General features: G+C 65.1%; 48 protein-coding genes and 1 tRNA gene (2 of these 49 only partly in view). 20 read left to right on the forward strand and 29 right to left on the reverse strand.

Going from position 1 to position 57,671, the window contains the following annotated elements:
• Window positions 1–765, reverse strand: the 5' portion of a protein-coding gene (locus D8896_RS02920; protein WP_121820566.1) for a glucose-6-phosphate isomerase. Its footprint begins 528 nt before the window's first position; only the first 765 of its 1,293 coding nucleotides appear in the window; it begins with the start codon at window positions 763–765; its stop codon lies beyond the left edge, outside the window.
• Between the two features lie 130 nt (window positions 766–895).
• On the opposite strand from D8896_RS02920, the gene D8896_RS02925 reads away from it, so the two are divergent.
• Window positions 896–1,441, forward strand: a complete 546-nt coding sequence (locus D8896_RS02925) for a hypothetical protein (RefSeq protein ID WP_121820567.1) — start codon at window positions 896–898, stop codon at window positions 1,439–1,441.
• A 31-nt stretch (window positions 1,442–1,472) separates the two neighbouring features.
• Window positions 1,473–1,949: a DUF5812 family protein gene (locus D8896_RS02930; protein ID WP_121820568.1), complete on the forward strand. Its 477-nt coding sequence runs from the start codon at window positions 1,473–1,475 to the stop codon at window positions 1,947–1,949.
• On the opposite strand, the gene D8896_RS02935 is transcribed toward D8896_RS02930, so the two are convergent.
• Window positions 1,946–2,299, reverse strand: coding sequence for a hypothetical protein (locus D8896_RS02935; protein ID WP_121820569.1), 354 nt, complete (start codon window positions 2,297–2,299; stop codon window positions 1,946–1,948). The two genes, D8896_RS02930 and D8896_RS02935, sit on opposite strands and share 4 nt — an antisense overlap.
• A 126-nt stretch (window positions 2,300–2,425) precedes the next feature.
• On the opposite strand from D8896_RS02935, the gene secF reads away from it, so the two are divergent.
• Together secF and D8896_RS02945 are read left to right on the forward strand one after the other, a co-directional pair.
• A complete protein-coding gene (gene secF, locus D8896_RS02940; protein WP_121820570.1) occupies window positions 2,426–3,295 on the forward strand; it encodes a protein translocase subunit SecF in 870 nt (289 codons plus the stop codon).
• Window positions 3,292–4,848 (forward strand): preprotein translocase subunit SecD, encoded by a 1,557-nt coding sequence (locus D8896_RS02945; RefSeq protein ID WP_121820571.1) that lies wholly within the window; start codon window positions 3,292–3,294, stop codon window positions 4,846–4,848. The genes secF and D8896_RS02945 overlap by 4 nt, the downstream gene beginning before the upstream one ends.
• Window positions 4,849–4,879: 31 nt before the next feature.
• Here the strand turns inward: D8896_RS02945 and rnhB are convergent, their stop codons facing one another.
• The 3 genes from rnhB to D8896_RS02955 form a co-directional block, all read right to left on the reverse strand.
• Window positions 4,880–5,527: a ribonuclease HII gene (gene rnhB / locus D8896_RS02950; protein WP_121820572.1), complete on the reverse strand. Its 648-nt coding sequence runs from the start codon at window positions 5,525–5,527 to the stop codon at window positions 4,880–4,882.
• Between the two features lie 89 nt (window positions 5,528–5,616).
• A complete protein-coding gene (locus tag D8896_RS19965) occupies window positions 5,617–5,745 on the reverse strand; it encodes a hypothetical protein (RefSeq protein ID WP_259372639.1) in 129 nt (42 codons plus the stop codon).
• 91 nt (window positions 5,746–5,836) lie between these two features.
• Entirely contained in the window at window positions 5,837–7,135 is a 1,299-nt protein-coding gene (locus D8896_RS02955; protein ID WP_121820573.1) for a tRNA pseudouridine(54/55) synthase Pus10, read from the reverse strand.
• Between the two features lie 90 nt (window positions 7,136–7,225).
• Here D8896_RS02955 and trmY point away from each other — a divergent pair, with 90 nt between their 5' ends.
• Entirely contained in the window at window positions 7,226–7,822 is a 597-nt protein-coding gene (trmY, locus tag D8896_RS02960) for a tRNA (pseudouridine(54)-N(1))-methyltransferase TrmY (protein ID WP_121820574.1), read from the forward strand.
• A gap of 89 nt (window positions 7,823–7,911) precedes the next feature.
• Window positions 7,912–7,984 (forward strand) — tRNA-Pro (locus D8896_RS02965).
• 439 nt (window positions 7,985–8,423) lie between these two features.
• Here the strand turns inward: D8896_RS02965 and D8896_RS02970 are convergent.
• The gene (locus tag D8896_RS02970) at window positions 8,424–8,996 is read right to left on the reverse strand and encodes a hypothetical protein (protein WP_121820575.1); all 573 of its coding nucleotides are present in this window, start codon (window positions 8,994–8,996) and stop codon (window positions 8,424–8,426) included.
• Window positions 8,997–9,624: 628 nt separating this feature from the next.
• On the opposite strand from D8896_RS02970, the gene D8896_RS02975 reads away from it, so the two are divergent.
• Window positions 9,625–10,671, forward strand: coding sequence for a phospholipase D family protein (locus tag D8896_RS02975; RefSeq protein WP_121820576.1), 1,047 nt, complete (start codon window positions 9,625–9,627; stop codon window positions 10,669–10,671).
• 26 nt (window positions 10,672–10,697) lie between these two features.
• Here D8896_RS02975 and D8896_RS02980 read toward each other — a convergent pair whose 3' ends face one another.
• The 8 genes from D8896_RS02980 to D8896_RS03015 all read right to left on the reverse strand — a co-directional run bounded on the left by D8896_RS02980 (window position 10,698) and on the right by D8896_RS03015 (window position 23,760).
• Window positions 10,698–13,640 (reverse strand): N-6 DNA methylase, encoded by a 2,943-nt coding sequence (locus D8896_RS02980; RefSeq protein ID WP_121820577.1) that lies wholly within the window; start codon window positions 13,638–13,640, stop codon window positions 10,698–10,700.
• A 136-nt stretch (window positions 13,641–13,776) separates the two neighbouring features.
• Window positions 13,777–15,000, reverse strand: coding sequence for a hypothetical protein (locus D8896_RS02985; protein WP_121820578.1), 1,224 nt, complete (start codon window positions 14,998–15,000; stop codon window positions 13,777–13,779).
• A 103-nt stretch (window positions 15,001–15,103) separates the two neighbouring features.
• Entirely contained in the window at window positions 15,104–15,835 is a 732-nt protein-coding gene (locus D8896_RS02990) for a recombinase family protein (protein ID WP_121820579.1), read from the reverse strand.
• A 496-nt stretch (window positions 15,836–16,331) separates the two neighbouring features.
• Window positions 16,332–17,774, reverse strand: a complete 1,443-nt coding sequence (locus D8896_RS02995; protein WP_121820580.1) for an SIR2 family NAD-dependent protein deacylase — start codon at window positions 17,772–17,774, stop codon at window positions 16,332–16,334.
• Window positions 17,775–18,155: 381 nt separating this feature from the next.
• On the reverse strand, window positions 18,156–18,770 hold the full coding sequence (locus D8896_RS03000; RefSeq protein WP_121820581.1) for a hypothetical protein: 615 nt from the start codon (window positions 18,768–18,770) through the stop codon (window positions 18,156–18,158).
• Window positions 18,771–18,803: 33 nt separating this feature from the next.
• Window positions 18,804–20,156: a hypothetical protein gene (locus D8896_RS03005; RefSeq protein WP_121820582.1), complete on the reverse strand. Its 1,353-nt coding sequence runs from the start codon at window positions 20,154–20,156 to the stop codon at window positions 18,804–18,806.
• Complete coding sequence (locus D8896_RS03010; protein ID WP_121820583.1) at window positions 20,156–22,597, reverse strand: UvrD-helicase domain-containing protein; 2,442 nt, start codon at window positions 22,595–22,597, stop codon at window positions 20,156–20,158. The genes D8896_RS03005 and D8896_RS03010 overlap by 1 nt, the downstream gene beginning before the upstream one ends.
• Window positions 22,597–23,760 carry a hypothetical protein gene (locus tag D8896_RS03015; protein ID WP_162991409.1) on the reverse strand — a complete coding sequence of 388 codons (1,164 nt, stop codon included), beginning with the start codon at window positions 23,758–23,760 and terminating at the stop codon, window positions 22,597–22,599. Before D8896_RS03015 ends, D8896_RS03010 begins: the two co-directional genes overlap by 1 nt.
• Before the next feature lie 361 nt (window positions 23,761–24,121).
• Here D8896_RS03015 and D8896_RS03020 point away from each other — a divergent pair, with 361 nt between their 5' ends.
• Both D8896_RS03020 and D8896_RS03025 read left to right on the forward strand, forming a co-directional pair.
• On the forward strand, window positions 24,122–24,403 hold the full coding sequence (locus D8896_RS03020) for a hypothetical protein (protein WP_162991410.1): 282 nt from the start codon (window positions 24,122–24,124) through the stop codon (window positions 24,401–24,403).
• 1,143 nt (window positions 24,404–25,546) lie between these two features.
• Window positions 25,547–26,302: a hypothetical protein gene (locus D8896_RS03025; protein WP_121820586.1), complete on the forward strand. Its 756-nt coding sequence runs from the start codon at window positions 25,547–25,549 to the stop codon at window positions 26,300–26,302.
• 29 nt (window positions 26,303–26,331) lie between these two features.
• Here the strand turns inward: D8896_RS03025 and D8896_RS03030 are convergent, their stop codons facing one another.
• The 3 genes from D8896_RS03030 to D8896_RS03040 all read right to left on the reverse strand — a co-directional run bounded on the left by D8896_RS03030 (window position 26,332) and on the right by D8896_RS03040 (window position 31,588).
• Window positions 26,332–27,357: a tyrosine-type recombinase/integrase gene (locus tag D8896_RS03030; protein ID WP_121820587.1), complete on the reverse strand. Its 1,026-nt coding sequence runs from the start codon at window positions 27,355–27,357 to the stop codon at window positions 26,332–26,334.
• Window positions 27,358–27,831: 474 nt separating this feature from the next.
• Window positions 27,832–28,851: a hypothetical protein gene (locus tag D8896_RS03035; protein WP_121820588.1), complete on the reverse strand. Its 1,020-nt coding sequence runs from the start codon at window positions 28,849–28,851 to the stop codon at window positions 27,832–27,834.
• A gap of 88 nt (window positions 28,852–28,939) precedes the next feature.
• Window positions 28,940–31,588: a PAS domain S-box protein gene (locus tag D8896_RS03040; RefSeq protein ID WP_121820589.1), complete on the reverse strand. Its 2,649-nt coding sequence runs from the start codon at window positions 31,586–31,588 to the stop codon at window positions 28,940–28,942.
• Between the two features lie 239 nt (window positions 31,589–31,827).
• On the opposite strand from D8896_RS03040, the gene D8896_RS03045 reads away from it, so the two are divergent.
• Both D8896_RS03045 and D8896_RS03050 read left to right on the forward strand, forming a co-directional pair.
• On the forward strand, window positions 31,828–32,361 hold the full coding sequence (locus D8896_RS03045) for an AAA family ATPase (protein WP_121820590.1): 534 nt from the start codon (window positions 31,828–31,830) through the stop codon (window positions 32,359–32,361).
• Between the two features lie 268 nt (window positions 32,362–32,629).
• Window positions 32,630–33,175, forward strand: coding sequence for an NUDIX hydrolase (locus D8896_RS03050; protein WP_121820591.1), 546 nt, complete (start codon window positions 32,630–32,632; stop codon window positions 33,173–33,175).
• A 35-nt stretch (window positions 33,176–33,210) separates the two neighbouring features.
• Here the strand turns inward: D8896_RS03050 and D8896_RS03055 are convergent, their stop codons facing one another.
• The gene (locus D8896_RS03055) at window positions 33,211–34,047 is read right to left on the reverse strand and encodes a hypothetical protein (RefSeq protein WP_205596754.1); all 837 of its coding nucleotides are present in this window, start codon (window positions 34,045–34,047) and stop codon (window positions 33,211–33,213) included.
• Between the two features lie 80 nt (window positions 34,048–34,127).
• Here D8896_RS03055 and D8896_RS03060 point away from each other — a divergent pair, with 80 nt between their 5' ends.
• Window positions 34,128–34,775, forward strand: a complete 648-nt coding sequence (locus D8896_RS03060; RefSeq protein ID WP_121820592.1) for a helix-turn-helix domain-containing protein — start codon at window positions 34,128–34,130, stop codon at window positions 34,773–34,775.
• A 59-nt stretch (window positions 34,776–34,834) separates the two neighbouring features.
• The gene (gene tgtA, locus D8896_RS03065) at window positions 34,835–36,307 is read left to right on the forward strand and encodes a tRNA guanosine(15) transglycosylase TgtA (RefSeq protein ID WP_121820593.1); all 1,473 of its coding nucleotides are present in this window, start codon (window positions 34,835–34,837) and stop codon (window positions 36,305–36,307) included.
• An 18-nt stretch (window positions 36,308–36,325) separates the two neighbouring features.
• On the opposite strand, the gene D8896_RS03070 is transcribed toward tgtA, so the two are convergent.
• Complete coding sequence (locus D8896_RS03070) at window positions 36,326–38,209, reverse strand: ABC transporter ATP-binding protein (RefSeq protein WP_121820594.1); 1,884 nt, start codon at window positions 38,207–38,209, stop codon at window positions 36,326–36,328.
• A gap of 113 nt (window positions 38,210–38,322) precedes the next feature.
• Between D8896_RS03070 and arcS the strand changes: the two genes are divergently transcribed.
• A complete protein-coding gene (gene arcS / locus D8896_RS03075) occupies window positions 38,323–40,122 on the forward strand; it encodes an archaeosine synthase subunit alpha (protein WP_121820595.1) in 1,800 nt (599 codons plus the stop codon).
• Here the strand turns inward: arcS and D8896_RS03080 are convergent, their stop codons facing one another.
• On the reverse strand, window positions 40,123–40,590 hold the full coding sequence (locus D8896_RS03080; protein ID WP_121820596.1) for a hypothetical protein: 468 nt from the start codon (window positions 40,588–40,590) through the stop codon (window positions 40,123–40,125).
• Between the two features lie 299 nt (window positions 40,591–40,889).
• Here D8896_RS03080 and D8896_RS03085 point away from each other — a divergent pair, with 299 nt between their 5' ends.
• Window positions 40,890–43,040 (forward strand): GH32 C-terminal domain-containing protein, encoded by a 2,151-nt coding sequence (locus tag D8896_RS03085; RefSeq protein WP_121820597.1) that lies wholly within the window; start codon window positions 40,890–40,892, stop codon window positions 43,038–43,040.
• On the opposite strand, the gene D8896_RS03090 is transcribed toward D8896_RS03085, so the two are convergent.
• Entirely contained in the window at window positions 43,041–44,345 is a 1,305-nt protein-coding gene (locus D8896_RS03090) for a glycoside hydrolase family 68 protein (RefSeq protein WP_121820598.1), read from the reverse strand. It lies immediately after the preceding gene.
• Between the two features lie 116 nt (window positions 44,346–44,461).
• Between D8896_RS03090 and D8896_RS03095 the strand changes: the two genes are divergently transcribed.
• Complete coding sequence (locus tag D8896_RS03095; protein ID WP_205596755.1) at window positions 44,462–44,881, forward strand: VanZ family protein; 420 nt, start codon at window positions 44,462–44,464, stop codon at window positions 44,879–44,881.
• Window positions 44,882–44,934: 53 nt separating this feature from the next.
• On the opposite strand, the gene D8896_RS03100 is transcribed toward D8896_RS03095, so the two are convergent.
• Complete coding sequence (locus D8896_RS03100; protein WP_121820599.1) at window positions 44,935–45,798, reverse strand: class I SAM-dependent methyltransferase; 864 nt, start codon at window positions 45,796–45,798, stop codon at window positions 44,935–44,937.
• 105 nt (window positions 45,799–45,903) lie between these two features.
• On the opposite strand from D8896_RS03100, the gene D8896_RS03105 reads away from it, so the two are divergent.
• On the forward strand, window positions 45,904–46,974 hold the full coding sequence (locus tag D8896_RS03105) for an archaeosine biosynthesis radical SAM protein RaSEA (protein ID WP_121820600.1): 1,071 nt from the start codon (window positions 45,904–45,906) through the stop codon (window positions 46,972–46,974).
• On the opposite strand, the gene D8896_RS03110 is transcribed toward D8896_RS03105, so the two are convergent.
• The 3 genes from D8896_RS03110 to purS all read right to left on the reverse strand — a co-directional run bounded on the left by D8896_RS03110 (window position 46,971) and on the right by purS (window position 51,182).
• Entirely contained in the window at window positions 46,971–50,057 is a 3,087-nt protein-coding gene (locus D8896_RS03110; RefSeq protein WP_121820601.1) for a PAS domain S-box protein, read from the reverse strand. The two genes, D8896_RS03105 and D8896_RS03110, sit on opposite strands and share 4 nt — an antisense overlap.
• Before the next feature lie 74 nt (window positions 50,058–50,131).
• A complete protein-coding gene (gene purQ / locus D8896_RS03115; RefSeq protein WP_121820695.1) occupies window positions 50,132–50,821 on the reverse strand; it encodes a phosphoribosylformylglycinamidine synthase I in 690 nt (229 codons plus the stop codon).
• A gap of 109 nt (window positions 50,822–50,930) precedes the next feature.
• The gene (purS, locus tag D8896_RS03120) at window positions 50,931–51,182 is read right to left on the reverse strand and encodes a phosphoribosylformylglycinamidine synthase subunit PurS (protein ID WP_121820602.1); all 252 of its coding nucleotides are present in this window, start codon (window positions 51,180–51,182) and stop codon (window positions 50,931–50,933) included.
• A gap of 159 nt (window positions 51,183–51,341) precedes the next feature.
• Between purS and D8896_RS03125 the strand changes: the two genes are divergently transcribed.
• Window positions 51,342–52,307, forward strand: a complete 966-nt coding sequence (locus D8896_RS03125; RefSeq protein ID WP_121820696.1) for a formyltetrahydrofolate deformylase — start codon at window positions 51,342–51,344, stop codon at window positions 52,305–52,307.
• Window positions 52,308–52,420: 113 nt separating this feature from the next.
• Here D8896_RS03125 and D8896_RS03130 read toward each other — a convergent pair whose 3' ends face one another.
• Complete coding sequence (locus D8896_RS03130) at window positions 52,421–52,603, reverse strand: DUF7576 family protein (RefSeq protein ID WP_121820603.1); 183 nt, start codon at window positions 52,601–52,603, stop codon at window positions 52,421–52,423.
• Between the two features lie 76 nt (window positions 52,604–52,679).
• Complete coding sequence (locus tag D8896_RS03135; RefSeq protein ID WP_121820604.1) at window positions 52,680–53,750, reverse strand: phosphoribosylaminoimidazolesuccinocarboxamide synthase; 1,071 nt, start codon at window positions 53,748–53,750, stop codon at window positions 52,680–52,682.
• Window positions 53,751–53,870: 120 nt separating this feature from the next.
• Between D8896_RS03135 and cofH the strand changes: the two genes are divergently transcribed.
• Entirely contained in the window at window positions 53,871–55,247 is a 1,377-nt protein-coding gene (gene cofH, locus D8896_RS03140; protein ID WP_121820605.1) for a 7,8-didemethyl-8-hydroxy-5-deazariboflavin synthase subunit CofH, read from the forward strand.
• A gap of 125 nt (window positions 55,248–55,372) precedes the next feature.
• On the forward strand, window positions 55,373–56,059 hold the full coding sequence (locus D8896_RS03145) for a helix-turn-helix domain-containing protein (protein ID WP_121820606.1): 687 nt from the start codon (window positions 55,373–55,375) through the stop codon (window positions 56,057–56,059).
• A gap of 28 nt (window positions 56,060–56,087) precedes the next feature.
• On the opposite strand, the gene D8896_RS03150 is transcribed toward D8896_RS03145, so the two are convergent.
• Window positions 56,088–57,140: a complex I subunit 1/NuoH family protein gene (locus D8896_RS03150; protein WP_121820607.1), complete on the reverse strand. Its 1,053-nt coding sequence runs from the start codon at window positions 57,138–57,140 to the stop codon at window positions 56,088–56,090.
• A gap of 71 nt (window positions 57,141–57,211) precedes the next feature.
• Window positions 57,212–57,671 carry the 3' portion of a 7,8-didemethyl-8-hydroxy-5-deazariboflavin synthase subunit CofG gene (gene cofG, locus D8896_RS03155; RefSeq protein WP_121820608.1) on the reverse strand. The gene runs 686 nt beyond the window's last position, so only the last 460 of its 1,146 coding nucleotides appear in the window; its start codon lies off the right edge, out of view — the gene reads right to left on this strand; its stop codon occupies window positions 57,212–57,214.

Below are 57,671 nucleotides of genomic sequence, written 5' to 3' on the forward strand. Positions count from 1 at the left end.
GGCGTACGGCATCATCGCGTTGACCGACGCGCCCCGCGAGTCCAGCGCGTACGCCGTCGCGCCGTAGGCGTACGCCGGCGACTCGAACAGCGACCCGGCGAGGCGGTCGGCCTCGGCGGCGGCCCCCGCGAGTATCGCCTCGATGTCGTGGCCACACAGCGCCGCGCAGGCCAGCCCGACGGTCGAGAGCGCCGCGAACCGGCCCGGAACGCCCTCCGGAACCGCAAGCGCCGGCAGATCGTGTCGCTCCGAGAGCCGCCGGAGCGGCCCCGACTTGCCGGTCGTGACGAACGTGCGGTCGGTCCAGTCGACGCCCGCGGCCTCCATCGCGTCGCGGACGACGAGGAAGTTCGACAGCGTCTCCGCGGTGGTGCCCGAGCGCGAGACGGCGTTGACGACGACGTTCGAGAGGTCGAGCGAGTCGAGTAGCCCGGCGACGTGCGCCGGGTCGACGTTGTCGAGGAAGTACGCGTCGACGTCCGAGTCGAGCGCGTGGGCCAGCGTCGCCGCGCCGAGCGCGCTGCCGCCGATGCCGACGGTGATCACCGCGTCGGGGTCGTCGAACCGGTCGACCGCCGCACGGATCGCGTCCGGGTCCGCGGTGTCGGGCAGGTTCAGCGCGGCGTAGCCGTGTTTGCTGTCGGCGCGGCCCGCCTCGATCCGCTCGTGGGCCGCGGCCACGTCCTCGTCGAGCCGTTCGAGCGCGTCGCGCGAGACGCCCGGCGAGGCCACCGAGGCGAGCGCGTTGCCGATGTCGACGTGCATGGTGCAACGCCCGTTACGGCAGGTTAAGTCAGTACCGCGTCGCGGGCGGCGAGCGGAGCGACACACCGCCGGTCCCGTGACGCCACCGCGGACCGCGGCGCTTATTCGGCCGTCAGTCCAACATCCGCCAATGGCCGACTCCGACGACGGGCGCACGTATCGGGGCCTCCCCGGAGCCTTTCCCTACGCCTTTCGGGCGAGCGAGTCCCGGCTGTTCCGGGGCTACGTCGGCGCGAGCGCGCTGGTCACTCTGCTGGTGAGCTTCCTGCTCGGTTCGGCGCTGGTCGTGCTCGTGGCGAACACGCTCGGGACGGCCGGCGGGTCGCTGACGCTCTCGCGCTCGTTCTACGTCCTGATCGGGATCCTCGTCGTCGTCCCGCTCGTCGCGCCGGTGCTGCTCGTCGCGCGCCGCCACCGTCGCGGCGGGAGCGACGCGCGCTACGACCGCGCCCTCGCGGCGGCGGGGTTCCTGTTCGTGCTGTCGCTGTACCTCGGGCTGGTCGCCTCGATGCCCGAGACGTTCGTCCTCGACGGCGAGACGGTCACCAGGCCCGAGCCGAGCGGCCTCTTTGCCCCCGTCGTCGCTGCGCTGTACGCCATCCCGCCGGCTGCGTCGCCGGTCGTGCCGGCGGCGGCGGCCGCGGTGATGGGGCTCGTCCACCGACGCTATCGGTGAGGGGAAAAGGGTCGAGTCCGTTCCTCGACCCATGAGCGAGAAGACGGGCACGTTCGTCGTCACACACGCCGACGAGGAGTCGGCCGTCCTGCGCGACGTGGCGGACAGTCAAGTGCACACGCTGTCGTCGAACCCCGGCGTCGAGGTCGACGACGTGCTGACCGCGACGATCGCGCCGGACCCGCCGCTGGAGGTGTCGTGGCAGGTCGTCGAAGTCGAAAAGCGCCGGCAGGTCGAACTCGTCGACAGCGACCTCTCGCCGACGACGCAGGCGATGGAGATCGCGGCCGACTTGGAGCCGGGCGAACTGGCCCGGGAGGAACGCGCCGGCACGGGCGAGATCCACGTCCTGACGGTGCCCGAGGGGACGGACGCGGCCGACGCCGCGGCCGACGTGCTGGACGACGAGGCGACGCTGGCCCGTGCGGCCCGGCTCGACGCCGTCCGCGTCGAGGTGCGGACCGACGACGACGAGGGCGTGGTGAACGTCCGGTACCTGCCGGATTAGCTCGGGCCCGCTTCGCTCTGGACCTGCCACCCGCCGTCGATGTCGCAGGCCTCGCGGACGGCAAAGTCGAACGCGGTGTCGTCGCCGACCGCCGCCGGGCCGTCCACGGACTCGACCCGGAGCGGCACGTCGAGCGAGTTGCCACAGCAGCCGACGCCGACGAACTCCTCCCACACGTCGCCCTCGCTCGCCGTCTCGCGGGTGCGCCGGAGGAACGCCCGGAACGCGTCCTTCTCGACCTGGAACCGCCCCCAGTCGCTCAGGTCGGCCGGATACGAGAGCACGACGCTGTCCGCGGTTTCGGTCATGGGCGACGGTACGCCGCGCGGGCACAAAGGGACTCGGGCCATGCGGCACGCGGCTATCTGTCGGTGGCCCGGAGCGCCCGGATCCGCTGTGTTAACGTCTACCAGACGTTCTCGCGCCGGTCCCGGATATAAGAAGGCTTATTCGGCACCGAGGCACAAGTCGCGGCCATGGTAGAGTTCGAAGTACCGGAGATCGATTACACCCGGTACACGAATCGCCAGCTGGCGGCCGTGCCCCTCGCCGTCCTGGCGGTCGCGCTGGCGATACTGCTCGGGTGGTATCTGTTCACCGGAGCGCCGGTCGAGCCCGGCATCGCCTTCACCGGCGGTGAGGAGCTGACGATACAGACCGAACAGTCGGCCGAGGAGATCCGCGCCGCGTTCGACCAGGACCCGAACAGCGTCCGGGCGATCCAGGGCGAGGCGAACACGTACATCGTCGAGTTCCAGGCCGGTGACGACGCGTCGGCCAGCGACTTCGTCGCGCAGGCGGAGTCGGCCGGCTTCGACGTCCGGTCGAGTTCGTCGACCTCCCCGAGCTTCGGGGCCGACACCCAGACCGAGGCGTTCTACGGACTGATCATCGCCTTCGTCGGGATGAGCCTGCTGGCGTTCGGTCTCTTCCGGACGTTCGTGCCGAGCATCGCCATCGTCATCTCCGCGTTCAGCGACATCATGATCCCGCTCGCGCTGATGAACGTGCTCGGGATCGAACTCACGCTCGGGACCGTCGCAGCGCTCCTGATGCTCATCGGGTACAGCGTCGACTCCGACATCCTGCTCAACAACCACATCCTGCGGCGGTCCGGCGAGTTCTACGACAGCACCCACCGCGCGATGCGGACCGGCGTGACCATGACCCTGACCTCCATCTCGGCGATGGCCGTCATGGCGGTCACGGCGACGATATTCGGCATCGACCTGCTCGCCGACATCGGGCTCGTGCTCGTGCTCGGGCTCGCGGCCGACCTGATGAACACCTACATGCTCAACCTCAGCCTGCTTCGCTGGTACAAGTTCGAGGGGGTGAAGCGATGATCTCCCCCCGCGAGAACTGGCGCGTCGTGATGCTCGTCGTCCTGCTGGTGCTCAGCACGGTCGCGCTGTTCGTCCCCGGCGGCGTCGTCGCCGGCGGCGACGGCAACCAGTCGGTCGGGAGCGACGGGCCGACGAACCTCCAGTACGGCATCGAACTCGACGGCGGTGCCCGGATCCGCGCGCCGCCGGTCGGGATGACCGCGGAGGATGCGCAGTTCGACACCGAGAGCGTCGTCGAGCGCGAGGTCGCGAACGAACTCGGGCTCCGCGGTATCGACGTGCGGGCCGACCGGGGCGCCGGCACCGTCGAGGTGTTCAACGCCAGCGTGAGCGAGGACGAGTTCGCGGCCGCGCTGAATGCCTCCGGCGTCTCCTACGGCGAGATACGCGACGGCGTCACCGAACAGACCCGGCAGGGGATCGTCGACGTCGTCAACAGCAAGATCTCCGAGTCCGGGCTCGCGGGCGGCTCCGTCAACCAGCTGACGACCGCCTCTGGCGAGCATTACATCATCGTCGTGGCCCCCAACTACGACCGGCAGGAGCTACGTGACCTCCTGAGCGAGCGCGGAGACGTGCGCATCGAGGCCCGCTACCCGGTCGAGACCAACGGGACGACCGAGTACCGCAGCGAGACGGTACTCCAGCAGGAGGACCTCCAGTCGGTCGGCCAGGCCCAGTCCAACGACGACAACGACGGCTACCACGTCTCGGTCACGCTCCGGGAGCAGGCCGCCAGTGACTTTTCCAGCGTCCTGAACGACGCCGGCTTCACCGAGGCTCGCGGGATCAGTAACTGCCAGCCCGGAGCCGGCCCGAACGGCTCCGACGCCGGATACTGCCTCCAGACCGTCGTCGACGGCGAGGTCGTGTACAGCGCCGGCGTCCGTCGGAACCTCGCAACCAGCATCCGGGACGGCGACTTCAACCGCGACCCCACCTTCCGGATGACGACCACGAGCCAGCAGGAGGCCCAGGACCTGCAGATCAACCTCCGCGCCGGTCGCCTGCCCGCGCCGCTCGACTTCACCGAGTCTCAGGAGTCGTACGTCGAGCCGTCGCTGGCCGACCGGTTCAAGATGAACTCGCTGATCACGGGGATCATCGCCGTCATCGCGGTCAGCCTCACGGTGTACTTCCGGTACGGGAACGCCCGCGTCGCGGCCCCGATGATCGTCACCGCGCTGTCGGAAGTCGTCATCCTGCTCGGGTTCTCGGCGGCGATCCAGTATCCGCTGGACCTCTCGGTGATCGCCGGGTTCATCGCCGTCATCGGGACGGGGGTGGACGACCTGATCATCATCGCCGACGGGGTGATGTCGGAGGGTGACGTCGACTCCAGCCGGGTGTTCCAGAACCGCTTCCGGAAGGCGTTCTGGGTGATCGGCGCGGCCGCCGCGACGACCATCGTGGCGATGAGCCCCCTCGCCGTGCTCAGCCTCGGCGACCTCCAGGGCTTCGCCATCATCACCATCCTCGGCGTCATCGTCGGCGTCGTCATCACCCGCCCGGCGTACGGTGACATCCTCCGGGAACTGCTGACGGACAAGTAACCCGTCGGCAGCCGTCGCCGACTGCTCCCGATCAGAAGTCGTCCAGTCCCGACTGTTCTGCTGCCGCGAGAGCGTCCTCGCACGTCCCCCACGTCTCCCGCGCGAACGGTGGGAGTGCCCCGTTCTCGGCGACGTAGTCGGCCAGAAACTCGCGGGTGGTCGGGTCGCTCGGGTAGCCGCTGCCGACCGCGCCGAACTCGTCGCCGTAGCGCGCCATCTGGGCGTCGCGCTCGACTTTCGCCACGACGCTGGCCGCGCCGACGACCGCGTGGCGCTCGTCGGCTCCGTGTTCCGCCGTCAGGTCGACCGAGGCGGCCAGTTCGTCGGCAACCCGCCGTGCGAACCGCGCCTCGCTGGTGTCGCAGGCGTCGACGACGCCGCGCATGCCCTCGGCGGCGACCGCAGCGAGCGCCTCGGCCTGCGCGGCGACCGTGAGGGTGTTCATGTCCGTCTCGGGCGCGTCGATCCGGTCCGGCGGGACCTCCGCGACGCCGACCTGTACGCCGTCCGCATCGCGCAGTCGCCCGGCCAGTTCCTCGCGGCGTTCGGGGGCGAGCCGCTTTGAGTCGTCGACGCCGTCGGGCAGCGCGGCCGGGTCGTCGACCGCGACCGCCGCCGCGAACATCGACCCGAGCGCCGGCCCTCGGCCCGCCTCGTCAGCACCGAACACGCCGGTCATGGCCGCTTCTCGTCGGAGCGATGGAAAACCGTTTGCGGTTGCCGGCGCTGGCGAGCGGTCGACGTGCGCGAAAGAACGGGCGGGTTGACTCAGTCGTCGTCGGCGTGCGGGACTGCGGGTTCGCGGTCGGCGAGGTCCTCCCTCTCCTCGGCGTCTTCCTCGTCGGGTTCGTACGCGAGTTCGCGCTCGTGTTCGGTTATCTCATAGTGGTGGCACATCGGGCATCGCCCCGTGTGATGGTATGGCGTGACGCGCAAAAAGGTTCGGCCAGCGTCAGCGCCGTACCGCGCTCCCCCGGTTCCGCCCGGGCTACTCCCGGAGGTACTCGGGGTCGTCGAACGGTTCGTCCTCGCCCCGCACGTCGAGCACGTCCAGCGCCGTCACCTCGGCGTCGACGCCGAGCAGGTCGGCGAGGCTCGGCTCCGTGCGGCCGCCGTCGCCGCTGACGAGTTCCTTCACGTACAGCCCGCCCTCCCCGTGGAGTTCGAGGGTCGCGTGCGTCCCGTCGTCGAGTTCCGCCTCGATGTCGTACACCTCCCGAGTCCGGGTGACGCTCGCGCGGCGGTGGTCGACGCGCTCCGGGGTGAACTGCTCGACGGTCGCCCCGTCGAGGTCCGCGACGGCCTCGGCCAGCGCGTCCGGCGCGACGGCGTCCCCGAACGCAACGTCCATCCGGTAGGTCTTGCTCGCGTCGAGTTCCTTCACGCGCTCGACCATCTCGTGGGTCGCCAGCGCGAGGTGCCGGACCTCCGCCTTGCCGTCAGCGGCCTCGTTGATCCGTGCCTGCAGGTCGTCGGTGTCTGGACTCCGCCGCCCGGGCGCTTTCACTTCGACGACGAACGGGCGGCCCGATTCGAGCATCCGGGCGTCCACGTCCTCGCGCCCAGCGCCGTGGAAGACGGCCTCCTCGCCCTCCATCGCCTCGCGGACGTGGGGCGCGACCAGCTCCTCGACGCTCTCGTCGTACAGGTAGCCGCTGCCGCCGCAGTAGTCGCAGGGCTCCTCGCCGTCGTCGCCGAGCTGTTTCCCGCTGCCGCCGCACTCCCGGCAGGGCCACTCCGTCTGGGGGATGTCCCGCTGCAGCTTCCGGTAGCGCCCGTAGACGAACGCCGGGTTGACCTGCACCTCGACGTCGCCCTCGCGTTCGAGGTTCAACAGCGCCAGCACGTCCGGCCGGTCGAAGTCCACCTCGGTGTCGGTCAGCCGCCCGACGCGCTTGCCGACCTCGCGATTGAACTCGGATTTGAACGACTCGCCCGCGTCCTCGGGCAGGCCTGCTTCCTCGCGGAGCAGGCGCTCGTTCTCCTCGACCAGCGGCGGGACGCGCGTCCCGACCTGATACGTCCCGAACTCGACCCCATCGACGGCCTCGGCGACGCGTTCGGCCCACTCGTCGAACTGCCCGGCGTACCCCTCGCACACCCAGCAGTCGGCCGGGTCCGGGGCGTCGTAGTCCTCGTCGTCCGCCAGCGCGGCGGCCACCCGCAGGCCCTTGCCGCGCTCGGCGTTCGTCAGCCCGAAGCTCCGGTCCGCGAACGGCCGCCCCAGACAGGCGTCGCAGACCGGTCCCGCGTCGGCGACGGCGCGGGCGTCCTCGATAACGCTCATACCCGTGTGCAGACGGGGCGGCGGTAACTGCCTTGCCATTCGGCGGGCGGGATAGCCGACGCTATAACCCCGGCCCGCCACGGCTCCCGTATGCGCCAGTTCATCGTGCTGGGCCACGACGCCCCGACCACGGCCGACTTCGCGCTCGACGACATCACCGGCGGCGCGGGCCGCCTCGACGTGCTCTGTCGCTGTGTCAACAGCGCCTTCTTCCTCTCCCACGACATCCGCGAGGCCGTCCGCGTCCACCTCGTCCTCGCCGACGAGTTCACCGTCACCTTCGACGGCGCGGACCTCCGCCGGCTCAACCCCGACGAACGCTCCACCGCGGCGCTGGTCCGCGGCGCGCTGGAGCAACGCGAGGAGGCGATCGGCCACATGCCGGTCGAGACGAGTCCCGGCGTCTCGCTGACCCGCCGCGGCTTCGAGCCGGTGCTTTCCGAGGTCGCGAGCGAGAGCGCGGTCGTCCAGCTCCACGAGAACGGCGACCCGGTCGTCGACGTCGAACCGCCCGCAGACGCCGCGTTCGTCCTCTCGGACCACCACGACTTCGCCGACGACGAGGCCGACCTGCTGGCCGACGCCGCCGACCATCGCGTCCGGCTCGGTCCCGAGCGCCTGCACGCCGACCACGCGATCACCGTCGCACACAACTACCTCGACACCGGCGGCTTCGCCGAGTACTGAACGCCGGCGGCGAGGCCTCTCCACCGAGAACCGCCGGCCGTCGTCCGTTTCGCAACCGTTAAAAACGACCCCGCCATTGACTCATACGCGGGCCGGTGGGGTAGCTTGGTATCCTTCGGCCTTCGGGTGGCCGTAACCGCGATTCGAATTCGCGCCGGCCCACTTCTGCCCGTGTTTTCTGAAAGTCGAGGATAATCCCCGTATAGCTTGGGGTTCAGGTGTTCGTTCACCGGTTTGGGCTGGGAGAGTCGAACATGACTCATGTTGGCGGTGGCGCTTGCTGGCGGTTTTCAGAGAGTCGGCGTAGTGAAAGTGGGGGTTCGGTGGTTGTTGAGAAGTGGGTAACACTGAACCTGACCGCGGGCATGGGGTGCAGGGCTGCTACTCTGCGTTAACGGTGGTATGGTCGTACTGGCAGTCCGTGGTTTGTTCTGTTAGTGTCCTGTGTTCGCGCTCATTCACCGTGTTGACTCGGGGCGATAACATCACGCGGTCACTGTGGGCGGTAACATTTCTTGGTCACTGTGAGTGATCGCAGTGGGTGGCTGGGGAGGACACGGTTCCTGACCGCGCGGCGTTGACAAGAAAAGAGTCTCCGACGTCAGGGTTGAACGTCGCTACCAGCTGCGAATCCGAGTGTCATCTGGAACTCTTCGCGCGAGCTTATGTCCACGACTTCACCGTCGCTGTCGTCGCCGTCGTCAGCTTCGGCTTCGGCTTCGGCTTCGGCTTCGGCTTCGGCGTCCATGATATCCTGGATCGCCTTGTTCGTCGTCTCGCACGTCAGTGTCACCCATGGTTCATCGATCTTAGTCATTGAAGCGACGTCGCTCGCGTCCGCGCCGAGCGCGGAGCGAAGTATCGTCGCGTACACATCGCTGACCGGGAGTCCGTCCTGTTCTGCGAGGTTTTCAGCAGTCTTGGCGGCGTCGAAGGGCTTCACAGCGGTTTCGAGTGTGTCGGTGTCGTGTGCGGTCGTCTCGATCGTGTCGCCTCTGCTGATGTCCCGTAACAGCGCGCACGCGTCTACAGCGGCGGGGGCGAATGGTGTGTCGCGGGTGTGCTGGTCGGTGTGGTATATGCGGGCGTAGCGGTGTCCGTCGTGTCGGTCTGTGGTGACTATGTCGCCGATTTCGATGCGTACGAGTTGGTCGTGGTCGATATCGCTTGTCATCGTACGCGATACTAACCTGTGGTTGCGTTTAAAATATATCCACAAACGCGCGCTATAGCACTTCTACTGCACGTTATCGGCGGTATGGTCATGCTGACAGTCCACGGTTCGTACTGTTAGTGTCCTGTGTTCGTGCTCGCTTCCCGTGTTCGGTGGGGGCGATAACATTGCTCGGCCACTATGGACGATAACACTACGCGGCCACTGTGAGTGGGAACAGTGGGTGCTCACCGTGGGTGGTTGGGAAGAACACTGTTCCTGACCGCAGTTGTTGGGGGTACAGGGTTCCCACTCGTCGTTAACGAGTAGTATGGTCGTGCTGGCAGTGCGCGGTTCGTTCTGCCAGCGCCCTATGTTCGCGGTCGCTCCTCGTGTGGACTCGGGGCGATAACATTGCGTGGTCACTGTGGACGGGAACATTGCTTAGTCGCAGTGGGTGGCTGGGGAGAACACTGATCCTGACCGTCGGTGCCAGCTGCGAATCTGATTAGATCATCCAGTGCAAGGTTTGCTAAGGGGATAAATTAACGTCAATCAGGAATCGTGATGGATGACAGGAAAGATTAAGGGTCTAATCTGAGAACTGGCACTCCACGTGTGTCAAGAATAATGGTTGGGTGTTGTGGCTATGACGAATGACGTTTTTCTATCAGGGACCGGAACAACGACACTGGAAAAGCTGAACGCAATTCTTGAGGGTTCTGAAACGCTATTTTTCGCATCAGCCTACGTGACTCGGAAGGGTGTTGATGAAATCAGCAACTCACTCGAAGAGTATGAAGTTGACACATGCGGTGCAGTCTTCGGGTTAGATGGTTACGTGACAGAACCGAAAGCAATTGAAACTGCTCAGGAATTAGGGTGGGAAGTTCGTTTAGCCACTCGATCGGGTTACACGTTCCACCCAAAGATAGCACTTACAGGCGGTGATCCTCCAGATCCATTTTCAGATGGTGCTAACGCAGGCTATATTGGTTCTGCGAATTTCACAGGAGGTGGTTTAGACGGAAATATTGAAGCGGGGATGACCACTCAGGAGAAAGACGTACTATCGGGCTTGGAAGATATCGCCGACGAAATTTGTCGATTCGCGGATCCAGTTGGAGAGGTGGATTTGGAAAGTTATGCCAGTCGGTATGCGGAGGTTGCACGTGAGCGACCATCGAAATCTGAAACACCTGGTGTTGGGGAACTTTCTGCGACAGAAACAGGAACAGAGCCTGATGACTTTGAGGAGACGGAACCACCTAATGAAGCTACCTACGAGTCGATGCACGCTACGGCAGCGTGGGCCGGATTACAATCGTTTACTGGTGAATATACGTTCCAGCTAGAATTCCCACGGACGGCAGGGTTAGTCATACAACGGCTAACAGAGGATGCAGGTGAAGATGTGAACGTTCTGTGTTCTGATGGTGAAATCCGAGCAATGACGTACGCGTTCTATCCAGATAACGAGATGTTCCGGTTAAATATCCCCAATGAGGTTCCAGGTATTGAGACTGCGCGTGAAGACAAAAGCGGTATCGGTCTCGTCAGGACAAATGACTCACCAGACACGCCAATTCAATTAGAGATAATCAATGACGAAGCTGAAGCTACCGAAATAATCCGACGGTCAGTCAGAGAGGGTGCATGGGATCAAACCTCAACGCGTCTGTATGGTTGGTTTTAATCTACTAAACAGAGTCACCGTATTGGTCAGAAGGAATTCAGAGTCGTCTGATTCTCCCCGCCGTCTCCTAAACGCGTCGCACCAGGCAACTCAATGTCCCGTTCCTCCTCCTCACCAGTATCGACAAGCACCGCCGTCTCGTCACCGGCCCCGCGCTCACGCACTTCGACCAGTTGCTGCACTGCCTCTTGGATTTCGTCAACACGGTCATCGAGTCCCATCGGCTCCAACACAGCCTGATCCAACTCGTCACGGAACTCTTGCTCATCCTCCTCAGTCGCCGTTCGTTCATCGTCCAACCAGTCCGTCATCACGCGCTTAATCTCCGCCCGCTCCTCCTCACTGAACGCTCGCGGGTCCGGGACGTGCATCCGCTTCGCCTCACCGACAGTGAGTTCGTTCCGATTCATTCCCTGTCCCTGCTCAACCCGTCCCTCAATCTCACGGAACAAGGGGAATATCGAGGAGTTCATGATGCCAAGAACCACGTACGGGTCAACGTCCACGTCGTCGTGAACGTTAACCTCGTAGTTCCGCTGGTCTAACGGCATTTCAGCGGCGTTGTACAGCGTTCGCGCGTCGCGCCAGTACTCTTTCGGCAGGATAAGCTGCGGGCGTGGAAGTTCCCCGGCGTCGAACCATACCCGACCGGAGTTACTGACGCTCGCGCCGTCATGGACATCCTGCTCTTCTCCGTACTCGATGTACTGGATAAGGTCATCCCACCCGCGGTCTTCGAACTCGTCAAGAACGATTTCCTCGTCCGTCCGTTGCTGCATCAGGGACTTATCTGCGTTATCGAGGATTTCATCGACTTCCTCGCGTAAATCGAGGACATACCAGTGCGGGTCCTCCTCGTGTAGTTCGATGTAGTCTGTCGGGGAGATGTGCTTCAGGATCGGTGTTACGAACTGGTCATCAATCCCGAGTTCTTCGTACTCGTCCTCCTCCTCGAAGTAGAAATACGTGTTATTCCCTGTTTTCGTGCCGAATTTCACGTCTGCGAGGTCTCCGAGCGTGGTCATCCCGGGCTCCTTGAGGAGTTCCCAATAAATCGCGGGCGCGTACATGTACCGGTCCCACCGGTCGATGTTGTGTAGATTCCCTTGGCGGAACGTGGCGCGGCGATACTCGTTGTCGTCGTGTAGCGTCCCGGGTTCGTGGTCCTCTTCGATGATGTTGACAATTTCGTCCGGGTCGAACCGTTCCTTGATTAGAACCAGATCCGTCAGGTTCTGATTCCGTTCTTCTTCGTCGTCACACCGCTCCAGAACGGTGATGCACGTCCCGATGAGCGGGACATCGAACTGCTGAGTCTGAAAGTCGATGACCGCCTTAATCTTCGTGTTCTCCAGCATGAAGTCCTGCAGATCCTCGCCGTACCCGACGGTGAGCCACCGGGACGACGTGAGATAACCGAGTCGCCCCGGGTCACCGTCCGCCCCGTCGCTCAGGAACTGATACCCGTGGGTGAAGAAATAACAGTAAATGTCCGACCGGTCGTCAAGATCGATGCCTAACTCGTCCAAGTGCCCCCGTGCGTGAACGTCTTCAGCGATGTTCTCATGCCGGATATACGGCGGGTTCGCCACGACCGCGTCGATGTTCTGCGGAACGGTCCCGTCGTAACTGGCTGTTCCCCCGTTCGTCCCGACAGTCGCGCGTTCAGGGTCTTCAAACGGTGTTTGATCGGCGTGTACTCGGAAGAAGTCCTCAACTAAGACGTTCACATTGTGCGTCTCATGACCCATATCGCGGATTGCGAGGTTAATCGCGCACAAGTGAGCGGGGAACCGGTTGATGTCCACACCGAACACTTGGTCGAGGACCTCCTCGTGAACGTCTCCGCCCCCTTTCAGTTCCTCCAAACGGTTGTATGCCCCGACAAGGAACCCTCCCGTCCCCGCCCCAGGGTCAAGCACCGTGTCGTCCGGGTCGGTCACGGTGAGCTCGGTGACTAACGCAACGATCTCGTCCGGTGTGTAGTACTGCCCGAGTTCGTGTCGTTCCTCCGCCGGAATGATCTCCTCGTAAATCTTCCCGATGACGTCCGAATCGAACTTATCGAGATTGTACTCCTCAAGGTTCCCAAGTAGGTCTTCGACCTGTCGCTGCGCAGTGTCGGTGAGCGGCAGCGCATCGAAAATCGGGTCCTGCTCGTAGACAGCTTCGAAGTCCACGGCTTCAATCAGTTCATCGAACGTGTCACGGCGACGATCGCCGACTGCGAGGTCGTCAACGGACACGTCTGGGACGTCCACGTACGCGTCAGCGTTCTCAATCAGTTTGTAGAACACTAACTTATTCATCAACAGGTACGCGGCCTGTGAGCTGAACGTGGATCGGACACTGCCGGGTTCTTCGTCGTAACGGTCACTCCATCCTTGGTCGTCAACCCACGTTTCGAACTGGGATTCGAACTCAGTGTTATTGAGTTCCTCCAGTAACGCATCCGCGAATTCACCCTTAATGACATCGTGGAACGTCTTGAGACGGGTAACGAACGCATCGCGGTGCGGGTCCCATTCGATGACGTCCTGGTCAAGCGCGGCGAGTTGCTCTAAGAAGTGTGGGGCGAACGCGCCGATGTCAGTGATTTCGTACGCTCGGGTGCGTCGGTCCAACAGGTTCGTGCCCTGCTCGAACGTGCGGAAGAGAACTAAGTGGTCGCCGTTGTACGTGGCGAAGTACTCGGTTCCAAGGTGGAGGGCGTACCGTGCGGCTTGTTCGATGACCGGTTTGGCGTACGGGTCGATGTCACGGCTCGGTGTTCCCTCGGGTTCGCGTTTGGCTTCGATGACGCAGAAGGGTTGGCCGTCGGCTTCTACGACAAGGTCTGCGAACCCGTTGCTGACATGTTTCTCGGGCGTTACACCGGTGAATTCGATGCCGTGGTGGAGGGCGTCGTTTTCGACCGAGTTCGCCAAGTGTCTGTAGAGTTCTTGGACGATCTTGGCTTCCGAAGACATTTGATATGAGACACGACTCACTGTGTTGACTTAATACCACTTACCTTCGGTCACGGTCGTGGTTAGCGCGGTCGTTGACAGGAACGACGGTGTCGTTAGTACTGTACGTTCTGCAGCGCCTCCACAAACGGTTGGCCTATTGTGAATCCAATATCTCCGGATCCATGTTCTCCACTATCCGAAACGCGAAATCCGGAGACTGCAAAAACCGGAATTCGAGAACTTGCTCTGTTTGATGAAACGCCAACGCAATCCCAGTCAACAGGTCCCGCATCTTCTTCTGCTTATCCACCAAGTCTCCAAAACCAATCTCATTCTTCACACTCCGACTCCGACCGCGGGAATTATAGATTCGAACCACTCCGTCTTCATCATCAATATCATGGCTCATATGAGCTGGACCGCGGCGCAAATCCAACTCAACTGTTCCTACGAGATTCGAATATCCTTGCCGTTTCAAGAACCGAATCACATCAACAGTGTCACTCAGCTCTACAGACCCTGCTCCGTCCGCGTGTTGAATCGTTGCCGCGAGATCCCGTAACGGATCCCGTAGTAACTCAAAACACTGGTGGTACTCTTCAAGTATGCGTGGGAACGCTAACTCACTGTCAATAGTACCGCCACCGCCTGAAAACGCCCGCCACTCCTCACTGGTTTTCATCATAACATCACGCATCCGGGATACGATGAACTCGATATCTGAAATCGTCACATCGCGGTAATCCCGATAATCTGAGAACGCATCACCGCGCAAATACCCGTCTGAAAGTATCTCTTCCGTCAATTCGGAGAAGTTCTCGAACCGGGCCTGATTCTGTGGTAACTCCGTTTTGATTTCGTCAAACTGCTCCTTCGAATCCCGTAACTCCAAGTATTGGAGGGCGAGAACCTTGTGGTAGTTCTGAACGATTTTGATTAGGTTATCGTTCTCCAGATCAAGTTCGACTGCCGCATCAAGACCGTCAATGATGCTTAGTTTCGGAACATCTTCTTCTTCCTCCTGTAGCTGTTCCATGCCGATCTCGATGTTCGATCTGTCGGGGTCACCTCCACGAGGGACGAAATGTTCGATGTTATCGTAGTACCCTTCTGTGTCTCCGACTGGTGTTTCTGCTAAATCTATGAGTTTCTCCTCCCCTTGCCGGACGGTGCTTTTTATTGAGAATAATGCGATGACGAAATCGTGTTCTGTCCCGGCGATTTTGGTTTCCTCCCCATCTTCATCTTCGAACACAACTTCCCCGTATTCTTCGGGTTCTTGTCCACTCTGATCGATTTCTATGTTTAATTCGGTGACGTTGAGGTCGCCCTCGTGGTACAGTGTTTTCAACTGTTTATATGCTTCAGATCCCGTCATTCAGACTTGTTGAGATACTTGTCGCCACCGGTTAAGAAATCTCCCCTCGGATCGTTAAGACGGCTGTATAGGGACTTAGCAGAACACCGTTGACAAGATCGCGTCAGTCGTCGCCCGAACTGAGCGGTTCTAAGTTCTTCTCTCCGGCTTCGACCTTCGCCCGTTCGACCTTCCACACCGAGTTATCGAACTCAATCTCGTAGTTCTTCTCCGCGCGCTTCAGGATCGACTGGATGGATGACTGCTTCACACCGTAATACTCGGCTGTCGCCGTCTTCGGACGGCCTTTCTTGAGTTCGCGGATGAAGTTCTGCACCTTCGCGTACTCCTGCGGGTCCTGGTACAGGAACCCATCTTCATCGACGTCGTACCCGGCTGGCGGACGGCCTACGCGCTTCCCGTCGCGCCGGGCCTTGTCGATACCCTGCTGCACGCGATCGGCGATCATCCGTCGCTCCGCGTCTGCGAACACTATCATGAGGTTGAGTAGGAGGTCACCCATCCAGTCGTCGTTATCGACTGTGCTGATGGGTTGTTCTGTGCAGTGTAGGTCGATGTCCTTCTCGCGGAGTTCCTCAACGAAACTGGCGAGCTCACTGAACGAACGTCCTAACCGGTCGATCTCTGTGGTGACGACGACGTCGTACTGGTCGATGGTCTCCCGGAGCTGGTTGTACTGCTCGCGGGACATGCTCGCACCGGACTCGATGTCCACGTGCCACGCGACTTCACTGGTGTTGTAGTGTTGGAGGATCGATTCGCGCTGCCGGTCGTCGTCTTGGTCGTCTGTGCTGACACGGACATAACCGGCGACATTCTGGGGTGATTCCTGCATACCTACCTTAGTCGGTGTGTCCTTATCAAAAAAGTAGGATTCCTTGACGGTGCGGGAAACATTAGTTTCTCGTAACTCTCACCGTCGTAGTAGGAGTTCGGGACTAAAGGATGGGGAGGTGGGTTCGGACGGTCGGATCGGCGTACGTGCGTACGCACCTGAGTACGTACGCGACCACGTACATCGCTACGGACACAGCGACGTACGTTCGTACTCCCGTCCTCACGTACGGGTATGCGTCCATCTGCTCAAACCGACTGACGGGCGGGCGAGCAGATCATCTATTATGAATTGTACGGACACCCGGGATATCGGCGTGCTGCGTCGTGTCGCCCACCATGTTCCGCGACATTAGAGAAACGGCTACCCCAATGGGTTGTCCATTAGAACAGGTTAGTATCGAACACCGGAGTTTCGATGACAATTGGTGACGGAGATGAATACGGATAGGTACTCCTGCCCGTCATTTGCTTCGTACATGTGACTACTGATGTATTTAGTCGTCTAACATATCCTCCGGAATCTGGCTCTCCGGGATGTTCAGGGCATACTCCTCATCATCGCGCACCTTCTTAAGAAGGGGAACGACTTCTTCTGAGTACCGGCGTGGATCGACCTTACCCTGGCCGATGAACGCGATGTGGTATCTGTTGTTGAATTCACGGATGTTTATACCCGTCTCCTCTTCGATGTCTCTGATAAGTTCGTTGACTGCGTAGGTGTTCGTGCTCTCAAACCCAAGCCGAACTGCCACATCACTTGGACGTAGGTCATGGTCAAATTGAATTGCCGACTCCGAGTCAGGGGCGATCCCGAGCACGGTTGCTAATTCACTCTCGTCTTCAGCGAGATCTTCGACTTTTCTAACGTCAACCACCTCGCGGTTGGGAGCCTTCTTGCTCACCACCTCAAATGTGCTGGCAAGAATTCTGCGAAGAGCGCCGATGGGGATATTCAGCCCACTATGCTGCGTGAATGCTTCAAAGACCCACGAGAAGTCTTTGGCGACAATTCTGTTTACTGTAATATTGTCTCCCTCCCCGATCTGAATCTGTTTTTGACGTGGGAGGTTGTCCCGGTCTTCAATGTCGTCATCAAATTCGAGGAAGTAGATGTCGTTAGCAATGTCCTCGTTGTCCGATAACATCTGATTCACCCATGAGAACACTCGTTGTATGTTTGAGTCGCCCGCCCCGTATCCAACGATGAGTAACGGGTGTTCAACAAAGTATGTGAGCATTTTCGAACTAAGATATCGTCGCCGAGAATTGAAGTCCTCGTAGTCCTCGGATGTCAGTATAAGACTCTCAGGTTCGGTGATACTACCATGAATCTTGAGAATTTCACCGATAGTCTGGTGCTGACGCCGTAGAACCTGCTCGCCGACAACTACGTCGTAATCTGGCTCATCTTCGTCATAGTCTTCATTGAAAATACGCTCTAAGAACGGGTCATAATTCGTGGTGATGATCGCGTGCGGTTGAATCTCTTTTAGAAGTTCGATCTCTTCTCGTGCCTCATCGGCGGTGAGGTCACCATTGACGACGTCATCAGTCAAATCGTCTGACGAGGCTGGCGTCAGATCATCAAAATATTCCGAAATTCGATTTTTGATGTAGATGTCTTCTGGATGCTGGGGGTCAAGAGAATCATCTGGAAAAGTGGGGGTCCCTCTGTTCCAAGCCCACACAGCATATTGTTCAGCGAGAAACTGACCCATCTCTTGTGGACTTCGAGTTTGGCGGTAGTATCCGTAATCGTGGCCGAGTGTAGGAAGATCATCGGCCATTGATTCTAGTAGTTCATCCCATCCCGGACCACTGAAGTAGCGAATAGAGAGACCAGAACCAACGAGTAGTGCGGGTTGGAAGTCTTCACTTTCTAGTGTCTTCCCGATGTCCTGTATGATCTCTTCACGATATTCTTCAAGATCTGGCATATTCATCACCTTTCCTCCCGCAAGGAAAAGTGTTGACAGTTTAGTGAGCGAATGACTAGTCCCGACTTCCTACCCAGGTATGGTATGAGTTGAGTAGGTGAGGTGGCTTGGGTTCCCGGTTCAGTCGTGGATTTCCGCGATGATGTGGTTCCGTTACTGGAGTATCTATAGTACAGCTCGTCTTGGCGGAGGAGGTTCGACCTGTCCTGCTCGGGAAAGTATCAATCAGAAACTGTTAACAAGAACGACGGTGCCGCGGTCAGGAATCGTGTTACGGGCGAGCAAGAAAGTATGAAAACGCTGTAATCCCACGCACCAAACCCCCGTAACACCTTTTGTGAACCCTTAAAACACAGCGCGGTCAGGAACCGTGTTACCCTCTCAGTACACGTCGCCCGCCGGAACGCGCACTGCATTCTCGCGGAACCATGGCGTCGTCATATCCCACGACCCGAGGTCGTAGTCCTCGAACGTGGACAGGCGCGACTGCCCCGGGTACCGAGCGGCTTCCGACCGACCGTCGTCGTCACCGTGAATGCCCTTCCGAGCATTGACAACCGTCCAATCCGGCTCATGCTGTGACCGCACCACTTGCCGATCGACTGTCTCGCCCGCGAGCGTCGCCTGACGCGCCCGCCCGCGTCGCGTGGGCGTTTGGTCGCGCAAGTACCGCGTCGTCCCTGCGGACCCGACAGTATCCTCCAAGAGGAGCTGCTGTCCCGTCGATTCCACGCCAACGTGCTCATTGTCACCCGCCTTCTCAATCACGTAGCACCAGAGGTCCATCGATGTCATCCACTTCGACCCGTCCGGACTCCGCTTGATGAGCCCCTTATGTCGCAGGTAACACTTCATCTCCTGCGACAGTTGCGATTCTTCCCACCGCCAGGTGACTACTGGCGGGGCGAGGTGCTGGATGATCTCTCCCCAGTGAGCCGCAAGCTTGCCTTCCGTTCTCTTCTTGAAGTCTCTCGCGCGGTTCGACTGCCACGTCACCGTCGTCGTTGAGTTTTGAGTTAACAATCTTAGTCACCCCGTGTATTCCATCTCCTCGAACAGCCCGATCGCCAGCGCGTAGTTCGCTTTCGACAACTGTCCGTCTTCTTTGTAGTCAACACCCTGTACACCCAAAACGCCCTTGAGAGCCATCGTTGGCGGTTTTTCGTCTTCAAGCGCAGTCGCGTGCTTGTCCCGCGCAGCGAGACACACCCGAAGCGCATCGACAGGGTCCTGCATGACATCGCTCGCGTTCCCGCACGACCTGATGCCCTCAATGACTGCAATCAACTGCAGCGCACCGCCACCGTCCTCGTGAGCCCAGCACTTCCACCCGTCATTAGTGTCCACGCCGAAGTTCGTAGACTTCGCGTCTGGGGTGCTGGTGCCACCGTGAACCGGGTGTGGGCCCTCCCCGTTCACCGCGTGAGCGCGGAACGGACCGGTCTGCGCGATCGGCTCAGGGTTCAGGGAGTAGTACGCTGACTTCGACTTGGACGAGTCGATATCACTACCCTCAGCCCGGTCATCGAACGCTGCCTGTGCCTGTTCAGCTGGCGTCAAAGTATCGTCGTCATCCAGGTGCTCGTCAACGATGTCGTCGATCGTTGCCTGCCGTTCAGGGACGTCGTGCCGCGGCGTGGCGTCGATGTGCATCCACGTCGTCCCCATCACGCGTCCGTTCGCGGGAGCACCGTACACCTCAACGTGCCCGACTTCACCGCTCGGGAGTGACTGGGTCAGATCTTCCTGAACCTTCTTCCCGTCAACGAACCCGGGGAGTTCCGCCCGTACGAACACGTGAACGCCGGTCATGCTGGTGCTGACTTCAGTGTAGGCGTCCAGTTCTTGGATGAGGTCCCACGCTTCCCGCGTCATCAGCGCGGTCCCATCGTCTTGAGGTTCGATGACGTCATCGAGGTCCACCAGCATGAGCGGATCTTCGTCAGGCTGGAAGTCCAAGTGCGGAACGATCGCCATCGGGTACAGCGGCCGGGGATCCTCACGGTGCTCGTTCCCGTCATCGTCTTCAACAGTCCCCCACCGCCAACTGTCATTGATGTGCCCGTTGACAGTTCCATCGAGGGCGTCAATCACGTCCTCGAACGTCCCGCCTGCCCGTGAATCCCAACTGACGTTCTCACGTCCCCACTGCGCTGCACCAGCGTACCCGGGGTTGGTGTACGGGGCGCGCGGCTGCTTCTCTTCCAAGTCCCACGCGAACCAGTTCCGGGCGTCTTGCCCGATTTCAACCAGGTCTGCGGGGATGACACGCTCCGCGTCGTGGACTGATTCCGGAACGTCCAGCGTGACGTACTCTTCGCCGACTTCGATGACTTTCACCGGGCTTTCAGCGTCGTCTAACCGTTGGATTGCTTCTCGCATCAACAATCACCCCATGTGAGACCGACGAATCCACCGTCTTTCTCTGCGACCTTGCCTGCGTTAATGAGCGCATCCAGTACCACCTCAACATTTTCACGTCGGAATCCACGGGACTCGCACGCATCGATGACCTCAGTCGCCGTCGATATCCCACCGTGGTAGATTTCGCTGCGCACTTCACGCGTTAACTCTCGCGTGTACTCCATGCGTTCCTGGTACGCTTCGATCCTGTCCTGAATCACGTCCAGGTCTGCGCGGGTTCGCTTAGCGACACGACCCGTCGCTGCGTCGGTGTCAAACCCGCCTTTAGTGTCAACCCCACCGTCAGTGCATGCCTGCCTGACAGCGTTATCCACCCGTTCACGTTCCCCCAGAACACTTGACGTTCCTGTGGTCGGGGCGGGGTCGGGACCGGTGTTCTCCATAGCATCCGGGGCGGGTTCCTCTTCGACGTCGGGAGTATCGATGACAGGCAACTCGTCACCGTCATCTTCGGCGGATTCCGCGTTCGCTGCAGCGCGTTCAGCGGCCTGCTCCGACTTCCTGACGATCTCCCCGTCCAGATACGGCGTCATCCAACGGAACCCGCCACGCATGATGTGCAACCGCTCGCTCGCACGTGTGAGCGCGACGTACCAGGTCCGAGCTTCATTCTCTGACTTACGCTTCAACCGGTCGGTTTCACTCGCAATCGTGCTCGTGATGCCGTCGTACACGACAACGTCGCTTGCCTCCGAGCCCTTCGATGCGTGAATCGTGAGGACACGCACCCGCTTCACCGCGCCCTCTGCAACCGTCTCGTCACGTTCAGAAACTGCAGCCTGTAACGCATCGATTTCACCGTCATCGAGTTCACCGGATTTCGTTAACTCACTAACAGACGCCGTTCCTGAGGTGTAACGCCCCCAGAACGCGTCTTTGACAACTTCACCGAGGTCGTCAGCAGTGACTGTCTGTTCACCGTCACGGAGACCACTAATGAACGTCTCCCGTTCGTCGTTCGTGACCGACAGCACACGACCGTTCGTGTGCTCTAACAGCGTCGCGGCTTCGTCGCCGGTGAGACGGAGTTGCGACGCGTCCGTGTCGTACGTCTGCAGCCCGTACTGACCGTCATCTGACGCGTAGGTTGCCGGGACACCGCGGAGTTTCACTAACGCGTTTAGCAGGTCCACGCGGCGCTGTGTCCACCCGCCCAGATCGCTGTCATGCGTCGAATGGATGATGCCGGCTTTCTCCAGTGCGGCACTGATACCCGACACTTGCGTGCGACTGCGTGCAAGGAGCATCATCGACCGGTCGTCATGCCCGTCGATGTGGTCCTGGACGAGCGCGCCGGGGCTTGCCGGGGTATCCGCGCCCGGGACGCGCCAACCGTCACTGTCCCCCTTCTCGAACCATGGGGACTTGTACTCATGCAGTTCACCGCGAGAGTCACGCGTCACCGGCGGTTCGTCGAACTCCTTCGACAGCATCAACGTCGCAGCCTGCCAGTGCGACCGCGGGACACGCCAGGTCTTCGTCAACAGGACCTCCGGAATGTGATCGAGTCGGTCACTGAAGAACCGCGGGTCCGCGCCCGTATACTCGTTCACGACTTGCAACGGGTCGCCGGCAACGATTGCGGTGTCTGCAGCTGCAACCCAACGCTCACACACCTGCGCCATGAGCGGTGTCACGTCGTGGTACTCGTCCACGACAACCGCCTTCGTCGGCGGTAGCGGACCGTTCACGGCTGCTTCTAACAGTTCGCCGAACTCCGTCAGACCGGCTTCCTGCTTGAACGCCTCCCACCGCTCATAGATCTGGGGGACGTCGACGCCCGGCCATTCTTCCTTGAGGTCGGTGTACTTCGGCACTTCGTACAGATCGCTCTTGTCCGCCGGGTCAAGCAGGTTATCACGAGCGTATTCGATGACTTTGAACAACAGCTCACCGCGCGACGTGCTCCACGGCGCTGAACTGTACTTGATGTCCAGTACTTCACTGCAGAAGTACCATTTCTCGTATCCCGTCACGGCTGGACCGAGCCCGGAATCCGTGTTCTCATCGTGACGACCGCTGAGAAGCCCTGTAACGCGGTTCGCCGCGGCATGTGCGGTCGTCCACATTTCTAACTCGTCTTCTTCATCGAGGATTCCCCATGACTTGAGACGCGCTTCGATTTCACCGGCAAGTGAACGACGGTACGTCATGATCGTGATATCACGGGGGTCGATGTTGTGTTCCTCTATAAGCACAGCAACGCGGAGGCACATCTGCGTCGTCTTACCCGTGCCGGGCGGCCCGTTCAGGCGGATTGTCGCGTCTGCAGGGTGCGTCTCCCCGCCTTTGATTTTCGCGTCCTTCAGGTCCGCCGGGAGGCCCTTGCGGACGGATTCAGGCGGACGGGCGTCTTCGTAGTCGGTGACTTCGTCGTAGTCAGTAGGTGCTCGTGGCATTACTCGTCACCCCCGTCTTCGGGCGTGTATGACCGGATTTTCCCGGGTTCATGGTCGTCGCTGTCTTCGTCACTTCCAGGCAGTGAACCGCCCGAGTCACCGTTTACAACCTCGTCGGTGTCGCCGGTCTCGTCCGGTTCACTGGCGCTGTCACCATCCTCCTCGTTACCGTGGTTATCCATGCGGTCCATCGTGGACCCTGACGCCTCCTGCTGGTAGGCATCCTCGCTAACTTCGAATGCGTCACCGGACAGATACCAGAACGTCTGCCAATTCCCGTGAACGGTCGTTGACTTCGACACCTTGTCACCAGCTGTTGACGTGCCTGTAAGTTCACGCGCGGAGATTTCAGCCTGCAGCGCCCGGTCGGTGATTTCGTGGGTCGATGTGATGGACGCAATCGCCTCCCTCGGCACGACAACCTCAGAGTTCGCCGGGGGTTCATCGTCCACGTACACACCGCCGTTCTCAACAGCATCCTTGCGGTCTCCGTACGCGACAGTGTTACTCACGTAGTTCTTCAACGCCTGCATCGCTGCCGTCCGTGCACCCGTCTCTTCTTCAACGACTTCACCAACGCTCTCGATAACATCGCCGATGAAGTTGTCCCACTCAACTTCTTCACTCTCCGCTCGGTCAGGGTATTCGCCTTCCTGAGCGGCTGTGTAGGCCTTCCACAGAACCCGTCCTTCGAAGAATGTCGATTGAGTGACCGTGAGACGCGTCCCGTTCGCATCGTTGAATTTCAGGACGTATTCGGTCTCTTCGGTGGATGACTTGTCTGTCGTAACCTTCTTCGTCACACCGACAAGCGTCTCCTCAATGAGGTCTGAGAAGATGATCACTTCACCGTCATCGATCTTCTTCTCAGTTTCGAGGTCATCAATCTCATCTAACCAGATTTGGCGGACGTTCTTCCGCGACACGCCGCTTTTCGTGTCACTTAGCTGGTTGAGGTACGCTTTCGCCATCGAGTGCAGACCCGTGGCTTCGTCGCCGGCTTCGACTTCGATCGCTGCGAAGGTCTGAGCTGCATCCATGCAGACTTGCATCGCGTCGCCAGCGTTGTCTGCGTCCTTCACAGCTTCCTCGTACTGCGAGAACTGCGCGCCCAGCTTCGCAGTGGGTGTGTCCTCTGATGGGCCCGAGATGTCGTCGGGCATGTCTCCTCCCGCTGCCATCAGGCCCCACCGCCGTTGATACCGTCGTTTACTCCGTGCTGTTCGTCGCTGCGTCCGTCCGTTGTAGGACGATTTTTAAGTTTTCGTGTCGTACGTTGCATTGGTACTCGCGGACCGCATGGATTGGTTGATTGGCGGAAACGATCCGTCTCGCAGACGCACATCCATCGAGGTCAGGTGAACCCGCGGTACCAGGGCGGGAGGGTGGTTCCCTCCCTGCCTGTCCTTTCATACGAACGCTGGTTAGGCGCTCGTCCAGGCCCGCGTTTTCACTGCTTATCCTCTGTTAAGGACCTGGTGCTTATAAGTATTTGGGGGGCAAATATACAAATAAGGAATGACCATGACCGCTCAACACCCCTCGCTGCTTGATACCGATCAAGAAATCCTCGAACTCCTCAACGAGGAAAGCAGACAAACACCGAGCATGCTCCTCAAATCCGTAGCCTCCACGGACTCGAAACAGTACGTCCAAAACAGACTCAAACACCTCCGCGACAACGATCTGGTACAAAGAGCTGACCGGGGGATCTACGAACTCACCACGCTCGGTGAACGCGCGGCTGGTAACCTCGATATGTATCGAGAGGATCGAGGGGGGTTCTGGCGCTTGCTGCAGGGTTGAGGACTGCATCGATTGATGGCACAGGATTACAACCAACTGGCGCACTTAAAGGCTCGCAGCATGCCGACGCCTCCCGACCGTTAACAACACTCTATTCTCCGTGGTGAAGTTCTGATATTCGCTGGCCGTGAGGTATCACCTTTCGCGCGTATAGTGTAGTGGGTGCTGTCGCCAGAGTACCCTCCCCAAATTATCAGAATACTAACCACCAATTCACATCAATTACACTACAACAATTGGTACTCACATTTCTTATAATTTGGGCGCGCTCTCCCAGCGACAGCACCCCCAATATAGTAGGGGAAGAAGTTGGAGGTATCGATGGGAAGGGCGCGGCGGCTGCCGCGCTCGTTGTGGACGGATGAACGTCAGCGTCTGGATCGGTGGTCACGGTGCTCCTGCACGCGTGCGCGCGTGGCGGGGTGTGCTGGCTCGATGAGGGGCGTGACACGTGTCCTGACTGCAGCGTGTTGCGCGGCGTGTGAGCGCCTATGTGGGGTCGCGTGGGACCGGAGAGAGAGTGTGTGACCTGCGTGTCGTGGCAGCGGTGGTACGCTACCGCTCTGTCATCACGCGCTTCTCGTTATAGGTTTTCTCCCCTCCAGCTGGTGAGCGCTGGCGATATGTGAGCGTTGACAGGTTCGTGTCGATCGTGTCTGCGCTGACGTCGTCTGCACCCCAGGCGGGTGTGCGTGACACTGATCGTGACCGCGGGTATGTTCTCGAAGCCCAGTGGCGCGTGAGCGTCGCTCACTCCGTGCGCCCATAACACTTCGCCCTGACCCATCTCAGATATCTAACACAGGAGGTAAATCCTCTCCTATACACCAAACACCATCTTCGGACGTAAGAACCCTGTCAGAAAGTCCCTGAGAGGTGTCATTATACCCGGTATCCCGACAAAAAAGCTTTTTCAAGCAATTCTAAGCCCTGGCACGGAAAACACCCTCTCAGAACACTCAGTTAACTGAGATGGAGGGGGTGAATCGGGGGTTCAGAAACCCACCAATTGATACAGTAAATGAAGTCTGCCATGAGAGGGGTGAAAATCACTCTATTGAAAATCGTACCCTGTCAAGAAGAAATATACCATGTCAAGAACCACTGTCATTTATACTTCTATGGGTGTTATAACCAAACACAATGGCCCCGGACAAAGATTACAAAACAATCACCACGATCATCTACGTGACCGGTGATTCCCCCACAGAACGCAAAGACGATCTGCGCGCGTGTCTCTCTCACGCCACTAACCATACTGGTGAAACATGGCTCACTGAGCCCTCCCTCACGAAAAATACAGATAACGCAGCGCAAGCAATCGAGAACGAAACACCAGGGAACTCAGTGACAATCGAAGAAGTAGACTGGCACGCCCCCATTAACCAGCTCCTCATCTGCCACGACAAAACCACGACGAAAAACGGACTGAACGGTATGATGCAGGGCGCAACGAAAAGCAATCAACCATACTCCCTCATCGTCGTCCACCCCGACGAACTCATTGACCGCGCACATGGAGCCGACCGCATTCAACAGCTCGTGGGCAGCGCGGTGGACGTACACCTGGCTGAGGCAGGTATGATAATCACATCCGATACTGCTATCGAGGGTGCGACGAAACGCGCGCTCACCACACTCAGCGATGCCATGCATCCCTCGCATGACCACGATAGTGACGCCACGTACGCATGGAGTGGCGGCCGTCCGCCGTTGGGGTTCGATGTGAAGGATGGGAGGTTGGTAGAGACTGATGAGTACGATCGTATCTGTACTGTGCTCCAGCAGGTTCGTGATTCAGAAACCAGTAAGCGTCGTGCTGCAAAGCGTCTCGGGTGTTCGCGTGGGACGATCATTAACGCGCTGGAGGATCGTCCGTCGATGTACGGGCTGGCGTGAGGGGGTCTGGGGTGCCTGCCCGCATGCGGTCACAGCCAGTTGATCCGTTCCCTCCGTTGTCGCATTTTGGATTTCGAATCCCTGTGATCGTATCTTTCCTCAATGATGTCTGTACCGACGTTCATCCGATCGCTGACGACGTCTGCAGGGACATCTGACGAGAGATAATCGGTGATCGCCCCGTGACGGATCGAGTGCGGAGCAGTGCTGGACGGGCACTTACTCGCGGTCATATTGTTCATCGCCTCGCACTCGTCTGGGTCCCGATCGTGCGGGCAGTCACCGCCGTTAAACGTACACGGGCGGGTGACTCGGTACACGTTGAGTCGGATCGTGTTCTTCGTGATTCTCCCGAATTCCGTCGTTAGAAGCGGGTCTCTGCGGTGGTCGTCCTGCACGTCGTGACGGTGATGCTCGATGTGGTCATCGATAATCCTGCAGGTACGCGTGCTGACAGCGACCGCGCGCTCCCCTTTTCGCTTGTTCTTTAGTGGGGTGTCGGTGTCTGGGTTGTGTCGGAGTTCGATGTATTCGTCTCGCGGGTGGTAGTGTTGCAGGTCGATTGCTCGTGCTGCGCCCATCCGCATCCCGGTCTCCCAGAGGATACGGAAGATGACGTGTTGTAGGCTCGCGTACTGGTATTTATCGAGGTGCTGTAGGATTTGCTCGGCCTTCTGCCGGGAGACTGTGTCGGTGCCTCTCGCGCCCGGGTCTGCGAGGGATGGGGAGTTGACCGTTTCATCGAGGCCGTCGATGCATCCGTTGATGCTGACGCAGAACCGCAAGAAGACACGGAGCGTATCTAGGTTCGATTTGAGTGTTACGTCACTCACCGTCTGTTTCCGGTGGATTTTGAAGCGTTGAACATCGCGGCCGGTGACGTCGTTCAAGTTGTCAATATCTTCTTGGTCGCACCATTCCACGAAGCGTTGTAGCCTGTATCCGTGGCTTTGGAGCGTTGCGTCTGAGAGTTCGCGTTCTCGATCTTGTTTGTACAGTTCAACTGCGTCGCGCGGTGTGAGGGGTTCAAGCCCGTCGTCGTGTGGTTGTGCCATTGTGTTCTCGGCACGGGCGGGTTTGCGGGCCGGGATTAGCTTGAGCGCGCCCTGCCGGTGAAGTCCGGGTGAGGCCCGTCGGCCTTGGACGGTGGAAGCCCGCCCGGAACGGCCCGGAGGGCCGCATGCCCGGCAGGACCCGCGAAATCGTTTGGAACGCTCGATCCGTAACCGCGTTCTCGTGAGCGACGTAGGAGCGAACGAGAGTACGCGAGACGAGCGTAGCGAGTCTCGCTCGATTCGAATTCGCGCCGGCCCACTTTTCCCGCACCGCAACGCGAGGAGCGACAGCGACGAGCGTCCGTTGCGGGAAAGTGTCCCGCGAATTCGAGCAGGGAAGGCGAGCGGAGCGAGTCTTCCCGTGTTCGACATTCGCGCCGGCCCACTTCTCCCGCATTTCGACGCCTGCCGAGCGACAGCGAGGCAGTCGGAAAGCGGTGTCGCGAAAGTCACCAACGTGATACCGACAGGAACTCAGTAGTCTCCCGTATCGGCGAACTCCAGTTCGTCGGCCGCGTACTCGTAGGTCGAGAGGTCCTCGGAGTTACAGTGTGCAGTCAGGTTCGCTGGAGTAACCTCGTCCCCCCGAGGGCCTTCGTAGACGACGCTGACCCTGTTATTTTCGTCGTCAGTGTCCACGACGACCGCGTAATTGGGGTCGTCGTGGGAGGATTTGATCACGTAATCGCCGACGGTGAACGGGTTTTCAGCGAACTGTAAGTTCTCGTGCTTGTAGGTGTACAGGCTCACGCCCTGGTCGTCACAGTAGGAGGACAGCAGCGCGGACGGGATGTCCCGCCAGTCACCCGGCCCCTCGTCCAGCGAACTCGGAAACGCGACCCTGACGGCTTCGCCGTCGAGTTCCTGTCCGTAGAGTTCGACCTGCGTCTCGGGTGGCAGCACCTCGATGACGACGCCGACGGAGGAATCCGGGTCCTCGCGCTTGCAGACCCGGTCGCCGGGCTCGAACGGGTTTTCGGGTGTCTGATTCATGTTCGCCGTGTTCGGGCCGAGGTCCTGCAGGTCGTTCATCGGGCGCGTCGCGAGGTGCTCCAGTTTCGCCGGCGAATCACCGGAGAACTGTTCCTCGGTCGCGACTTTGGACTCCAGCGTTTCGACGTGCTCCCAGCCGAGCAGGATCAGGCTGTCCTCGTTGTCGCGATGCCAGACCATCACGACGATGTCGTCCTCCGAGTCGGTCTCGACGAGCGTTTCCGGGAGAAACGCCGACACGTCCCGGGAGGTTTTCACGTCGACTTCGTACCCGAAGACCTCGAAATCGTGTCCGGAGAAGCTCTCGGGGTTACACCGACGGATCGCGTCCTCGTTTTCCCATTCCCACATCTCCGTGGGCAGGTATTCCCGACAGAACTGTTCGAACGCTATCTCCCCGAGGTTCCCGATTCGCTTCCCGTCCACGTCGTCAGCCCCCTGTTTCACCGCCTGGTGGTGTGCGCGCTTCTGGTCGATGTCATCGGGAGTGAACTGGTACACGGGAGACAGGTCCAGTTCTACCGAGGTGAATATTGCTATCGCTTCGAGCAACTCCCCGTCCGTGGATTCGATCCGGGCGCCGTCGAACTCAACTCCCTTCGGCGACCGCAACGCCCGTGACCTCGATCCGTGCGCCGCCGTCCGCGCTCGTCGCCAGGTCGATCGCCCAGCCGTGTGCGTCGGCGACTTGCTTTGCGATGCTGAGGCCGAAGCCGGTGCCGTCGGTCGTCGTCGAGTAGCCGAGGTCGAACACCTCCTCGCGCTCGTCCTCGGGGATCCCGGGGCCGTCGTCGGCGACGTAGAAACCGTCGGCCAGGTCGCCGACCGTGATCGTGACCTCGTCGCCGCCGTGTTCGACCGCGTTTCGGACGAGGTTTTCGAGGAGCTGTTTGAGGCGGCTGCGGTCGGCGCGGACCCGGGCGTCGGTCTCCGTCCGGAGGGTCGCCTCGGCCGTCTCGACGGTTTGCCAGCAGCTTTCCACGAGCGCACCGAGGTCGATCGCCTCTATCTCCCCCACCGTGTCCTCGTCACGTGCCAGCGTGAGGATGTCCTCGATCAGGACGCGCATCCGGGCGTGGGCGCGCTCGACCTCCGCGAGATGGTCGCTGTCACACTCTTCCCGTGCGAGTTTCAGGTTCCCCTCCGCCACGTTCAGCGGGTTCCGCAGGTCGTGGCTGACGACCGAGGCGAACTGTTCTAGCTGCTCGTTCTGCTCGCTGAGGCGTTCGTTCGCCTGCTGGCGCTGGAGTTCGTAGCTCACCCAGCGGCTCATCAGGTCGACGAGCGTCTCCTCCCACTCGGAGAACTGCCCGTTGCGCGGCTCCGTCCCGTAGAAGCAGAACGTTCCGTAGACGCCGTCGTCAGCGTACACGGGGGCACCGATGTAACACGACACGCCCCACTCGCTGAAGCCGGCCCGGTGGGTTTCCTCCGGCGCGTCGCGCTCGATGTCACCCAGCACGAGCGTCTCCTCGGTGCTGGCGACGATCTCACAGTTCGTCGCCGACACGGGGACCACGTCCCCGGCCCGGACGCTGTCGTCGTCGGCAGCAACGATCTCGAAGATGTACTCGTCGTCCCGGATCCGCGAGAGCGTGCCGAACTGCGTGTCGAGTTCCGTCCGTCCGAGTTCGAGCAGCGCCCGGACCTGCTCCTCGAACGACCGGTCGCGGTTCGAGATGATGTCGTGCATCTCGCGGAGCACGCGCTCGCGCTGTCGGCGGTCGGAGATATCCTGAACCGCCCCGCGGATCGTCACGACTTCCCCGTCCTCGACGACCGGCTCTCCCTGGATCCGGAACCAGCGGTCCCCGCTGTCAGACCGTCGGTATCGTGCTTCCACGTCGAACGACTCCTCCGCGTCCAGCGCCGCCTCGACCGCCGCGGCGACGCGTTGCCGGTCCTCCTCGACGTAGAAGTCGAGAGCCTCCTCGAGCGGCGGCTCCTCGTCGTACTCGGCCCCGAGCATGTCGAAGAGGTGGTCGGTCCAGTACACCTCCTCGGTGGCCGTGTCGATCTCCCAGCCTCCCACGTCGGCGATGCGCTCGGTCCTGGCCAGCAGGTCCCGGATGAACTCCAGTTCCGCCTGCCGTTCCTTCCGATCGGACAGGTCCCGGCCGACGCCGACGAGGCCGAGGAAATCGCCGTGGGGGTCGGTCAGTCGCTTTCCGACGAGTTCGTGTGGGACCCGGCCGCCGGACGCCGTCAGCAGGTCCGCCTCGACCATGGCGCTCCCGGTGTTCATCGTTCGGTCGATCGCCTCGGCGACGCGGGACCGTTCGTCCTCCGGGAAGAGTTCGAGCGCGTCCAGCCCGGCCAGCTCCGTGTCGGTGTAGCCGGTGATCTCGGCCAGGCGCTGGTTCCATCGGCTGAGCGTCCCGTCGGCGTCGATAACGTAGAACAGGTCGTCGAGCGTATCGAGCGCCTGTTCGGTGAAGGCCCGCTCCCGTGCGAGCTTCTCCTGGCGCTGGACGCGTTCGGTGACGTCCTGGAACTTGGAGAACATCGTCACCACGTCCCCGAGTTCGTTTCTGACGACGCGGTGGTGCCACTCGCAGATGATGCGCTCGCCGTCCCCGGTCAGGGTCTCCTGTTCGGTGTCGTAGGCGGTCGCGTCCCCGAGCAGGTCGGTAAACACCGTCGCGATGTCGTCGTGCCCGGACTCCGGAACGAGCCGTTCCCACGAACTCCCGACGAGTTCGTCCTCGTCGTAGCCGAGGATCGACTCCGCCGTCCCGTTGATCCGGGACACTTCCAACTCGTCGGTCCACTCGATCGCCCCGAGCGGCGACTGGTCGAAAAACAGCGAGAGCCGCTCCTGACTGGCCTCGATCTCCCGCTGTGACTGGTACTGTGCGACCGCGTTCGGTATCCGGTGTGCCAGCAGTGTGTACTGGCCGGTTCCGCCCTCCTTCTGGAGATAGTCGGTGACGCCGGCGGAGATCGCATCGCTCGCGATCTCCTCGCTCCCCTTCCCGGTGAAGAGGATAAACGGCAGGTCGGGATGGGAGTCGCGGACCTCGTTGAGCAACTCGATGCCGTTCCGGTCCGGCATGTCGTAATCCGAGACGACGCAGTCGATGTCGCGCCGGTCCAGCCGTTCCAGCCCCTCCGCCGCGGTCGTCGCCGTGTGGACGGTGAGCTGTTCGTCCTCGCGTTCGAGGAACTTCGCGACCATGTCCGTGAAACCGCGGTCGTCGTCGACGTGGAGCACGTGAATTGGGGTGTTCGTGGACATGAGCGATGGCGATCGAATCAGCCGTTCGACCGGTTCTTGCCGGTACGAGTAATCTCTCGGATAAAAGCATGCCGGCGGACCGATTCCGCCGGCTTCCCGGCGGCGGAACCGGAGATGTACACGAACGCGGATCGGACTGGCGTCACGTTCGCTCCGATACCCCCAATAATATGTACCGTCTCTCTGAATACCCGTCCGAATGACGCACCGACGCGTGACAGGCGTGGTGGGTGGTGTCGATGGCTGATTCCGGGGCGACAGTCGAGCGGAGCGCGACGGGAGTGCCGACGCTGGTGGTCGTCTGCGGGCCGCCGGGCGTGGGCAAGACGACCGTGTCGGAGGGTATCGTGGAGCGCCTCGACGGCGAACTGCTGCGGACCGACGTGGTGCGAAACGACGTGGCTCCGGACCCCGAGTACACGCCCGAGGAGCGCAGGCGCGTGTACGACGAACTGTTCGACCGCGGCCGGAACCTCGTCGAGCGCGGCGAGAACGTCGTGCTCGACGGCACGTTCCAGTACAGCGACCAGCGGGACAGGGCGCGGGCGCTGGCGGCGGAGCTCGGCGCGACGTTTCGCTCGGTGAAGGTCGAATGTGCGGAGCCGGTGGTTCGCGACCGGATCCGTGCACGGGAGAACGACGAGAGCGACGCCGACGTCGAGGTTCACGAACTGATCCGCGAGCAGTTCGACCCGCTCGACGGCGACCACGTGACCGTCGACAACTCCGAGACGCTGGTCCACACGCAGCGGCAGATCGACCGCCACTTCTGACCGCCCGCCCCCGACAGTCGTCCCTGCCGGCCGCGAACAGCCGTCACCGGCCCCGTCCCCCCAGTCAGGCGTCGCCCTCCAACCGCTTCGAGTGGCAGGTCGCACACCGATAGCGGAACGGGCTGGCGGACTTCGCCTGCAGGCGCATGAGCGCGCCGCAGTTGTCGCACTCCGGGAGCATACACGAAGTTGTACGCCAATCAATATAATGGTTGTTGGCGTCGTCGGTGACGGCGGACTTTTGCGGCCCGTCGCCCTACCGGCGGGCATGGTCGACGAGGACCTGCGGTGGGAGACGCTCGACAGCCGCGTCGCGTACGAGTGTCCGGGGTTCGAGATCGTGCGACAGGACGCGCGGCTGCCGGACGGCACCGTCACCGACTTCGACTACCTCTCGGAGGGCGAGAGCGTCGTCGTCCTCCCATTCACGTCCGACGGCGAGGTGGTGGTCGTCGAGGAGTGGCGGCAGGCCGTCGACCGGATCAACACCGCGCTCCCCGCCGGGGGCCTTGAACCGGGCGACGACGACCGCGCCGCCGCGGCACGCCGCGAACTGACCGAGGAGACGGGGTACGAGGCCGACGCCGTCGAACCGCTCACGAGCGTCGAGCCGGCCAACGGGTTCTCGGACGCGGTCTTCCACTACTACGTCGCCCGGGGGTGTACGTCGACCGGCGAGCAGTCGCTGGACGACGACGAGACGATCCGGGTCGACACCGCCGCGTTCGACGACCTCCGCGAGGCGGTCCGGACGGGCGACCTTCGGGACGGTCGGAGTGCGCTCGGCGTCATGTACTACGCGCTGTTCGAGTGAGGGCCGGTCGCGGGAAACCGCCGCGGCCCGGGCGGTCAGGCGACGAGCGGGACCAGCGCCAGGGCGAACGTCAGCACCAGCGCCGCGGCGACGGCTGTCGCCACGAGCGTCACGACCCGGCTCGGCCGACGGACGTATCCACGCTCGGCACCGACGGCGGCCAGGAACCCGGCCAGCGGGACCGTCTGCAGCGCGTGGAGGCCGACGAAGTGGGCCATCCGGAAGTCCCCGATCAGGTGCCACCCGACGACGGGAAGCGTCGGGGCGGCTCCGACTGCGCTGCCGCCGAGCGCGACCATCGCACCGCCCTCGTAGGAACCGACCACGAACAGCGCGACGCCGAGGCGGATCCCCTTCGCGAACGCCGGGTGGGTGTCGAACTCGGCGCGACGCGCTCTAACGAGCAACAGCGCGACCAGTCCCACGGTGACCGCGATCGTCGCACCCATGACGGCGAACACGGCTGTGTCGAGCGCTGTGGACTGGTTGAAGTGGGACTCGACGCCGCGTGCGGCCTGACCGCCGATGAGCAGGATCTCGATGACGCCCCCGGCAGCGATGCCGATCGAGGCCCGTCGGAGCGTCGCGTCCTTGACCGGCAGATGGCGCGAGAGCCACCCAAGCGTCGCGGTGAACAGCGCTATCGACCCCGCGAACTTCGCGGGCTTGAGCCAGACCGGTTCGCCGCCGACGGTCCGCGGGTCGGCGGCGATCCCGGCGACGAACCCGACGAACAGCACGGCGTTGAGGGCGGCGACGGCGAACAGCGGGAAGTTTCGGCCCCGGAGCTCCGCGACCAGCGCACGCGGGCCGCCCCGGCGGCCGAACCGCTCCGCGTCGGCGACCCCCGTCGGGCGAGTCTGTCGGTCCATACACCGAAACAGGAACGGGCGTGGGGAACGTGTTATCCCAACATGTTGGGACCACTGCTCCGGCGCGGAGGGACCGGCCGATGATCAGGGCGGAGTTCCGGATCGAACTCCCCGCGGGGACCTGGGTGTCCGAAGTGTCGCAGTCGTTCCCCGACGCGACGTTCCGACTGCTCACCGGCCTGCGCGCGGACGACACGGCGGTCGAACTCGGCGAGGTCGGCACCGATAGCCCCGCGGCGGTCAGCGCCGCGATCCGGGACCACCCGGCGACCGTCTCGTACGAGGAGCTCGACGCCGCAGACGGGACGGTGCTGGCGCGGTACAAGACCACGGACACCGCACTCTACGAGTTCGCCCAGGCCCCGTCGCTGGCCCCGGAGTACCCGGTCGTCGTCCGGAACGGCTGGTTCGAGTTCGACGTGACGGGCACGCGCGAGGAGTTCGACCAGCTCCGGGCCGGCCTCGACGGCTCCGGCTTGCGGTTCGAACTGCTCTCGCTCGTCGAGGACGACCGCGGGGACGACGCCGGGACGCTGGTGACGGACCGACAGCGCGAAGTGCTCGACGCCGCGCTCCGCGCGGGGTACTTCGAGGTGCCGCGGGAGTGTACGCTCGCCGACGTGGCGGCGTCGCTGGACGTGGACACGTCGACCGCGAGCGGCGTGCTCCGGCGCGGGCAGGCCCGGATCGTCAAGTCGTTTCTGACGGGTGCGGACGGGGGTACCTGACCCGGCTCCGGTGCCCGAGAACGGAATCCTTACCCCCGCCCCGCGGATACGGGCGGGCAATGCGCGACAACTTCGAACTCCGCGACGCCGACGTCGCGGGCCGCATCGGGGAGCTGACGGTGCCCCGGGCGGGGGTGACCGTCGAGACGCCCGCCCTCCTGCCGGTCATCAACCCCAATCTGGAGACGATCGCCCCCTCGCGGCTCGCCGACGAGTTCGGCGCGGAGATGCTGATCACCAACTCCTACATCATCCACGGGAACGACGAACTCCGGGAGCGCGCGCTGGAGGAAGGCCTCCACGACATGCTCGACTTCGACGGCGCGATCATGACCGACTCGGGGTCGTTCCAGCTCTCCGTGTACGGCGAGATCGACGTGACGACCGAGGAGATCCTGACGTTCCAGCGCGAAATCGGCTCGGACGTGGGAACGCCGGTCGACATCCCGACGCCGCCCGACGCCGCCCGCGAGACCGCCGAGAGCGACCTCGCCACGACCGAGGAGCGCATCGCCGAGGCCGAGACGGTCGACACGGATGAGATGCTCGTCTCCGCGCCGGTCCAGGGGTCGACGTACACCGACCTCCGGGAGGAAGCGGCCCGGACCGCCGACGCCTCGTCGCTGGACGTGTTCCCGGTCGGCGCGGTCGTGCCGCTGATGAACGACTACCGCTACGCCGACATGGTCGACGTGGTCGCGGCCTGTAAGCGCGGCCTCTCGCCGGACGCGCCGGTCCACCTGTTCGGCGCGGGCCACCCCATGATGTTCGCGCTGGCGACCGCGCTCGGCTGCGACCTGTTCGACTCGGCCGCGTACGCCATCTACGCCCGCGACGACCGCTACCTGACGGTGCGGAACACCCGGCATCTGGAGGATCTGGAGTACTTCCCCTGCTCCTGTCCGGTCTGTGCAACTAACACGCCCGACGAGATCCGTGCGCTGGACCACGAGGAACGCGAGGAACAGCTCGCCGCGCACAACCTCCACGTCTCCTTCGCGGAGATCCGCCGGATCAAGCAGGCGATCCGCGCGGGGAACCTGCTCGAACTCGTCGAGACCCGCGCCCGCGGCCACCCGGCGATGCTCGACGGCTACCGGGCGCTGCTCGACCACGCGGACCAGCTCGAACGGTCGGACCCCGTCTCGAAGGGCACCTTCTTCCACCTCTCGGCCGAGAGCGCGCGCCGCCCCGAAGTCCTCCGGTACCGCGACCGCCTCGACCGGCTCGACGCGCCGGCCGAACTCCTGCTCACCGAGGGGGCCGAGATCGAGGGGTACGACGCGTCGTGGAGCCTCGCCCCGCCGTTCGGCCCGGTGCCGCCGGCGCTGTCGCAGACGTACCCGCTGACGGCTGAGACGCCGGACCGGCTCGACGACGCCGCCCGCGCCGCCGCGGCCGACGCCGTCGCCCGCCTCGCGGAGCACAACCCCGGTACCGACCTCACGGTCGCCCACTACGGCTGGCCGGACCACGTCCTCCGGCGGCTCCCTGAGGGTATCGACCGGATCGACCTGTCGGCGCGGCGCTGAGGCCCCACCGCCGACCGGTTACGTCTCGGCCCGCATCCGCTCGTGGGCGCGGTCGAGGAACGAGTCGGGCAGCTCCTCCACGTCGCCGACCTGCACGCGCCAGAGGTTCGCGTAGAGGCCGTCGGCCGCCAGCAGTTCCTCGTGGCCGCCGCGCTCGACGATCTCCCCGTCGTCGAACACGAGGATGGTGTCGGCGTCCCTGACCGTCGAGAGGCGGTGCGCGATGGCGAACGTCGTCCGCTCGGCGGTGAGGTCGTCCAGCCGCTCCTGGATGACGGCCTCCGTCTCGTTGTCGACGTGGCTGGTCGCCTCGTCGAGCACGAGTATCTCGGGGTCTTTCAGGAGCGCCCGGGCCAGCGCGATCCGCTGTCGCTGGCCGCCGGAGAGCTTGACGCCGCGCTCGCCGACCTCCGTGTCGTAACCGTCGTCGAGTTCCGTGACGAACTCGTGTGCGCCGGCGCTTTTCGCGGCCGCCACCACGTCCTCGTGGTCGGCCTCGGTCCCGTAGGCGACGTTCTCCGCGACGGTGCCGGTGAAGAGGTACGGCTCCTGGGAGACGTAGCCGACGCGCTCGCGGAGGCTCCGGAGCGTCACGTCGCGCACGTCCTGCCCGTCGACGCGGACCGCGCCGTCGTCCACGTCGTACAGGCGCGGCAGCAGCTTCATCGTCGTCGACTTCCCCGCACCAGTCGGGCCGACGAGGCCGACGAACGACCCCGGTTCGGCCTCGAACGTCACGTCCGAGAGCGCGTTGTCCTCGGCGTCCTCGTAGCTGAAGGTGACGCCGTCGTACGTCACCCGTCCCTCGTCGACGGTCAGTTCGTCGGCGTCGGGAGCGTCCTGCACGGCCGCCTCGCCCTCCAGCAGCGTCATCACGCGGGCCGCCGCGGCCCGGGCCTTCTGGTAGCCGTCCAGCACGCCCGCGAACTGGTACATCGGGAACTGGAACCGGTTGCTGTACAGCAGGAAGGTGACCAGCGTCCCGACGGACAGCTCCCAGGTGAAAAACAGGGGCGGGCCGAACAGCACCCAGTAGCCCCCGACGAGGAAGGTCAGCGCGTAGCCGACGGAGGTCAGCCCGGAGATGGAGCCGATGAGGCCGACGCGTTCGAGGAAGGCCGACCACGCGATGTCGCGGTACCCCGCCGAGGAGTCCTGCACGCGGTCGACCTCCTCGTCCTCGGTGCCGTAGGACTTGATCGTCTGGATGCCGCCCACGTTGTTCTCCAGCCGCCCGTTCAGCTTGCCGACCCGGGAGCGCTTCTCCTCGTACTTCGGGGAGACGCGGCGCTCGAACAGTCGCGTCGCGGCGAAGAGGACGGGCAGAATGACGAGCGCGACGACCGCCAGCTGGGCGTGGATCCACAGCATGAACGCCGCGATCCCGAGGGTCATCACGATCACCCGGATCCCCATCGAGACGATCTGGGTGAAGAAGTTCTCCAGCTTGTTCACGTCGTTGTTGAGCACGCTCATCACCTCGCCGGTCTGTGTATCGTCGTAGAACGACAGGTCACGCTCCTGTGCGGCCTCGTAGGCGTCGACCCGCACCTCGTGCTGGAGGTGCTGGGCGAAGTAGCCCCAGAGGTAGTCCGCGGTCGTGCCGAACACGAGCGAGCCGAACGACATGACGACGATGAACCCGAGCGTGAACCAGAACTGGCCCGTCTCGGTCGCCGGGATCCACGCGCCCGGCAGGAAGGCGATCTCGTAGGGCCGTGCGTCGGTGAACAGCGCGTCGATGGCGACGCCGAGGACGTACGGCAGCACCTGCCCGACCGCGACTGTCAGCACGGTCAACAGCACCCCGGCCGCGATGTGGACGCGGTAGCCGTCGCCGTACCGCCCCATCAGGGCGAGGAGGGCGCGACGGCCGTCCCTGTCCGTGTCGAGTTGGTCCATACGCCGAAACGCGCCGGCCGTTCAAAAAGCGTTGTGTGGGTGTGTGGTACGTTCTCATCCACCGTTCGCCCCGGATCGACGCGCTCATTCCCGCGGCCCCACAGGATGGGGGTATGACCGACTACTTCGAGATCCACGAGCGCGACGGGCCCGCCCGGCTCGCCGAGCTCCGGCTGGACGAGCCGGTGCGGACGCCGGCGCTCGTGAGCGAAGCGGAGCAGGACGGGGGTGACCTCGCGCCCGGGGCCGCCGTCAACCGCGTCCTCTCGGACGCCGGGAACCTCTGGCCCGAGGAGCGCGAACTGCCCGAGGGCGACGAGTCGCGGCTGACCGTACTCCCACACCGGGCGTTCCCGTCGGGCACCGCCGACGAGGTGCAGGACTCCTTCGCCGTCGACCACCCCGAAGTCGACTACCCGAACGCAGTCGTCGTCTCGCCGGACACCGCCACGGACCACGGCGCGGACGCCTACGTCGTCTCCGGCGCGCAGGGCTTCGTCGGCCACGGCGCGGCGTTCCGCGAGGCCATCGTGGACCTCCGCGAGGGGATCCCCGCCGACGCCGCGCTGTACCTGCCCGGCGTGGCGACGCCGGGCAACGCCGCCGTCCTCGCCTACGCCGGCGTCGACCTCGTCGACCCGCACCGCGCCGTCGTGAAGGGAACGCAGGGCAAGTACCTCACCACGGACGGCGAAGCGTTCCTCGAAGACCTCGACGAACTCCCCTGCGCCTGCCCGGCCTGTCGGACGCCGGTCGACGAGTTCGACCGCGAGGACTGCGCCGCGCACAACGTGAACGCGCTGGCGGCCGAACTCGCCCGCGTCCGCGAGCGGATCCGGGCGGGCCGCCTCCGCGACTACGTGGAGGGGCAGGCTCGCCACGAGCAGTGGCTCACCGCCGCGTTCCGCGAGTTCGACCAGCAGTGGAGCTACGTCGAGGAGCGCACGCCCGTGTTCCGGAACGCGGAGATCGCAGCGACGACCGAGGACACGCTCCGCCGCGTCGAGATCCAGCGCTTCGCCGACCGCGTGACGACGCGGTACCGCAACCGCTTCGACAACCCCCTCGTCCTCGTCCCCTGCTCGGCGCGCAAGCCCTACAGCGAGTCCCAGAGCCACGGCCAGTTCCAGGACGCGATCCAGTTCCGCGCCCACACCGTCTCGATGACCTCGCCCATCGGCGTCGTCCCGCAGGAACTCGAACTCACGTACCCGGCCCAGCAGTACGACGCCGCCGTCACCGGTCGCTGGTCGGCCGACGAGACGGAGTTCGTCGCGTCGGTGCTGCGACGGTACCTGCAGCGCAACGAGTACCCGCGGGTGATCGCCCACGTCCCCGACGAGGGGTACCGCGAGGTGTGCGAGCGCGTCGAGAGCGACCTCGGGGTCGAGTTCGAGTACACCGTCGAGGACCACCCGACGACGACCGAGTCGCTGGGCAACCTCTCGGCGACGCTGTCCGGCGAACTGAAGTTCTCGAAGCGGGAGCGCGAGCACAACACCGTCCGGGCCATCGCGGACTACCAGTTCGGGCCGGGCGCGGGCGACGCCCTGTTCGACGAGGTGTCGACGCAGAGCCGCTACCCGAAGCTCCGGGTCCACGACGCTGACGGCGAGCAACTGGCCGCGATGGTCCCCCAGTACGGCCTGCTTGCGTTCACGCTTGCCGGCGCGCGCCGGTGGGTCGAGAGCGATGCGCCGACGAAGCGCGTTGCGATCGACGGGTTCGTCCCGCACGGGAGCGCCCTCGCCCCCGGCGTCGTCGAGGCGGACGCCGACGTGCGCGTCGGCGACGAGGTCGTTATCGAAGGGCCGAAGGCCTTCGCCGTCGGCCGCGCCGAGATGAGCGGCCCGGAGATGCGCGAGAGCACCCGTGGCGTCGCCTGCTCGGTCCGCCACGTCGAAGAAAAGTAACTACTGGACGAGGTGGTCGATCGCGCTGGCGTCGTGCTCGCAGACGCCGTCGACCGCGTCCGTGAGACAGATCCGACCGTCCCAGTCAGCCGTCGCCAGCGTGTCGTTGATCCGTTCCATGGCGTCGACCAGACAGCGGAGCGCCTCCTCCCGGGTCGACACGCCACCGACTGCGGTGACGTGCTCGGCCTCGCCGGAGCGCTGGCGGCCGTAGATCCGCCAGGCGTTGCCCTCGGGTCGTGCGGACACCCGTAGCTGTCCGCCCTCGCGGACGAACACGACCTCGTCCTCGGACCCTTCCCGCCGGCACCACCCCGACGGCAGGTCCGGGGCGTCCGGGACGCCGACGAGAGCGCCCGGGCCGGCCGGCCTGTCGCGGCGCGTCATCGCCCGCCGCCAGCGTTCGGGGTCGCGGTCGGCGACCCGAGCGTTCTGCCGTTCGATCGTCGCGTCTTCTGTGGGTTTCACGCTACCCGTCCCTACTCCCATTTCGGGTATAAACCTCGGATACCGTTCCGAACCGTTCCGCCCGCCGGCGGGAGCCACGCTGTGAGTATATTCCGGGTTACACCTCCGTCCGCAGCAGTCCACTCGCCGTCTCGGTGGAGATAAGCCGCCCTTACGCGTGGCCGAACGCGGAAAGCCGGGCTTAGGCGACGAAACAGACGGAGGATCCGAATGCGGCGGAGCCATGACGGCGATCGTTACAACAGGTGTTGTAAACAGCGAGTAAACGCTTTAGTGGTCCCCGCGGTAACCGTGGGGCGATGAACGGAGCCGCGGTCGACGTCTGCTGTCTGTACGCCGGAGCGCTGAGCCACGAGCAGGAGGCCGCGTACGACTGGTGTCGGTCGGCCGCCGCGAGCGCCGACGCGGTGCCGGTCGGCGACGTGCGCCGCGGCGACGCCGACCTGACGGCGTACGACGCGCTCTGGTGGCACGACGACGCACGCGTGGCCGACGAGCGGAGCGTCGCCGAGGTCGCACCCGCCGTCCGGGAGTTCGTCGCCGGCGGCGGCGGCCTGTTTCTCAGCGGGCGCGCGCTGTCGCTGGTCGCGACGTTCGGCTTCGACGACGTGCCGCCGGACGCGACCGGGCGCGAGTCGCTGACGCGGGACGACGGCTTCCTCTGGGCGGCCCGCCACGCCGACCACCCCGCCGTCGACGGCGACCTGCGGATCACGACACTCCCCGCCGGGAACGACCACTCGTACGCCCGCTACGAGTCGGTCGTCCCGGCCCGCGGCGAACTGCTCGCGTCGATGACCCGAGGGCGCGACGACTCGCCCTACGAGATGTCGACGTTCGCGTGGTCCCACGGCGACGGCACGGTGATCGGGTGCGGCGCGGGGCTGCTGTTCGACGCCGACGGGTATGCCGCCGAGCGGTCGCAGGTCGCCGGCGGGATCCTCGCGTCGCTCGCTGACGACGGCGGCTGGTCGACGACGGGCCGACCGAAGAGCGCCGACGAACTCGCGGCGACGCGGCGCGAACTGGACGCCGCCGACCGCCACCGGCCGCGGTACCACCTGACACCGCCGGCCAACTGGCTCAACGACCCGAACGGGGTCGTCCAGTACGACGGGCGATACCACGTGTTCTACCAGTACAACCCCGTCGGCCCGTTCCACCACGCGATCCACTGGGGGCACGCGGTCAGCGACGACCTGGTCCACTGGGCGGACGAGCCGGTCGCGCTGACGCCGTCCCCGGACGGTCCCGACCGCGACGGCTGCTGGTCGGGCTGTACCGTGGTCGACGAGGACGGCACGCCGACGATCCTCTACACCGGCGGACGGGGGAGCGAGCAACTGCCCTGCCTCGCCCGGGCGGGCGACCCCGACCTCCGGACGTGGGTGAAGGCCGACGACAACCCGGTGATCGACGAGCCGCCGTCGTCCCCGGCGCTCCGCGGCACCGACCACTGGGACGCGGAGTTCCGGGACCACTGCGTCTGGCGCGCGGACGGCGAGTGGCACCACCTGATCGGCGCAGGCGTCGAGGGCGTCGGCGGCACCGCGCTGCTGTACCGCGGCGACACCCTCCGCGACTGGGAGTACGTCGGCCCGGTGCTCACCGGCGACTGGGACGGCGCGGGCGACGTGTGGGAGTGTCCCGAACTGCTCGACTTCGGCGACACGCAGCTACTCCACGTGTCGAACTACGAGGACGTGCTCTACTTCCTCGGCGAGTTCGACGGCGAGACGTTCGAGCGCGAGTCGACGGGGCTGCTCGACCACGGCGACTTCTACGCGCCCCAGTCCACGACCGACGACGACGGCCGCGTCCTCACCTGGGGGTGGGTGATGGAGGCCCGCGAGGGTCCCGCGCAGTGGAACGCGGGCTGGTCGGGCGCGCTCTCGCTCCCCCGGGTACTCACCGTCGAGGACGGCGAACTCCGGCAGCGTCCGGCGGCCGAACTCCGCGACCTCCGGACCGAGCGGCTCCGGAGCGGAACGACGACGGTCGACTCGCCGGACCCGACGCCGCTGGACGCGAGCGGGACCGCCGTCGAGATCGAGGCGACGGTCGACCTCGCCGACGCCGACGAGTTCGGCCTGCAGGTGCTCGCCTCGCCCGACGGCGAGGAGGCGACGACGATACGCGCCGCGGAGGGCGAGGTGGCCGTCGAGCGCGACGCCGCCAGCCTCCACCCCGCCGCCGACGGGAGCACACAGACGATGCCGGTCGGCGACGGTGAGATCGACCTCCGCGTGTTCGTCGACGGCTCGGTCGTCGAGGTGTTCGCCAACGAGCGCCGCTGTCTCACCAGCCGCGTGTACCCGACGCGGGCGGACAGCGACCGGATCGCCGCCTTCGCCGAGGGCGGGACAGTCGAGACCGACATCGATGTCTGGCGGCTCGCGGGGGCGTGGTCCGAAAGGGGCGAGCGCGCCGAGTCCGCCGTCCGTCAGTAGCTACCGGCCGTACCCGCGGGTCGACTCGCGGTCGCCGACGGGTGACAGCGGCGGCAGTTCCTCGCTCCCCAGCGGGATCCGCCCGTGCGCGAGCGTCCCCCGGACCCACGTCCGGTCGCCGTCGTAGCCCAGCCGGGCCGTCGGCGCGAGCGTGCCGCCGAACTTCCGGAGCTGTTCCTCGGGCGCGAGGTGGCCCACGTCGTCCAAGGAGAGCCCGCCCAGGTCGTAGTAGTTGAAGAAGCTCTGGACGAGGATCTCGTCGCCGTGCGGGAACGCCATCCACGAGTACGCCTGGTAGGGGGCGTTTCCGGGGTTGGTCAGGACCAGCCCGGTGTCGTTCAGCGGCCGGTAGTCGCCCCGTAGCGAGTCCGCCACGAAGCCGTACAGCCCGTCGAACCCGTCGATCCCGGGCGCGAACGTGTGGTCGTGGCTGGAGAAGAAGAGGTAGTACCGGCCGTCGCGAACGACGACGTGCGGTCGCTCCAGTTCCTGATTGACGCCGACGGCGTCGACCAGCGGCGGCCGGAGCTCCCAGTCGGTCGGGTCGCCGGTCGGCGACGCCGCGACGCCGATGCTCCCGTTGAACGCCTGTCGCTCGGCGTCGCCGCCGCAGGCGTCGCTCCCCTCCGGCACGGGCGTGTTCCCCTCGAACAGCAGGTACGTCCGCCCCGTCTCCGGGTCCTCGAAGAACCACGGGTCCCGGAACGTGTAGATCATGCCGCGGGACTGCGCCTCGCGCTCGTAGCGCTCGCCGTCCGGTTCGAGGATCACCTCGTGGTCGAACGGGCCCGCGATCCGGAGACCGTCGGCGTCCGTCTCGACGCGACCGCCCCCGGCGACGGCGATGCGCTGCTCGTAGGTGAGTTCCTCGGCGTCGCGGTGACCGGCGGCGGTGTAGTAGACGTAGACCGTCCCGTCGTCGTCCAGCAGCGCGGAGCCGGCCCACTGGCGCGCGCCGAACGCCGCGCCGTCCTCGAACACCGGGCCGCCGTCGTGCCACTGCGTTCCGTCGGCGGAGTAGAAGTAGCGGATCGTCGCCACGTCGTGGCGCTTGCCCGGCAGCATGTCGGCGGGGGCGGTCAGCGAGAGGATCACGCGGTAGCCGTCGACTGTCGCGACTGACCCGTCGCGGTTCCGCAGCAGCCAGGTGTCCCAGACGTGGACGTCGTCGGACACCGGTTCGCTCTCGGGCGGGTAGACGACCGGCGCGACGACGTCGTCCGACCGCGCGAGACCCTCGGCCTGTGCTCGGGTCCACGCGGCGGCCGCCTCCCCGCCGTCCGGTGCGGGCTCGTAGATCGGCATAGGACAGTATCGCCACCTGGCGCGGATAAATCCCGCCATTCGGACGGAAATTCTCGCCGTTCGGTCCTCCGTCCGCGACCGATGGGATTACGGGCCGCCGATCCGACGCTCCGGACGTGACCGACATCGGCACGGAGCTAAACCGGTCGACGGTTCGCCGCCTCCCGGCGCGGCGGGTCCGGGTCGCCGCCGCCGTCGCCGTCGCCCTCGCGGTGGCCGTCGCTTCGCTGGTCCCGACCACCGGAGGGCTGTCAGTGTCTGGACCGCTCGGCGTCCTCGGCGTCGACAAGTGGCTCCACGGGCTCGCCTACGCGGGGCTGGCCGGAACGACGGCGTTCGCGCTGGTCGACGACGTGCGCGTCGACGCGCGACTCGCCGCCCGGACGACGCTCGGGGCGGTCCTCTACGGCGTCGGCGTCGAACTGCTTCAGGCGGCGGTCCCCTACCGGACGTTCTCGCTCGCGGACGCGGCGGCAAACGGCGTCGGCGCGGTCGTCGGCGTCGCCGTCGCGATACTCGTCCTCCGGGCGCTGTAGCGCGGGGCGGGCCAGCTCGCCGGCGCTGTCGACGAGACGGCGACGACGGCCGTTCACGCCCGGCAGACCGCCAGCATGTGGGGCGACACGTCCGCCAGCGTCCCGTCTGTCCGGAGCAGGTCGTTCAGCGTCCGGACCGTCTCGCGGGCGTCCTCGTCGAGTTCCTCGAAGTGCGAGCGTCGGAGCGCGGCGACGCCCTCCAGCGCGGCCACGGTTTCGACGGCGAGTCCGGCCCCCGAGAGCAGGTCCGCGAACTCGTCCCGCCGGAAGAAGTGGCAGTCGAAGATGACCGGCTCCATCCCGTTGCGCTCGGCGAGGTCGGCAGTGTAGTCGCGCTCCCGGACGAGGTCGGGCATCAGCGCGAGGTCGTCGACCTCGTCGTCGACGCGTCCGGCGTACTGGACGGTGATCATCACCGCGCCGAGCAGCCCCATCACCGAGACGAAGACCGGGCCATCGGGGGCCGTCACGCGCCGGAGTTCGGCCGCGCCCTGCCGCCGCTCGTCGGCGTCGAGGACGTGTGACAGCGGGCCGCCGAGACACAGCGTCGCGTCGAAGGCGTCGTCGGCCGCGCCGAGGTCGCGCACGTCGCCGTCCCGGACCGTCACGCGGTCGGCGACGCCGTGTTCCCGGAGCTTCTCGTGGGCGATGTCGCGCTGGCCCTCGCTCGGTTCGATCAGCGTCACGTCGTAGCCGCGCTCGGCGAGCCACACGCTGTACCGGCCGGCCGCACCGCCCACGTCCGCGATCCGGGGCGGGTCCGCGGGGTCGTCGACCGGCGGGAGGTGGTCGTCCAGCTGTTCGACGGTCCCCTCCCACTCCAGCCGGTGGAAGAAGTCGCGGTCGAGCCGCTCCCACTCCCGTTCGCCGTAGTCGTCGTAGTACGTCTCGGGGTCGGTTCTGTCCGGGTCGACCATGCGAGTACGCGGGACCACGAGGGTCAAAGCCGCTGTGGTCCAGCAGTTCGGCCGGCGTCGGCCGAGACGAAGTCGCTTTACCCCTCGGCCCGCTACGGACCGCCAATGAGCAAGCCGAGCCCCGACGTGTACGAGCAGGGGAAGGGGATGGACGCCCACAACAAGGTGATGCGCGGGATCCGCGCCGAGAAGGACGCGTCCTACGACCCCCACGAGCCGACCAGGGTCTGGATCGACGAGGACAACACGCCCGACGGCGTCTACCAGAGCCTCACGATCATCCTGAACACCGGCGGCTGCCGCTGGGCGCGGGCCGGCGGCTGCACGATGTGTGGCTACGTCGCCGAGTCCGTCGACGGCGGGAGCGTCGCCCACGACGCCCTGATGGACCAGATCGACGCCTGTCTCGAACACGAGGAAGCGAACGCCGACGAGGAGAGCGGCCTCATCAAGATCTACACCAGCGGCTCCTTCCTGGACGAGCGCGAGGTCGCCGCCGAGAGCCGACAGGCGATCGCCGAGGCGTTCGCCGACCGCGACCGCATCGTCGTCGAGAGCCTGCCCGACTTCGTCGACCGCGAGAAGCTGACCGACTTCACCGAGGTCGGCCTGGAGACGGACGTTGCGGTCGGTCTGGAGACCGGCACCGACCGCGTGCGCCACGACTGCGTCAACAAGTACTTCGACTTCGACGAGTTCGTGGCAGCGAGCGAGGAGGCCGACGCCGCCGGCGCGGGCATCAAGGCGTACCTGCTCATGAAACCGCCGTTCCTCAGCGAGCGCGAGGCCGTCGAGGACATGAAGCGCTCGGTCCGGAAGTGCGCCGAGTACGCCCACACCGTCTCGATGAACCCCTGCAACGTCCAGCGGTACACGATGGTCGACGAACTCTACTTCAACGACGGCTACCGGCCGCCGTGGCTCTGGAGCGTCGCCGAAGTGCTGGAGTCGACCGCCGACGCCGACGCCATCGTCGTCTCCGACCCCGTCGGCCACGGCAGCGACCGCGGCCCGCACAACTGCGGGGAGTGCGACGACCGCGTCCAGCGCGCCATCAAGGACTTCGACCTCCGGCAGGACCCGTCGGTGTTCGAGCAGGTGTCCTGTGACTGCGAGCGCACCTGGTCCGAGGTGCTCGCCCGCGAGCGGAGCTACGCGATGCCGCTGGCGCGCTAATCCCCCGCCGCCTCCTCGTCGGCCGGTTCCGCCTCGGCGGCCGCCCGGGGAACCCGCAGGGTGACGACCGTCCCGCGCGGGTCGTTCTCGGCGAAGGACAGGTCCCCGTCGGCGCGTTCGGCGACCCAGTTCACCAGCCACAGGCCCAGGCCGCTGGCGTGCCGTAACTGCGTTATCTCGCGGTCCTCGACGAGTAGCTCCCGCTCCATGGTGGGGATCCCCGGCCCGTCGTCCCGCACCGTGACGACGACCGTCTCCCCGTCATCGTCGACCTCGACCCGGACCGACGGCGGCGAGCGGTCGTTGTGGACGACCGCGTTCTCGACGAGCTGTCTCACGGCGGTTCCGAACAGGTCGTCGGCCTGCACCGGAGCGCTGTCGGGGACCGACCACGTCACGTCGGCGTCGGGATGCTCGCGTCCGACGCCGTCGACGGCGTCCCTGACGGCCTCGGCGGCGTCGACCGGTCCCGCCTCCCGGTCGTCGGCGAGGGTTCGCTGGACAGTTCTGGTCTTCTCGGCCAGTTCGCTCAGCTCGGTCGCCCGCTCCTCTATCGCCTCGACGGCCCGCTCACGGGCCGGCGGCACGGCGTCGCGGAGCGTCTCGGCGTACCCCTTGACGACGTTCATCCCGTTGCGGAGGTCGTGGCGGAGGACGCGGTTCAGCACCTCGACGCGCTTGCGCCGCCGCTTGCGCTCCGTGATGTCCGTGTAGATGGCGTACATGTCGGTGTTCTCCGCGTCCGGGTCGACCGGGACGACCGTGAGCAGGAACTCCCGCTTCCCGGTCGCCGTCAGCCGCGTGACCTCCCGCTCGACGGTCTCGCCGGCCGTGGCACGCGCCACTATCTCGTCGGTTTCGAAGCGACGGTCCGGCGGGACGACGACCTCCGTGACCGGCTCCCCGACGACCCGGTCCGCCTCGTAGCCGAACTCCCGCTCGAACGCCTCGTTGGCCGCCACGAACTCCGGGACCTCCCCCTCGTACTCGACGCTGATGACGGGGTTGGGGACGTTCTCGAACAGGGCGGCAAAGCGGTCGCGCTGCTCCCGGAGGTCGCGCTCGAACCGGACGCGCTCTATCGCCTCGACGACGTGGGCGACCAGCAGTTCTGCGAGCTCCTGGTCGTCGTCGTCGAACGCGTCGGCGGTCGACGAAAGGGCCTGCAGGACGCCGTCGGCCCCGACCGGCACCGTCAGCGCCGACCGATACTCGCCCGGCAGGCGAGCGTCCGTTCGTTCGGCGTCGCCGACGCGGCTCGCGGTCCCCGTCTCCCACACCTCGGCCGCGAGTTCGCCGTGTGGCCGCTCGCCCTCGTCCCCGCTTCGCTCCAGCCCGCCGGCCGCCGCCGTCAGGTCGCCGTCAGCCGCCCGGTAGGCGACACAGGCGTCGAAATCGAGTACGCGTTCGGCGGCTTCGATAGCCGCGTGGTACACCTCCGTCGTCGTGTCACAGCGTTCGAGGCGCGACGTGACCTGGTGAAGGTTCCGGACCTTCCGTTGCTGTTGACGGAGCGCGGCCTCCATCCGCTTGTGTTCGGTGATGTCCCTGACGGTCCCGACGACGCCGGGGCCGCCCTCGCCGTCCGCGGGCAGCAGCGAGAGGTTGATCTCGCAGGGGATCCGTTCGCCGTCCTTCGCGTACACCGTCGCCTCGTAGGTCCGAACCGACCCCTCGCCGGCGACGAGTTCCGCGACCAGTTCCCGCCCCCGCTCGACGGCGGCGGGCGAGAGTAGCTTCGTCGGCGGCTCGCCGACCAGCTCGTCCCGCTCGTACCCGGTCATCGACAGCAGCGTGTCGTTGACGGCCGTGTAGCGGTTCTCGGGGCTGAGCGCGTACACGCCGTCGCCGGCGGCCTCCACGATGGCGTCGCGATACGCAAGCTCCCGCTGGCGCTCGGCGCTGTCGAGCGCCGCTTCGGTCGTCGCCGCGACGACGTTGGCCAGATGGAGGTCGGTCTCGTCGAACGCCTCCGTCTCGTCGACGGCGAGGACCAGCACCCCGTGGTCGCCCAGCGGGAACAGCGAGAGGCCGTCGACCGGCTCGGGGAGCTGGTCGCCGTACACCGTCTCCGACACGGGAACTGCGTCGTAGACCGTGTGCTCGTTCCCCTCGAACGCGTCCCAGATGACCCCGTCGCCCGGCCCGACGACCGGCAGCTCGTCGACCAGTTCGTCGACGCGGTCGGTCGTCGCGACCGGGTCGAGCGTCCCCTCGTCCTCGTCGTACAGCCGGACGCTCGCCATCCGTCGGTCGAGCAGTGCCGGGACTGCGTCGACGAGCGTCCCGGCCACCTCCCGCTTCGTCCCGGCCCGCATCATCTCGCGGGCCGTCCGCTGGACCGCCTCCAGCGCCTCGGTCCGTCGCACCTGGTCGCTCACGTCCCGGACGAACGAGATGACCCCGACCACCTCGCCCGCGTCGGTTATCAGGGGGGCGTTGTTCCACTCGCAGACGATCCGGCTGCCGTCGGCGCAGACGTTCTCGTTGACCAGCCGGCGGCCGCCCTCGCCTGAGAGGAGGTCCTCCCACACCGACTCGACGGCCTCGCGCGCCGTCGCCGGGACCATCAGGTCCACCGCCGTTCGCCCCATCGCGTCCTCGCGGTCGTAGCCGAACCGCTCCTCGGCGGCGGGGTTCCAGCCGGCGACGCGGAACTCCCGGTCCCACTCGATGATGGCAAGCGGCGACTGCTCGACCAGCAGCGAGCGCCGCCGGTCGGCGTCGGTCGGCCGCGACGCCCGGTCCCCGACGACGGCGTCCACCCGCTCGACGAGCGTCTCGACGCCGTCGCCCTTGGGGACGAACCCGGCGGCCCCGGCGGCGACCGCCTCGCCGGCGAACGACGCGTCGGCGTCGGCGAAGTGGACGACCGGCGGCTCGGCGAGGTCGTGCAGGGAGAACGGCTCGTCGAAGTCGCCGGCGACGACGCAGTCGAACGACGACTCAGCGAGCGCCGCCGCCGCGCTCGCCGCGTCGGTGCAGGATACCACCGTCGCGCCGACCGCGGCGAACGCGGTTTCGACTGCCTCCCGGTCGGCGGCGGCGCGGTCGACGTGCAGGACGGTATATTTACTTGACATCTATACGACTGATAATTACCGTTGGCCCGACAGAAACGGGGCGGACAGTTGAACCTTCCGGCAAACGACGGGGATTACGATTCGACCGCCCGCTCGAACCCGCGGAGGATACCCCGGCCGTCCGTGCCGCCCACGTCGGGGAGCGTCGCTCGCTCGGGGTGGGGCATCATCACGGCGACGGTGTCGCGCTCGCCGAGGACGCCGGCGACCGCGTGCTTGGAGCCGTTGGGGTTTGCGGCCTCGGTCACCTCGCCGTCGGCGTCGCAGTACCGGAAGAGGACGCGTCCCTCGATCTCGAGCTCCGTCAGGCGCACGTCGTTGGCCTCGTAGCGCCCCTCGCCGTGGGCGATGGGGACCTCGATCACCTCGCCCTGCTCGTAGGCGGCGGTCCAGGGCGTGTCGGCGTTCTCGACGCGCAGGTGGACGTGCTCGCACTGGAACCGCGCGCTCCGGTTCGTGGTGAACGCCCCCTCGGTCAGCCCGGACTCGCAGCCGACCTGCGCGCCGTTGCAGACGCCGAGCACGGGGACGCCGTCGGCGGCGGCCTCGCGGACCTCCTCGACGACCGGGGACTGCGCGGCCATCGCGCCGGCCCGCAGGTAGTCGCCGTAGGAGAAGCCGCCCGGGAGGACGACGCCCGTCGTGTCCTCGGGGAGGCCGTCCTCGTGCCACACGATCTCCGCGTCGATGTCGAGATGGGCGAGCGCGCGCTCGGCGTCGCGGTCGCAGTTGGAGCCGCCGAATCTGACGATAGCCACGGTCACAGCGACCACCTCGTGTGGGAACCGAGCGTGGCTATCGTCGTGGCCACGGTCACAGCGACCACCTCGTGTGGGAATCGAGCGTGGCTATCGTCGTGGTTGTGCCGGTCATCTATCGCTCCTCGACCGCCACGTCGTAGTCGTGGATGGTCGGGTTCGCCAGCAGGCGTTCGGCCATCTCGTCGACGCGGTCCGCGGCCGCCTCCGCCGACTCGGCGTCGAGGTCGATCTCGAACCGGTCGGCCGACCGGAGGTCCGCCAGCTCGAACCCGAGGCGTTCCAGCGCCTGCTGGGTGGTCTCTGCCTCGGGGTCCAGCACGCCGTGCTTGAGTCGCACGGTGACGGTCGCGGTGTAGGCTGTCATCACCTGACTCTGCGCGTTCGTGTTCAAAAACTCTTGTGACTTCCCGACGGTGTACACGTTCGTGGACAGGCAGGTACGGCACGGAAACGAAGGCTTTTGCCGCCGCATGGCCGAGTCGTGGCCGATGACTCCGAGCGACAGCGAGCGGAGGTGGTGGCGATGACGACCGACCTGACCGAGATCACGGTGATCGGAGACGACGACACCGGACTGATCGCGCAGGTCACCTCCCTCCTGTTCGAGCGCGGAATCAACATCGAGGACCTGGACCAGGCCGTCCGGGACGGCCTGTTCCGCATGACGATGTCGGTCGACACGACCGACATGGTGTGTACCGAGTCGACGCTCCGCCGGGACCTGCACGACCTCGGGGAGGACCTGGGTGTCGACGTGCAGGTGCGGTTCCCGACCGAGCGCGAGACCCAGCAGATCGCCGTGCTCGTCACGAAGGAGTCCCACTGTCTGGAGGCGCTGTTCGAGGCGTGGGCCAACGACGACCTCGGCGCGGAGATCGGCGTCGTCATCGGCAACCACGACGACCTCGAACCGCTCGCCGAGCAGTACGGCGTCCCGTTCCACGACGTGGGCGACGCCAACGGCCAGCCCGACGAGGACGAACTGCTGGACCTGCTCGCCGAGTACGACGCCGACCTGGTCGTGCTGGCGCGGTACATGCGCATTCTCAGCCCGAACGTCGTGTTCCGGTACGAGGACCGCATCATCAACATCCACCCGAGCCTGCTACCGGCGTTCCCGGGTGCGAAGGCGTACCGGCAGGCCAAGGAGGAGGGCGTCCGCATCGCCGGCGTCACCGCCCACTACGTGACGACGGACCTGGACCAGGGACCGATCATCACCCAGCGCGCGTTCGACGTGCCCGACGACGCCACGGTCGACGAGCTGCGCCGGCGCGGCCAGCCGCTCGAAGCCGACGCCTTGCTGGAGGCCGTCAAGCTCCACCTCAACGACGACGTGGCGTCCCATCGCGGCCGCACCAGCCTCCGCGACGGCGCGGAGCCGAGCGACTACCAGCTCGGCCTCTCACAGGCCGCCTCGGAGGCAAATCCCGACCGGCCGCTCGACGGTATCGGGGAGGCGATCGCAGAAGGGGAAGCGGACGACTAGGCTACCGGTATCGGGGGCTCGGGCGGCCCCTCATAGTGGTTATTCCTCACTGTTTATCGGTGCTCGCCCGTATGGTACCGGCGAGCATCGGTAATTGGCGAGAATAACCACTATCAGTCCCGCCACTCGTCGAGACAGGCGTCGTCGCAGAAATGCCGGTGTTCGACGGTGTCGTCCTCGACCGTCGTGTGGACGCGGTGGTCCGGCGTCCCGACGACCGGGTCGCCGCAGTGCTCGCAGTTCGGCGCGTCCGCCTCGTCGACGTCCTCGCCGAGGTCCGACGTTGGATCGACCATTTGATCCTACGGAGGCAAGCGCCACACTTCAATGGCACCTTTCGCGCAGTATCCCGAACGCCCGGCCCCGTCGGCCTCAGAGCCGCCGCACCGCGCCGATCGCCGAATCCAGCGGCGGCGCGTCGAACAGGTCGCGGCCGACGTAGGCGTTCGCGCCGGCGGCGTAGAGGTCCCGCGCGACCGCGACCACGTCGTCGTCGAGCGGTTCGGGGCGGGCGTCACAGAGGCGTTTCCAGTCCGCCACGTCCCGCCGCTCGGCTTCCGCCTTCGCCGTCTTGACGGCGTCGACCCACTCTGGCTGGGTGCGCTTGTGGTACTGGCGGAGCACCTCCTTCGAGATCTGGGTGCCCTCGTAGCTGAAGCGGTTCTCGTCGAACGTGCCGACCACGTCCGCGACCCGGATCTCGCCGTTCGCGGACCCGGTGGTCCGCTCACCGTCGGCGGCAGCGGCCGCCCCGTAGTACAGACACTCGATCTTCCCGTCCTCGTGGGTCAGCCCCGCCTCGTCGGCACGCTCCGTGACGACGCGGTTGACCTCGAGTGCGACCGCTTCGAGGTCGTCTATCGACGCCGCGCCGGCGATCCGGTCGGCCTCGGCGCGGTCGAGGTAGCGGTCGCCCTCCTCGTACTTCGTCGAGAACTCGACGATCGGCTCGTCCAGGTCGACGACCTCGTCGGGCCATTCGTCGAAATCGAGTCCGTGGTCGGCCGGGTCGGTCCGGCGGCGCAGGCTGGAGCCGACGGGGACGCGGTTCCGGAACACGATCTCCAGGGGAACGAGGTAGTTCCCGCCGGCGGCGTCGTGGTACGCGTCGTAGTCGTAGTCCCGGCCTTCGTGTGGCAGGTCGGGGACCTGCGTCAGGTCGATGGCCATCTCGCGGGGCGGTTCGGCCGCTTCGGCGAGCGGGACGGGGTCGTCGCCACCCGCGGGTACGACGCCGCGGTAGTGCGTCGGGATCCCCGCGTCCTCCAGCAGTTCGAAGTTGTACGCGCCCATCGCACAGAGGCTCGCCCCCTTGTCCGGGATCTCGTCGGGCATCTTCCCCCAGTCGAAGACGGAGTAGTCGTCCGTGAAGACGAACGACCCCCGGCCGAGTTCGTCCTCCGTCGCCGCCGCCTCGATGCGGAACTCCTTGACGCTGGTCACGCGTCGACCACCTGCTCCATGGGTTGACTCCCGGGGGCGTGGTTAAAAAGGGTTAGCAGTCCGCCCGCACGCCCGCCGGGACCCGCACCCTTTTCACGAACCGGTCTAAGAGAGTGGACAATGACCGACGCGGCCACGACCGGACCGGGGAGCGGCGAGGAGATCCGGTTCGAGCACCGCCCCGAAACCGACCAGTCGTTCGAGAACGCGCTGGCGAAGGCCCGCGACGGGGAGCGCCTGACCGTCGCCGACGGCGTCGAACTCATGACGACCGGCACCGACGCCGACGGGATCGACCCCCGGCGCAAGGAGCGCGTGCTGGAACTGGCCGACCGCCGCCGGGCCGAGGCAGTGGGCGACGAGGTGACGTTCGTCGCCAACCTGAACAACAACGTGACGACGGCGTGCAACACGGGCTGTCTGTTCTGCAACTTCAAGGACACCGCCGAGCACTTCGAGGCCGACAACGACGCGAGCCACGCCGGGTTCACCAAGACGCCCGCCGAGTCCCGGGAGATCGTCCGTGACGCCGTCGAGATGGGCGTGTACGAGGTCACCTCGGTCTCGGGCCTGCATCCGGCGTTCGCGCTGGACGACGAACACCTCGAACTCCTCGAGGCGAGCGACCGCGGCGACCTGAACTACAAGCCGCCCGAACGCTACGAGGTCGACCCGGGCACCTACTGCGAGCAGATGGACGCGATGGCCGTCGACGGCGTCCACCTCCACTCGATGACGCCGGAGGAGGCGTACCATGGCCGTCGAGGCACCGACTGGTCGTACGAGGAGGTGTACGGCCGGCTCAAGGACGCCGGACTCGACTCGGTGCCGGGGACCGCCGCCGAGATCCTCGTCGACGAGGTGCGGGACGCCATCTGTCCGGGCAAGATCGGCACCGACGAGTGGCTCGAAGCGATGGAGGCCGCCGCAAACGTCGGGTTAGACACCACCGCGACGATCATGTACGGCCACGTCGAGAACGCGATGCACCGCGTCATGCATCTCGACCGGATCCGCGACCTGCAGGACCGGACCGACGCGATCACGGAGTTCGTCCCCCTCTCCTTCGTCCACGAGAACACGCCGCTGTTCGAGTACGACATGGTCACCGGCGGCGCGAGCGACGCCGAGGACGAACTGATGATCGCCGTCTCCCGGCTCTTTCTGGACAACGTCGACCATATCCAGTCCTCGTGGGTGAAGTTCGGCGACGCGAAGGGGCTGAAACTGCTCAACTGTGGCGCGGACGACTTCATGGGCACCATCCTCTCCGAGGAGATCACCAAACGCGCCGGCGGCGACTACGGCGAGTACCGGTCGTTCGACGAGTACGCCGACATGATCGCCGCCATCGGCCGCACGCCGGTCGAGCGCTCGACGGACTACCGACAGCGCCGCGTCCTCGACCCGGCCGACCGCCCCCACGGTCCTGAACTCGGTCCCAAGGCCGACGGGACGCCGATGCTTCGCCGGGAGACGCCCGCCACGGACGACTGAGAGCGTTCGTCCTCGCGGATTCCCGGTGGGTGCTGCCCCCGGCGCTCGCCCCCACCGGGAACGGGTGAGACCAGCCGGTCCGAGTTCCCCGTAGCTATTTGACACCGCGTGGGGATCCCTCGGCCATGCGCTACGTGCGGATCCGGATCACGCCGACCGAGGGGCAGGGGTTCCACCCGCTCGGAGAGGCGCTGAGCGAGGAGCCGTCGGTGACTCGCGGGGCGATCCACCGGGACGAACTGCTGGACGACGGCACCGCGGTCATGCTCGCCGAGGCCAGGGGGGATCGTGACCGGTACGAGGCGATCCTGCAGTCGTCGCCCCACGTCCTCGACTACGCGGTCACGGGTGCCGACGGCTGGTGGTACTCGTACACGCACTTCGAGCCGACCGACCTCACGCGTCGGATGCTCCAGCACCAGCGCGAGTCGGAACTGGTGCTGGAGATGCCCATCGAGGTCGCCGAGGACGGGTCCTACGACATGACGCTGGTCGGCGACGAGGGTGCGTTCGCCGACGCCGTGACGATCGACACCGACGAGTTCTCGGTGACGGTGCTGGAGACGGGCAGCCACGCCCCGCAGGTCGACGAGCTGTTCGGGACGCTCACAGCCCGCCAGCAGGAGGTGCTGGAGGCGGCCGTCCGCCTCGGCTACTACGAGAACCCGCGGGAGGCGACCCACGAGGCGATCGCCGACCGCGTCGACGCCTCGCCGAGCACCGTCGGGGAGCACCTGCGGAAGATCGAGTCCCGGATCTTCTCGCGGTTCGTCCGGACCGGCGCGAGCGACGAGCCGCGTCCGACGCCGTAGCCGCGCCGACGACGCGACGCCGGGGCAGCTACGCCACGACGAACGGCAGGATCAGCGCCGTCAGGACGAGGTTGACGAAGGAGAGCACCAGCATCCCCTTCCAGCCGACGCCGATGAGCTGGTCGATCCGGAGCCGGGGCATCGCCGACCGCGCCCACTGCGTGAACAGGAAGACGGCCCACATCTTGAGCAGGAACCAGACGATCCCCGGCAGCACGGGCCCGGCGGGCCCGCCGAGAAACAGCGTGGCGATCAGCGCGCCGCCGAGGAAGATGTGGAGGAACTCGCCGAGGTACAGCAACACGAAGTACACCGACGAGTACTCCGTCTGGAACCCCGCGACGATCTCGGTCGGCGCTTCGGGCGTGTCGAACGGGTTGCGCCCGACCTCCGCGAGGTTCGCCACCACGAACAGCGCGAACGCGAACGGGTTGACGAGGGCGTACCACGACGGGACCGTGACGCCGGCGAGCGTCACCAGCGGCTCGGCCTGGGCGGCGACGATCTCGCTGGTCTGCATCGTCCCGGCGAGCAGGACGACGGAGGCGGCCGTCACGACCAGCGGGATCTCGTAGGCGATGTTCTGGGCGACCGCCCGCAGCGCCCCCAAAAGCGAGAACTTGTTGTTCGAGGCGTAGCCGGCCATCGTCATGCCGAGCGTCGCCAGCGACGCCGCCGCGAAGGCGAAGACGATCCCCGTCGCGGGGTCGGCCAGCTGGATCCCGCTGCCCATCGGAATCACCGCGAAACCGAAGAGCGCGGAGAAGGTGACCAGCAGCGGCGCGATGTCGTACGCCGGTCGGTCGGCGTTCTCGGGGACGATGAGCTCCTTCGACAGCAGCCGCACCACGTCGGCGACGATGATGAGCAGGCCCCCAGGCCCCATCCGGTTCGGGCCCTGCTTCCCCCAGATCCCCGCGAGTACCTTCCGTTTCGCCCAGGGACCGGCGACCGCGGCGTTCGTCAGCAGTATCAGCGAGACGACGACCGCACCGAGCACGCCCGCGACGAACCCGCCGACCGGGCCCGACCCGAGTCCGAGTTCCCCCGCGAGCGTCTCCGGGAGCGTCGTGACTGTCATCGTCCGGACGTTCGGTCCGGGGGGCAGTAGCCCCGTCGCCGGTGATGCGGGGCGGGTTTAAGTCGGCGGCCTCAGTCCGCCGCGAGCGACTCGCCGCCCAGCACCGCGCGGTACCGCTCGCCGGCGGCGTCGTCGGCGGTGAGCGCCGCCCGAACGCGCTCGCTGATCCAGTCGCCCGTCGCGGGGTCGCCGTCGAACCCCGGCGAGCGCAGGTCCGGCGGCAGATAGCGCTCGTACACCGGCAGGCGCTCGCGGAGCGGGACGCCGGCGTCGTCGGCGATGTTCCGCAGCGCGTCGAGCGCCGGCCACGCGTAGTCAGGGTTGATGTGGTCGTCGGTCACCGGGGAGACGCCGCCCAGGTCGTCGATACCGCAGTCGACCACCTCGCCGGCCGGCGCGAGGTTCGGCGGCACCTGCACGGACACCGTCTCGGGCAGGCAGTGCCGCGCCATCGCCACCGCGCGGCGCAGGTCGTCGACCGACGGCGTCGGTCCCCGCCAGCGCTCGTTCTCAGCGACCGGCTGGACGATC

This window comes from Halostella salina (assembly GCF_003675855.1).
Classification (GTDB): Archaea; Halobacteriota; Halobacteria; order Halobacteriales; family Natronoarchaeaceae; genus Halostella; species Halostella salina.

Bases quoted from the DNA above. Each gene is read 5' to 3' on its own strand.
- D8896_RS03050 (WP_121820591.1), top strand. From the start codon at position 32,630: ATGGTCGACGAGGACCTGCGGTGGGAGACGCTCGACAGCCGCGTCGCG.
- D8896_RS02925 (WP_121820567.1), top strand. From the start codon at position 896: ATGGCCGACTCCGACGACGGGCGCACGTATCGGGGCCTCCCCGGAGCC.
- D8896_RS03030 (WP_121820587.1), bottom strand. From the start codon at position 27,357: ATGGCACAACCACACGACGACGGGCTTGAACCCCTCACACCGCGCGAC.
- D8896_RS03130 (WP_121820603.1), bottom strand. From the start codon at position 52,603: ATGGTCGATCCAACGTCGGACCTCGGCGAGGACGTCGACGAGGCGGAC.
- arcS (WP_121820595.1), top strand. From the start codon at position 38,323: ATGACCGACTACTTCGAGATCCACGAGCGCGACGGGCCCGCCCGGCTC.
- D8896_RS03105 (WP_121820600.1), top strand. From the start codon at position 45,904: ATGAGCAAGCCGAGCCCCGACGTGTACGAGCAGGGGAAGGGGATGGAC.
- secF (WP_121820570.1), top strand. From the start codon at position 2,426: ATGGTAGAGTTCGAAGTACCGGAGATCGATTACACCCGGTACACGAAT.
- D8896_RS03085 (WP_121820597.1), top strand. From the start codon at position 40,890: ATGAACGGAGCCGCGGTCGACGTCTGCTGTCTGTACGCCGGAGCGCTG.
- D8896_RS03110 (WP_121820601.1), bottom strand. From the start codon at position 50,057: ATGTCAAGTAAATATACCGTCCTGCACGTCGACCGCGCCGCCGCCGAC.
- cofH (WP_121820605.1), top strand. From the start codon at position 53,871: ATGACCGACGCGGCCACGACCGGACCGGGGAGCGGCGAGGAGATCCGG.
- tgtA (WP_121820593.1), top strand. From the start codon at position 34,835: ATGCGCGACAACTTCGAACTCCGCGACGCCGACGTCGCGGGCCGCATC.
- trmY (WP_121820574.1), top strand. From the start codon at position 7,226: ATGCGCCAGTTCATCGTGCTGGGCCACGACGCCCCGACCACGGCCGAC.
- D8896_RS03010 (WP_121820583.1), bottom strand. From the start codon at position 22,597: ATGCCACGAGCACCTACTGACTACGACGAAGTCACCGACTACGAAGAC.
- D8896_RS02970 (WP_121820575.1), bottom strand. From the start codon at position 8,996: ATGACAAGCGATATCGACCACGACCAACTCGTACGCATCGAAATCGGC.
- D8896_RS03090 (WP_121820598.1), bottom strand. From the start codon at position 44,345: ATGCCGATCTACGAGCCCGCACCGGACGGCGGGGAGGCGGCCGCCGCG.
- D8896_RS03100 (WP_121820599.1), bottom strand. From the start codon at position 45,798: ATGGTCGACCCGGACAGAACCGACCCCGAGACGTACTACGACGACTAC.
- D8896_RS03070 (WP_121820594.1), bottom strand. From the start codon at position 38,209: ATGGACCAACTCGACACGGACAGGGACGGCCGTCGCGCCCTCCTCGCC.
- D8896_RS03045 (WP_121820590.1), top strand. From the start codon at position 31,828: ATGGCTGATTCCGGGGCGACAGTCGAGCGGAGCGCGACGGGAGTGCCG.
- D8896_RS19965 (WP_259372639.1), bottom strand. From the start codon at position 5,745: ATGTGCCACCACTATGAGATAACCGAACACGAGCGCGAACTCGCGTAC.
- D8896_RS02955 (WP_121820573.1), bottom strand. From the start codon at position 7,135: ATGAGCGTTATCGAGGACGCCCGCGCCGTCGCCGACGCGGGACCGGTC.
- D8896_RS03055 (WP_205596754.1), bottom strand. From the start codon at position 34,047: ATGGACCGACAGACTCGCCCGACGGGGGTCGCCGACGCGGAGCGGTTC.
- D8896_RS03150 (WP_121820607.1), bottom strand. From the start codon at position 57,140: ATGACAGTCACGACGCTCCCGGAGACGCTCGCGGGGGAACTCGGACTC.
- D8896_RS03125 (WP_121820696.1), top strand. From the start codon at position 51,342: ATGACGACCGACCTGACCGAGATCACGGTGATCGGAGACGACGACACC.
- D8896_RS02975 (WP_121820576.1), top strand. From the start codon at position 9,625: ATGACGAATGACGTTTTTCTATCAGGGACCGGAACAACGACACTGGAA.
- D8896_RS03020 (WP_162991410.1), top strand. From the start codon at position 24,122: ATGACCGCTCAACACCCCTCGCTGCTTGATACCGATCAAGAAATCCTC.
- D8896_RS02945 (WP_121820571.1), top strand. From the start codon at position 3,292: ATGATCTCCCCCCGCGAGAACTGGCGCGTCGTGATGCTCGTCGTCCTG.
- D8896_RS02935 (WP_121820569.1), bottom strand. From the start codon at position 2,299: ATGGCCCGAGTCCCTTTGTGCCCGCGCGGCGTACCGTCGCCCATGACC.
- D8896_RS02995 (WP_121820580.1), bottom strand. From the start codon at position 17,774: ATGCCAGATCTTGAAGAATATCGTGAAGAGATCATACAGGACATCGGG.
- D8896_RS03005 (WP_121820582.1), bottom strand. From the start codon at position 20,156: ATGCGAGAAGCAATCCAACGGTTAGACGACGCTGAAAGCCCGGTGAAA.
- D8896_RS03015 (WP_162991409.1), bottom strand. From the start codon at position 23,760: ATGCCCGACGACATCTCGGGCCCATCAGAGGACACACCCACTGCGAAG.
- D8896_RS03025 (WP_121820586.1), top strand. From the start codon at position 25,547: ATGGCCCCGGACAAAGATTACAAAACAATCACCACGATCATCTACGTG.
- D8896_RS02930 (WP_121820568.1), top strand. From the start codon at position 1,473: ATGAGCGAGAAGACGGGCACGTTCGTCGTCACACACGCCGACGAGGAG.
- D8896_RS03145 (WP_121820606.1), top strand. From the start codon at position 55,373: ATGCGCTACGTGCGGATCCGGATCACGCCGACCGAGGGGCAGGGGTTC.
- D8896_RS02985 (WP_121820578.1), bottom strand. From the start codon at position 15,000: ATGACGGGATCTGAAGCATATAAACAGTTGAAAACACTGTACCACGAG.
- purS (WP_121820602.1), bottom strand. From the start codon at position 51,182: ATGACAGCCTACACCGCGACCGTCACCGTGCGACTCAAGCACGGCGTG.
- D8896_RS03060 (WP_121820592.1), top strand. From the start codon at position 34,128: ATGATCAGGGCGGAGTTCCGGATCGAACTCCCCGCGGGGACCTGGGTG.
- rnhB (WP_121820572.1), bottom strand. From the start codon at position 5,527: ATGACCGGCGTGTTCGGTGCTGACGAGGCGGGCCGAGGGCCGGCGCTC.
- D8896_RS03040 (WP_121820589.1), bottom strand. From the start codon at position 31,588: ATGTCCACGAACACCCCAATTCACGTGCTCCACGTCGACGACGACCGC.
- D8896_RS02990 (WP_121820579.1), bottom strand. From the start codon at position 15,835: ATGCAGGAATCACCCCAGAATGTCGCCGGTTATGTCCGTGTCAGCACA.
- D8896_RS02980 (WP_121820577.1), bottom strand. From the start codon at position 13,640: ATGTCTTCGGAAGCCAAGATCGTCCAAGAACTCTACAGACACTTGGCG.